Origin of the sequence: Achromobacter pulmonis, from assembly GCF_902859765.1 — a bacterium.
Taxonomy (GTDB): Bacteria; Pseudomonadota; Gammaproteobacteria; order Burkholderiales; family Burkholderiaceae_B; genus Achromobacter; species Achromobacter pulmonis.
Genome location: NZ_CADIJV010000030.1, coordinates 1 through 57,000 on the forward strand (window position 1 = coordinate 1; position 57,000 = coordinate 57,000).

Sequence of the window (57,000 nt, forward strand, 5' to 3'; positions counted from 1 at the left end):
GGTGCCGCGGGCGCCGCCGCCAAGAGCGGCGCGTCGCGCTGGCTCGGCCCCATCGCCGGCATTGCCGCCGGCCTGGGCATCGCCGCGCTGCTGTCGAGCATGGGCCTGTCGGGCGCCTTCGCCGAGTTCCTGGGGTCGGCCCTGCTGATCGCCGCGGTCGTGTTCGCCGTGATGTTCATCATCCGCCGCCTGCGCGGCGCGGCGCCGCGTCCGGCCACCCAGGGCGCCTTCGGCGGCGCCAACAATGCGCCCGGCCAGCCGCAGCAGCAGCCCATGTGGCGTGAGGCGCTGAAGCCGTCCGCTCCGGCCGCAGCGCCGGTTGCCGCCGCCGCCCCGGCCGCCGTGCTGCCCAAGGCGGGCGACGACAACAACTGGTTCGTGCCGGGCGACTTCGACACGCCCAACTTCCTGAAGCAGGCCAAGGACCAGTTCGTGCGCATCCAGGCCATCTGGGACAGCGGCAGCACCGACCGCCTGCGCGACTACCTGACCGACGACCTGATCACCGAGCTCAAGCCGCAGCTGGCCGAGCGCGGCGCCTCGCCCAACAAGACCGAGGTGGTGCTGCTGAACGCCGAGCTGCTGGGCATCGAAACCGTGTCCGACGGCCACCTGGCCAGCGTGCGCTTCTCGGGCATGCTGCGCGAGGCGCCGGGCGCCGAAGCCTTCCGCTTCGAGGAAGTCTGGAACCTGTTCAAGCCCGCCAACGGCGGCTGGCTGCTGGCCGGCATCCAGCAGATCCCGGTGGAATACGCCAGCTGATCTGGCTGGCGCCTGTCTCCCGATATCGCGGGGGCCGCGTGGCCGCCGCCCCAACCGGCCCATCAGGGCCGGTTTTTCCATGCGCGGGCGCAAACCCCGCCCAGACTGCCCGGAACATACCCTCATCCAACCCGGTACACTCCCGATTTACCCATCAACTTCGTCAGCCCCGTCGCCCGGGGCCGCGGACTGTCATGTTGCCCTTTTCGTTTCTGCCCACTCCCTCCCGGTTGGCCGTCGGCGCGCTCAACGCCCTGTTGCAGCGCGAGGACTGGGCGCGCGAACGCCTGGCGCGCCATGCTGGCAAGACCGTGCGTTTCGCGCTGGGCGGATTCACCCTGGGCCTGACTATCGACAGTGAGGGGCTGGCGGCCCAGGCCGACGCTGCGGTGGTGCCCGACGTGACCCTGACGGTGGCGCCCGAGAAGCTGCCGTTGCCGCGGCTGGGCGCGGGCGGCGAGGCGCCCGATTTCGCCGAGGCCACGCACATTTCCGGCGATGCCGCGCTGGCGCAGGTGGTGGCGGACCTGTCCAAGCAGCTGCGCTGGGACCCGGAAGACAGTCTGGCGCGGCTGGTGGGCGACATTCCCGCGTTGCGCATCGCCGGCGGGCTCCGCGCGGCGGCGGGCGGCGCGCGCCAGGCCGGCCAGCGCCTGGCCGAGAACGTGTCCGAATACCTGGCCGAGGAAAACGGCATGCTGTTGGGCCGTCCGGCGCTGGATCAATGGCGTCTGGACCTGGCCGAGCTGAATGCCCGCGCCGACGCGCTGGCGCGCTCGGCCGCCGCCTTGCAAACCCGGCTGGCCTCGGCTGCCGCCAAGCGAGGCGCCTGACCCATGTTCCCCTTGCTGCGCCTGTTCCGCATCATCCTGGTTTCGCTGCGCTATGGCCTGGACGAGCTGGTGCTCTCCAGCCTCAACCACCCGCTGGCGACCTGCCTGCTGCGCGTCATCCGCCTGGGCACCCGGCCGCGCCAGCCGCGCGGTCTGCGGTTGCGGCTGGCGCTGGAATCGCTGGGCCCCATCTTCGTCAAGTTCGGCCAGGTGCTGTCGACCCGCCGCGACCTGATCCCGGCCGACATCGCCAATGAACTGGCGCTGCTGCAGGATCGCGTGCCGCCGTTCCCATCGGCTCGCGCCGCCGCCTGCATCGAGGCCGCGCTGGGCGCGCCGCCGGAAAAGCTGTTCGCGCAGTTCGAGGTCGACCCGGTGGCGTCGGCATCCATCGCCCAGGTGCACTTCGCGGTGCTGCACGACGGCCGCGAGGTGGCGGTCAAGGTGCTGCGCCCGGGCATGCTCAGCATCATCGAGAAAGACCTGTCGCTGCTCAAGATCGTGGCGCGCATCATCGAGCGCCTGGGCGCCGATGGCCGCCGTCTCAAGCCACGCGAGGTGGTGGCCGAGTTCGACAAATACCTGCACGACGAACTCGACCTGGTGCGCGAGGCGTCCAATTGCAGCCAGCTGCGCCGCAACTTCGGTCCGGAATCGGGCCGCGGCGACATGCTGATGGTGCCCGAGGTGATCTGGGAATACACCACCTCCACCGTGTTCACCATGCAACGCATGTATGGCGTGCCGGTGGGCCAGGTCGAGCGCATGCGCGCGGCCGGCATCGACATCCCGACCCTGGCGCGCACCGGCGTCGAGATCTTCTTCACGCAGGTGTTCACCGACGGCTTTTTCCACGCCGACATGCACCCGGGCAATATCTACGTGTCCGACCGGCCCGAGACGCTGGGCAGCTACATCGCGCTGGACTTCGGCATCGTCGGTTCGCTGTCGGAATTCGACAAGAACTACCTGGCGCAGAACTTCCTGGCCTTCTTCCACCGCGACTACCGCCGCGTGGCGCAATTGCATATCGAGTCGGGCTGGGTGCCGCCCGACACGCGCGAGGAAGAGCTGGAGGGCGCGGTGCGCGCCGTCTGCGAACCCTATTTTGACCGGCCGTTGTCGGAGATTTCGCTGGGCCAGGTGCTGCTGCGCCTGTTCCAGACTTCGCGCCGGTTCAATGTGGAGATCCAGCCGCAGCTGGTGCTGCTGCAAAAGACGTTGCTGAACGTCGAAGGCCTGGGGCGGCAGCTCGACCCCAACCTGGATCTCTGGAAGACCGCCAAGCCCTACCTGGAACGCTGGATGCGCCAGCGTGTCGGGATCAAGGGCTTGCGGCAGAGCCTGGAAAAAGAAGCCGCGCAGTGGTCGCAGATGCTGCCGGCGCTTCCCAGGCTGGTCCATGACCACCTGAACCGCCCGAACCTGTCGCCGGCGCTGCTGGCCGAGATGGTGCAACTGCGGCGGGCCCAGGAGCAGGGCAACCGGCTCATCGCGGCGCTGGTTGGCGTGCTGGCCCTGGGCATCGGGGTGGCGCTGTGGGCCTTGACCCGATAGGCGGCGCGATGATGTAGGTGCGATCCCCTGTCATGTTTCATTCATGAAACGGTCATCATAGCTTCGCGGGAGACGGCGAAAAATAGCGCTGCGGAGGCTTGTGCAGCGTCACGCCGGCAAGCGCGTGCGCCATTCATCAATTTCCATAGCCCCACTAGCGGGACGAAAACAAGGGCAGAACATGCTTTATCCTGAACTCTTCAAGACCATGGAAGCGGTGCGCTGGAACATGGCGCACGATATTCCCTGGGGCGACTTCGATCGCAGCAAGCTCTCGGACGAGCAGGCGCAAACGATCAAGATGAACGCCATCACCGAATGGGCCGCGCTGCCGGCCACCGAGATGTTCCTGCGCGACAATCGCGGCGACAGCGATTTCTGCGCGTTCATGTCGGTGTGGTTCTTCGAGGAACAGAAGCATTCCCTGGTGCTGATCGAATACCTGCGCCGTTTCCGTCCCGACCTGGTGCCCACCGAAGAAGAGCTGCACAACGTGCGTTTCGAATTCGACGTCGCGCCCGAGCTGGAAACGCTGATGCTGCACTTCTGCGGCGAAGTGCGCCTGAACCATTGGTACCGCCGCGCCGCCGAATGGCATACCGAGCCGGTCATCAAGGCCATCTACAAGACCGTGGCGCAGGACGAGGCCCGCCACGCCGGCGCCTACCTGCAGTACATGCGCCGCGCGCTGCACAACCGCGGCGAGGACACCAGCGTCCAGGCGCGCCTGGCGTTCTCCAAGATCGGCGTGCTGATGGCCTCGGCCGGCCGCACCCAGCAGGCGCTGCACCCGACCAACCTGCACGTCAACAAGGACCTGTTCCCCAACGATACGGTGCAGTCGCGCCTGCCCGAGCCGGGCTGGCTGGAGCACTGGCTGGACAGCCAGATCCGCTTTGACGGCGTCTGGGAGCAGAAGGTCGCCACCCGCATCCTGCACATCCTGTCCAAGCTGATGGACCGCAGCTTCGAGACGGTCAAGGACCTGAACCGCTACCGCAAGGAAATGACGGCGCTGGTGTTGCCCCGGGAAAAGGACATCGTGCTGGCCGGCGCCTGAGCCGGCGCTGTCCCCCGGGGTTGGCCGCACAGGCCGGCCGGGGCGGCCGCCGTCGTACAATCGCGCCATGCCAGCCGCCCGTTTCGAATCCAAAGTCCTGTCCCGCGACGACTGCGTCGCGGCCGTCGCCGCTGGCCGCTATCCGCGGCCGCTGGTGTTCACCAATGGCGTCTTCGACATCCTGCATCGCGGGCACGCCACCTACCTGGACCAGGCCGCCCAGTTGGGCGCCACGCTGGTCGTGGCGGTCAACACCGATGAATCGGTGCGCCGGCTGGGCAAGGGCGAAGAGCGTCCCCTGAACCGCATGGAGGACCGCGCCGCGCTGCTGGCGGCGCTGGGCTTCGTCACCGTGGTCACGTCGTTCCACGAGGACACGCCCGAGGCCCTGATCGGCCAGCTCAAGCCTGACCTGATCGTCAAGGGCGGCGACTACGACATGGAGAAACTGCCCGAGACGGCCCTGGTCAAGTCCTGGGGCGGGCGCGCGGTGGCGATTCCGTTCGAGTTCGAGCGCTCCACCACGGCGCTGGTCAGGAAGATCCAGGGCGCCTGAGGCGGCCCTCCCGCGCTCAGCGCGGCTCGCGCAGCAGGCGGTTGATGGCGTCCAGGTCGGCTTCGCCGAGGATGCCACTGGTGGCCTTCAGGCGCAGCCCCGCCAATACCGTGCTGTAGCGCGCCAGCGCCAGGTCGCGCTGGGTGGCATAGAGCTGTTGCTGGGCGTTGAGCACGTCCAGGTTGATGCGCACGCCCACTTCATAACCCGTGCGGTTGGCCTCGACCGCGGCGCGGCTGGACTTCTCGCCAGCCTCGAGCGCCTGGATGCGCGCCAGGCCGCTGGTGACGCCGGTGTAGTACTGGCGCGCGGCCTGCACCGCCTGGCGCCGCGCGGCCTCGAAATCATGGCGCGCCTTTTGTTCCAACTGCACTTTTTCCGTCACCTGCGACGACACGCCGCCGCCCGAATACAGCGGAATCGACAGCACCACGCCGATGGTGCTGTCGATCGGCTTGCCCGGCGCGGCGTTGCGCATCACGGCGTCGCTGGCACTGCCGCTGGTGGCGCGCAGGTTCAGCGTGGGGTAGTGGCCGCTCTTGGCGATCTGGATCTCGCGGCCGGCGATGCGGGTCAGCAGTTGGGCCCGCAGCACCTCGAGGCTGGAGGATTCGGCCTGCGTGCTCCAGTCGGCCACCCGCGCCGGCTGCGGCGCCGGTAGTGGCACGCCGGGCGGCAGCTCGGCCAGCGCCCCGGGCGGGCTGCCGATGATCCGGGCCAGCTCGTCGCGGCGCACGTCCAGGTCATTCTGCAGCCGCAGCTCCTGCGCCACCACCAGGTCATAGCGCGCCTGCGCCTCGTAGGTGTCGGTGATGGTGGCGTTGCCGAGTTCGAAATTGCGCTTGGCCGACTCCAGCTGCCCGGCCACGGCGGCTTTTTCGGCCTCGGTCGCGGTCAGGGCATCCTGGGCGTACAGCACATTGAAATAGGCGTCGGCCACGCGCAGCAGCAGGTCCTGGTAGGCCTGCCGCAACTGCACTTCGACGTCGGCCACGATCAGCTTGGACTGCTCGTAGTTCTGTCAGCGGCCCCAGTCGAACAGCGGCTGGGTCAGCGCCAGGTCCCAGACGCCGCGGCCGCCGCTGTAGGCCATGCTCAGGCCGCGGGTGCTGCGGGTTTCCTGGTAAGCGCCACCGACGCCGGCCGAGACTTCGGGCAGCAGCAGGGCGCGCGCCTGCGGTTCCTTTTCCAGGCCGGCGCGGTAGTTGGCGCGCGCCGCGGCGTAGATCGGGTCATTGCCGAGGGCGGATTGCCACACCTGCAGCAGGTTCTGCGCGCACGCGAGGGACGGACCGACACTTGCGGCGGAGGTAAAAACCAGTAAAGCCGTAAGCAGTCGGACGCGCATGATGTGTCAGGAGGAGGGGTGCTGCTCCAGGGAATCCGGGGCGGGGAGCCCGTTGCCGGGCGGACCGGCGCGGCCGGACCGCGCGGTCCGGCCCAGGGGATTCAGAACTTGAACTGCGACACCGTGGCGCCGCGCAGGGGCTTGATGACCGTTTCGAACAGATTGACGGTTTCGAAGCTGGCGGCGGTGGTGCGGGTGATGCGACAGGCCGTCATGACGGGGGCCTGGCCGACGACGACGACCAGGCGGCCACCCACGCGCAACTGGTACTTGAGGGCATCCGGCACGACCGGCACGGAGCCCGTCACCAGGATCGCGTCGTATTCGGTGGAACCCCAGCCGTTGCGGCCGTCGCCGGTCTCGACCTTGACGTTGGTGACGTTGTTCATCTGCAGGTTCTGCTGCGCGAACGTGACCAGGCGGCTGTCGATCTCGACCGAGGTGACCTGCTGCGCCAGGTAGCCCAGCAAGGCGGCCTGGTAGCCCGAGCCGGTGCCGATTTCCAGCACGCAGTCGGATTTGCTCAGTTGCAGTTCCTGGGCCAGGCGGGCCTCGACCTTGGGCGCCAGCATGTTCTGGCGGGTGTTGACCGCGTTGATTTCCAGCGGCAGTTCCAGGTCGGAAAACGCCAGGGCGCGCAGGGCCGGCGGAACGAACTGTTCGCGGCGCACATCGAACAGCGCTTGCAGCACGTTGGCGTCCAGGACGTCCCACGGGCGGATCTGCTGTTCCACCATGTTGAAGCGGGCTTGTTCTACGTCGGGCAGGGTCGAAGCGTTCATGACGGTCTGAAAAAAAGCGGAGGAATCAGCCGACCATTGTACCGATTCGTAGCGTCCTGTGACGCCGCCGGGTGGGCCGGCGGGTTATCGCCTGGGCAAAGCGCCCGCCCGCCCGGCGCTTTCGGACGCGATGAGGGGGCATTGCGTGGCGCGCGAGGAGCCGGCAACCGGGGACGGTATGCCCCCGGCCGACCTTACCACCAGGCGTGGAAGTGATGCACCGGCCCGTGGCCGGAGCCGACCGACAGGCGTTCGGCGTGGCGGATGGCCTCGGTCAGGTAGGCCTTGGCGCGGCGGGCGGCCTCGGGCACATCCTCGACCTGCGGCAGCAGGGCGGCCAGGGCGGCCGACAGGGTGCAGCCGGTGCCGTGGGTATTGGCGGTCTCGATGCGGTGGCCGGGCAGCTCGATCATGCGGTCGCCGTCGTGCAGCAGGTCGATGGTGTCGTTGCCGGGCAGGTGGCCACCCTTGACCATGACCCAGCGCTGGCCCGCGTGCGCCAGCTTGTTGCGCAGGCGCTCGGCCACGCGCCGCATCTCCTTGACCGTTTCCACCGGCCGCTCTTCGAGCAGCACGCCGGCTTCAGGCAGGTTGGGGGTCAGCAGCGTGGCCTGCGGCAGCAGGGCTTCGCGCATGGCGCCGACGGCATCGCGCTCCAGCAGCAGGTCGCCGCTCTTGGCCACCATGACCGGGTCCAGCACCACGTGAGCCGGGGTCCACTTGGCCAGTTTTTCGGCCACCACCTGGATGACCGGCTGCTGGCCCAGCATGCCGATCTTGACGGCATCGATGCGCACATCGGCGAACAGGGTGTCGATCTGCTGGCCGACGAAGGCCGGCGGCACCGGCGAGATGCCGCTGACGCCCTGGGTATTCTGGGCGGTGAGCGCGGCGATCACGGCGCAGCCGTAGGCGCCCAGGGCGCTCATGGCCTTGACGTCGGCCAGGATGCCGGCGCCGCCGGACGGGTCGACGCCGGCAATGGTGAGCGCGTTGGGGATGGGACGGCCGCCGCCGGCCGCTTGGCGGCTGCTCATTTGGCGGCGCCGGGGGCGGCGGTGATCAGGCCCTCGGTGGGCGAGCTGGGCGCGCCGCTGTAGAGCTTCCTGGGCATGCGGCCGGCCAGGAAAGCCTCGCGGCCGGATTCCACGCCCTTCTTCATGGCGCTGGCCATCAGCACCGGGTCGCGCGCGGCGGCGATGGCGGTGTTCATCAGCACGGCATCGCAGCCCAGTTCCATGGCAATGGCGGCGTCCGAGGCGGTGCCCACGCCGGCGTCCACCACCACCGGCACGCGGGCCTGGTCGATGATCAGGCGCAGGTTCCAGGGGTTGAGGATGCCCATGCCGGAGCCGATCAGCGAGGCCAGCGGCATCACGGCCACGGCGCCCATGTCTTCGAGCATGCGGCACTGGATGGGATCGTCGGTGCAATAGACCATGACCTGGAAGCCCTCATCGACCAGCGTCTTGGTGGCCTTGAGGGTTTCGGGCATGTTGGGGAACAGCGTGTGCGGATCGCCCAGCACTTCCAGCTTGACCAGGGCGTGGCCGTCCAGCAGTTCGCGCGCCAGGCGCAGCGTGCGCACCGCGTCGTCGGCCGAGTAGCAGCCGGCGGTGTTGGGCAGCAGCGTGAACTTGGACATCGGCACGTAGTCGAGCAGGTTGGGCTCGCCCGGGTTCTGGCCGATGTTGGTGCGGCGGATGGCGACCGTGACGATCTCCGTGCCGCTGGCGTCCAGCGCGGCGCGGGTCTGTTCGAAATCCTTGTACTTGCCGGTGCCGACGAGCAGGCGCGACGAGTAGGCGCGGCCGGCGATGGTGAGAGTGTCTTGAGTGGTCATGGCGGTGTGTCAAAGGGCGGGCGCGCGCTGCGGGACCCGCGGGGCTGGCTGATCATCGGGCGGATCAACGGGTTGATCACGGTTAGGCGAATGATAAAGCACGGGGCGGCGCGCCCGCCCGCGCGGCGGGGCCGCGGCGTTCCAGAAATCGCGCTTGGCGCGCAGCCATGGGGCGCGCCAATGACCGGGTCGGCGGCAGGGGTATCCCTGGCGGCCGGCGTGGCGAGGCTGCGCGGGGCTGCGCGCGCTGGGCCGCCTAGGGTTGGCGCAACCGGTCCAGGTCCGCGCACAACTGCTCGGCCGCGTCGACCAGGCGCGGGCCAGGGCGATAGAGCGCGTCGGCATCGATGCCGTAGACGTGGCCGGCCTGCGCCGCCGGCAGGCCCATGGCGCGCCAGGCGGCCAGGTTGCGGGCGGTGTCGGCGGGCGTGGAGACCCCGGCCAGCACCGCGTCGGGCCGCGCCGCCAGCACGCTTTCCAGGCCGACCTGCGGCGCCACCACGGGCGCGTCGCCAAACACATTGACGCCGCCGCACAGGCGCAGCGCGTCGCTGACGATGCTGGTGTGGTTGAGGGTGTAGAGGGGGTCCAGGCCCGCCTGCACGAACACACGCACCGGCGCGCGGCCGGCGTAGCGCGCGGCCAGCGCGTCCAGGCGCGCGCGCAGGGCCCGGGCGGCGGGGGCGGCCCGCGCCTCGGTGCCGAACAGCACGCCCAGGCGCTCGACCGCGTCGGGAATGGCCGCCAGCGTCTGCGGATCGCTGTAGTAGAGGGCCACGCCCAGCTTGTCCATCACGCGCGCCAGCGGCGCGGCGGCGGACGGTTGCCAGGCGATGACCAGGTCGGGCCGGGTGGCGGCCACGCGTTCGGGATCGGGCTGGGTGCCGTCGCCGATGACGGGCAGGGCGCGGGCGGCGGGCGGATAGTCGCTGCCGCGGATGGTGGCGACCAGGTAGTCGCCGGCGCCGGCCGCGTAGACCAGCTCGGTGGCGTGTGGCGCCAGGGTGACCGCGCGCCGCGCTGGCGCGGCCAAGGTGACCTCGCGGCCGCGATCGTCGCGCGCGTGGATGGCCGCCGGGCTGCCTGCGGCGGTATCGGCCGCCGCCGCGCCCGGGGCGGACAGCAGCCCCAGGACGGCGAGCGAAAGGGCGCGGACGCAGGTCATGCGAGGGATCGATAGGTCGGCGTGGAACAACGCCGACTATATCGGATCGCCGCTCAGTAACGCACCGTGAGGGACGCGTAGAAGTTGCGGCCGGGCGCGGGGTACAGGTTGTAGTTGGCAACCGGGCCCAGCATCTGGAACGAGGCATCGCCGCCACGGATGCCGTAGGTGGCGTACTTGCGGTCCAGGATGTTGTTGATGCCGAACGCGCCTTCGATGTTGCTGGTGAACTTGTAGGCCACCTTGGTATTGAAGAGCACGTAGGCGTCCAGCTGGGTATCGAACTGGTTGGCCTGGTCGTTGTCCATGCGCGACTTGCCCACGTACTGCGCCGTCACGTTCCACAGGAAGGCGTCGGTGGGGCGCCAGGTCACGCCGGCGTTGGCCAGCCACTTGGGCGCCAGCGGCACGGTCTTGCCCGACAGGTCGACGCCGGCGTAGGTGCCCGAGCGGAATTGCGCTTCCATCCAGGTCAGGTTGGCGTCCAGCGTCAGGCTGCTGGTCAGCTTGTGGTGGCCTTCCAGCTCGATGCCCTGGCGGCGGGTCGGATCGAGGTTGGTGTTGGCGCCCGTGCCCGGGCCCCACATGCCGTCGGCCAGCGGGTTGTACTGGATCTCGTTGGTCAGGTCATAGCGGAACCACGACAGGCGCGCGCTGGTGGTGTCCGAGGCCCAGGTCACGCCCAGTTCCTTGTCGGTGGACGTCTGCGGCGCCAGCGGCGATTGCACCGACAGGGCTTCATCGGCGTTGGGCAGGCGGAAGCTGCGGCCGACCTTGCCGTACAGGCCGAAGCCGGCGGGCAGGTCCTGGCGCACGCCCAGTTGCCAGGCGGTCAGGTGGTGGCCCTTGTCCGATTCCTCGCCGGAGCCGGAAATCACGTCGAGCTTGTCGGAGGCGTACTGGCGGCGCGCGCCCAGGGTGACGTAGGTGCTGTCGGTGGCGCGGATCTGGCCTTCGGCGAACAGGCCGTACTGGCGCTGGCGCGACTGCCACTTGGACGGCGTGACGTCGTAGTAGGCGTTCTGGTCGGCGGAGGTCTTGGCTTCCTGCGCGTCGGCGCCGAACACCACGCTGTGGCCGCCGTTGATCGGCAGGCGGTAGCGCAGGCTGGCCAGGTTCTCTTCCAGCTTCTGCTGGCGCAGCGTGTCACCGAAACCGTCGTACGACAGGCCGTTGAGCTTCTTCTCGCGGGTCGAGGCGTCGGCGTACAGGGTGCCGGCGCCGATCTGCTGTTCGATCTGCAGGCCGAAGGTGGTGCTGGTGGTCTTGACGTAGTCGACCTTGTTCTTGGCGCCGCGCGGGTCGCTTTCGAACTGGTTTTCGCCGGTGGTCGGGTTGATCAGGCGCGGGCCGGGCAGGTCCAGTTTCTGCGTGGTGGTGTTGCCGAACAGGCGGATCGAGCCGCTGTCGTGGCGGAAAGTGATGCCGCCGCCGCCGCCCTCGCGGCTTTCGCCGCTGTGCTCGCGGTAGCCGTCGCTGTGCAGCGATTGCATGTAGGCATCCACGCCCACTTTCTGGTTGTTCAGGGCCACGGCGGCGTCGTACTGGCGCAGGCCGTAGCTGCCGAAGGTGGCGGTGGCGCGGGCCGTGACCGGTTCCTTGGCGAAATCCTTGCGGGTGATGATGTTGATCACGCCGCCGGTGGCGCCGCCGCCGTATTGCACCGAGCCGCTGCCGCGCACGATTTCGACGCGTTCGACCTGATCCAGCGGCACCACGCCCAGGCTCGGGGCCGACAGGTCGTTGGTGTTCTGCTTGACGCCGTCGATCATGATCAGCGTGTTGCTGGCGCCGGTGATGCCGAAGCCGCGCAGGTCGACGATGGCGTTGTCGCTGGCGCTGGTGGTGTTGATCAGGTGGATGCCGGCTTGCGTCGACAGCAGGTCCTGCATGGTGCGGGCGCTGCTGGCGGCGATGTCTTCGGCGGTGATGACCGAGATCGACACCGGCAGCGTGCGGCCATCGGTCGGCACGCGCTGGGCGGTGACGGTGATGGCGTCAAGTTCGGGGGTGGCGGCTTGCTGGGCGGCCGACAGGGCCGGGGCGGAGCAGAGCAGGGCGCCGGCGTAGCGCCGGATGGAGCGGGATTTCATCTACTGGACCTCGATGCGACCCGCGACCCCGCAGGTCAATCACGATGGGGAGGAAACCCGGGCCACGCCGCGTCCCGGGAGGGGGCGGGTGCCGGACGGGCGTCCTGGCGATCGAACAGGCCGGTATCGGGCTGCCATGGGCGCATCGCGCGCATGGGGACCGTTGCGGGGGCAGCACAGGCTGGATACCCGCCATGCCAGCCTGGTGGGCGGCGGGGCGGACGTCTTCCTGTTTCCCGTTTACCTTTCGCACGCGGACCGGCAAGTGTTGCGTTCTTGCCTGTCCTGTTGCGCCGAAAGCACCGGTTCGGGGCCGAAACTGTATCATCGCGGGCCGTAACAGGGTCCGTTTTGTTACGATCAGGGGTTGATTTTTCGGCGTTTATCGCATTTTCGCGACATTCGCGCCGTCGTCCCTGCTGTCCCAAACCTTCCTTCCGGACCCGAACGTGCCGTATCCCCGCCTGCCTTATCCGCCCGAGAGCTTTACCCGTGGCGGCGATTTCGCCCGATTGCTCGGCCAGCGCATCCTGATCCTGGATGGCGCCATGGGCACGATGATCCAGCGCTACAAGCTGGGCGAGGCCGATTTCCGTGGCGAGCGTTTCGCCGACCACGGCAAGGACCTGAAGGGCGACAACGAATTGCTGTCGCTGGTGCGGCCGGACGTGATCGCGGAGATCCACCGCCAGTACCTGGAGGCTGGCGCCGACGTCATCGAAACCAACACCTTCGGCGCCACCTCGATCGCGCAGGGCGACTACGACCTGCCGGAACTGGCCTACGAATTGAACCTGGTGTCGGCACAGCTGGCGCGCGCGGCCTGTGACCAGTACAGCACGCCGGACAAACCGCGCTTCGTGGCCGGCGCGCTCGGCCCCCAGCCCAAGACGGCGTCGATTTCGCCCGACGTGAACGATCCGGGCGCGCGCAACGTCACCTTCGACGAGCTGCGGGTGGCCTATATCGAGCAGCTCAATGGCCTGCTGGATGGCGGCATCGACATCGTGCTGATCGAAACCATCTTCGATACGCTCAACGCCAAGGCGGCGATCTTCGCCACCGAGGAAGTGTTCGAGCAGCGCGGCGTGCGCCTGCCGGTGATGATCTCGGGCACCGTCACCGACGCCTCCGGCCGCATCCTGTCGGGCCAGACGGTCGAGGCTTTCTGGAATTCGGTGCGCCACGCGCGTCCGGTCACCATCGGCCTGAACTGCGCACTGGGCGCGGCGCTGATGCGCCCGTACGTGGCCGAGCTGTCCAAGATCTGCGACACCTACGTCTGCGTCTATCCCAACGCCGGCCTGCCCAACCCGATGGCCGAAACCGGCTTCGACGAGACGCCGGCCGACACCTCGGCGCTGCTGGAGGAATTCGCCCGCGCCGGGCTGGTGAACATGTCGGGCGGCTGCTGCGGCACCACGCCCGACCACATCCGCGCCATCGCCGACAAGGTCACGGCGCTGACGCCGCGGGTGGTGCCGGAGATCCCGGTCAAAACCCGCCTGTCGGGCCTGGAGCCGCTGAACATCGACGAAGACACGCTGTTCGTGAACGTGGGCGAACGCACCAACGTCACCGGCAGCAAGATGTTCGCGCGCCTGATCCGCGAAGAGAAATACGACGAGGCGCTGGCCGTGGCCCGTCAGCAGGTCGAGAACGGCGCGCAGATCATCGACATCAACATGGACGAGGCGATGCTGGACTCGGTGGCGTGCATGCACCGCTTCCTGAACCTGATCGCCTCCGAGCCCGACATCGCGCGGGTGCCGGTGATGATCGACAGTTCCAAATGGGAAGTGATCGAAACCGGCCTGAAGTGCGTGCAGGGCAAGCCGGTGGTCAACTCGATCTCGATGAAGGAAGGCCTGGAGCCGTTCCGCCACCACGCCCGCCTGTGCCGCCGCTATGGCGCGGCGGTGGTGGTGATGGCGTTCGACGAGCTGGGCCAGGCCGACACGCTGGAGCGCCGCAAGGAAATCTGCGGCCGCGCCTACAAGATCCTGGTCGAGGAAGAAGGCTTCCCGCCGGAAGACATCATTTTCGATCCCAACGTGTTCGCGGTCGCCACCGGCATCGACGAGCACAACCATTACGCCGTCGATTTCATCGAGGGCACCCGCTGGATCCGCGACAACCTGCCCCATGCCCGTATTTCGGGCGGGGTGTCGAACGTGAGCTTCTCGTTCCGCGGCAACGAGCCGATGCGCGAAGCCATCCATACGGTGTTCCTGTACTACGCGGTCAAGGAAGGCATGACGATGGGCATCGTCAACGCCGGCCAGCTGGGCGTGTACGCCGACCTCGATCCCACGCTGCGCGACCTGGTCGAGGACGTGGTGCTGGACCGCGCCGAGCCGGTCGGCAAGACCGATCCGGCCGATGAGCGCACGCCGACCGAACGCCTGGTGCAGTTCGCCGACACGGTGAAGGGCTCGGGCGCCAAGAAGGAAGAAGATCTGGCCTGGCGCAACGCGGAGGTCGAGGCGCGCCTGTCGCATGCGCTGGTGCACGGCATCACCGCCTTCATCGTCGAGGACACCGAAGAGGTGCGGCAGAAGATCGCCGCGCGCGGCGGCCGCCCGATCGAGGTGATCGAAGGCCCGCTGATGGACGGCATGAACGTGGTCGGCGACCTGTTCGGCGCCGGCAAGATGTTCCTGCCGCAGGTGGTGAAGTCGGCGCGCGTGATGAAGCAGGCCGTGGCCCACCTGATTCCCTTCATCGAAGAGGAAAAGCGCCAGATCGCGGCGGCTGGCGGCGACGTGCGCGCCAAGGGCAAGATCGTCATCGCCACGGTCAAGGGCGACGTGCACGACATCGGCAAGAACATCGTGTCGGTGGTCCTGCAGTGCAACAACTTCGAAGTGGTGAACATGGGCGTGATGGTGCCCTGCGCCCAGATCCTGGAGAAGGCCAAGGAAGAGAATGCCGACATCGTCGGCCTGTCGGGCCTGATCACGCCGAGCCTGGAGGAAATGGCTTACGTCGCCTCGGAAATGCAGCGCGACGAGTATTTCCGCAGCCGCAAGGTGCCGCTGATGATCGGCGGCGCCACCACCAGCCGCGTGCATACCGCCGTGAAGATCGCGCCCAACTACGAAGGCCCGGTGATCTACGTGCCGGACGCCAGCCGCTCGGTGGGCGTGGCCACCAGCCTCATGTCCGACCAGGCGGACGCCTACCTGGCGGAATTGGCCAAGGAATACGAGGACGTGCGCCGCCGCCACGCCAACCGCAAGGCCACGCCGATCCTGCCGCTGGCCGAGGCGCGCGCCTCGCGCCCGCAGATCGACTGGGACCGCTATACGCCGCCGCGCCCCAAGTTCATCGGCCGCCGCACCTTCAAGAGCTACGACCTGGCCGAGATCGCCAAATACGTGGATTGGGGCCCATTCTTCCAGACCTGGAGCCTGTTCGGCCCGTTCCCGGCGATCCTGGACGACAAGGTGGTGGGCGAGCAGGCGCGCAAGGTCTATGCCGACGGCCTGGCCATGATGAAGCGCATCGTCGAGGGCCGCTGGCTGACTGCCAATGGCGTGGTCGGCTTCTATCCGGCCAACCGCGTCAACGACGAGGACATCGAGGTCTACAAGGACGAGAGCCGCAGCGAGGTGCTGTTCACCTACCGCAACCTGCGCCAGCAGGGCGCCAAGCGCGAGGGGGTCAGCAACAAGTCGCTGGCCGATTTCATCGCGCCCAAGTCCAGCGGCAAGCTGGACTACATCGGCATGTTCGCGGTGACCGCCGGTCTGGGCATCGAGAAGAAGGAAGCCGAATTCGAGAAGGCGCTGGACGACTACTCCGGCATCATGCTCAAGTCGCTGGCCGACCGCCTGGCCGAAGCTTTCGCCGAATGCCTGCACGCCCGCGTGCGCCAGGACCTGTGGGGCTACGCGCCCGACGAGGCGCTGTCCAACGACGACATGATCGCCGAGAAGTACGTCGGCATCCGCCCGGCGCCCGGCTATCCGGCCTGCCCGGAACACGTGGTCAAGACCGACATGTTCCGCGTGCTGGACGGCGCCGACATCGGCATGATGCTGACCGACAGCTATGCCATGTTCCCCGCTTCGAGCGTGTCGGGCTTCTACTTCAGCCACCCGCAGTCGCAGTACTTCAACGTCGGCATCATCGGCGAAGACCAGTTGCAGGACTACGCCGCGCGCAGCGGCCGCAGCATCGAGGATCTGAAGCGCACGCTGGCGCCGAACCTGGGCTGAAGGCCGGGCGGCGAGGGATTGGCCTTTACGGCCTTTCCCGGCCCGGGGCGCCTGGCATGCCCGCCAGGCACAGGAGCGCCCCAAGGGCCAGAGAGGCGACCGCCAACGCCATCGATGCGTACATGCCATGCATGAATGCCCGTGGCGCGGTGTCGCGCACCAGATACCCGAACACGGCAACGCCCAGCATGCCGCCAATCTGCCTGGCCGAGTTGAGTACGCCCGAGGCAATGCCGGCGCGCGACACATCCACCGACGAGAGCGTGGCATTGGTCATGGTGGGGATCGTCAGCGCGATGCCGCCGCCGGCCATCAGCATCGGCACGACAAGCAGTGCGTAGCGACCGTCGCGGCTGGCCAGCAGCATCAGCAGGTAGCCGGCGGTCGCGAGCCCCAACCCCAGCACCATCAGGCGGCGCGCGCCCAGGCGGGCAATAAGCCGGCCTGCCACGATATTCGCGCCGATCAGGACGACTGTCATGGGCAGGAATGCAAATCCCGCCTGTTGGGGCGACAGGTGCTGCTGGATCTGGAAGAACAGACTCAGCACGAACACCAGGCCGTAGTACGCGAAGTTCACCATCATGCCGGACACGGATGAAACCGTGAACATCGGCACGCGGAACAACGCCAGTGGCAGCATCGGCGTTGGCGCATGCGATTCGATCCAGAGAAAGGCGCCGAGTCCCAGCGCGAAGGCTGCGAGGCCGGCCAGGACCCACGCATCGCCCCAGCCCCGCGAACCTGCTTCGATCAGGCTGGCTGTGAGCGCCGCGAGCGCCACCGCGGCGGCCGCCTGGCCCGGCCAATCCAGATCCCGCCGCGCGCCTGCGGTATCGCGCGGTACGTGGCGCAGCGTCAGGACGAGGCCGATCATGCCGAGCGGCAGATTCAACAGGAAGATGGCGCGCCAGCCGAGATGCGTGACCAGTACGCCGCCCAGCACCGGCCCGGCCGCCAGCGCAAGCGCGCCGACCGCGCCCCACCAGCCGACCGCGCGATTGCGCGCAATCGCGGACTGAAACGCCCGTTGCAGCATCGATAGTGAATTGGGCACCAGCAGCGCGGCGCCGATGCCCTGCGCAAGGCGGGCCGCGATCAGCAACTCCAGGCTGTTCGCCAGGCCGCACAGCAGTGATGACAGCGTGAACAGTGTCAGGCCCCACAAGAACATGCGGCGCGCGCCGATGCGATCGCCCAGGGCGCCACTGGTCAGCAATAGCGCGGCGAATGCCAGGGTGTAGGCGTTGACCACCCACTGCAATCCGGTAATGCCTGTTGAAAACTCCTGGCGCAGGGCTTCCAGGGCGACATTGACGACACTGACATCGAGCAGCACGAGGGCGAAACCCGTGGCCGCGGCCAGCAGCGTGCCGCGCGGGGCGTGAGGACGAGAAGGCATGACGAGAATCCGGGGGACGTTGATCTGACGCCATGCTAGGCAGTATGAATATGTGCGTAAATTCCATAAAATTGCCAGTCAGACTGGAGAAAACGCACAGATGTTCGACTGGGAGAATCTGCGCTATTTCGTGGCGATCGCCCGTGCCGGGACACTCTCCGGCGCGGCGCGGGCATTGCGCGTTGATCACGCGACGGTCAGCCGCCGCCTGGGCGCGCTGGAAGCCGAACTGCAGATGCAACTGGTCGAGCGGCTGCCGCGCGCCTGCCGGCTGACGGCGCGCGGCGGGCAGATCCTGGAACTGGCGCAGCAGATGGAAACGGCGGCTTTTGGCATCGCGCGCCGCGCCCGTGCCCATCAAGCGCCGCTGGACGCGAAAGTCACCTTGAGCGCGCCTCCGGTCTTGGCGACGCATTTGTTGGCGCGCCATCTGGCGGCTCTGCGGCTGGCCCACCCCAGGCTCCAGCTCGCGGTGCTGGCGCAGGCGCAACAGGTATCGCTGAGCCGGCGCGAGGCGGACATCGCCTTGCGGCTGGTGCGGCCAAAGGAATCCAGCAACGTGATCCGGCGCATCGGGCGCATGCCGTTCGCGCTCTATGCGCAGCGCGACTACGCCGCCACGGTGGCGCCAGCGGATTGGGCGTTCATCGCCTACGATGAGTCCCTGGCCGACATGCCTCAGCAAAGCTGGTTGCTGGAATTCGCGGGCGGCAGGCCGGTGGTCTGCGAATTGAGCGATATCAGCGGCCATCTGGCCGCGGCCCGCGCGGGAGCGGGCGTGGCAGGACTGCCCTGCTTCATTGGCGACGCGCATGCCGACCTGACGCGGCTGGCGCATCCGGGTGACGCTTTCTCGCGGGACATCTGGCTGGTCGTGCATCGCGACCTTCGCCGCCTGAAGCCGGTGCGCGTCGTCATGGATTACCTTGTGGACATCGTCTCGCAAACGCCCATGCTGTCGCTTGACTAGCCTGCCGCCGTTGGCGGCCGGCTTTCCGGGCGTTCCGCCGTCAGTCCAGCGCCGACGCGCCAGCCCGCGCCGGCGGCGCCAAGCGTCCCAGGACGCTTTCGAGCGCCAGCCCGACCGCAAGAATCGTGCGGTCCGCGCCAGGCAAGCCATCCACCTCCAGCCCGACCGGCAGGCCCGCGTCCGACAATCCCGCCGGCAGGCTGAGCCCGGGCAGCCCCGCGTTGCTACCGGGGTCGACGTTGCGCGCCAGCCGCATGAACGATTCCAGGCTGCTGGCCTGCGGTCCGGCCAGGGGCGGCGTCACGGGAACCGTGGGGAACAGCAGTCCGTGCAGCGCATGCTGCTGGAAGGCATGGCGGTAGACGTCGATGAGCGCGTCGCGATGCACCGCGATGGCGCTGTCGTACAGGGGCTGCAATGGCAGCCGTTCGCCCGAGGGCGTGGGCAGCACGCCTGGCACGATCATGTCGTCGAAGATGGCCTTGACGTCCGGGCTGGAGATCTGCGCCACCAGTTCCTCGAAACTGACGCCGACGCCATGGCGTTGCAGGTAGGCGATGAGATCGGGCTTTTGTTCGTACAGGCACAGCGGCATGCCGGTGGCGGCGTTGCTGGCTTCCAGGCCGGGCATGTCCAGCGGGATGAGGGTGACGCCAGCGGCGCGCAGCCGCTCCAGGGCGGCCTGGGCCGTGGCCGCCACCTGCGGGTCCAGGTCCTGCCAGAAATAGCCGGGCAGGCCCAGGCGCAGCTCGGCCGCGGGCAGGGGGGGCAGAGGGGTGGCCTCGCCGGCCAGCACGGCATCCAGCAGCGCGATGTCGGCCATGCTGTTGGCGATGGGCCCGGGCGTATCGCGGGTATGCGAAATCGGCGTGATGCCCGAACCGTCATAGCGGCCCACCGACGGCCGGAAGCCGACGGCGCCATTGAGCGCGGCCGGCAGGCGCACCGAGGCGCCCGTGTCGGTGCCGAGCGCGGCTGGCACCAGGCGCGCGCCCACGGCGGCGCCGCTGCCCGAGGACGAGCCGCCGGCGATGCGTTCCGGGTCGTAGGCGTTGCGCGTGCCCGCGCCGCGCGGGCCGGGGTAAGCGGTGTTGTAGCCGGAGACGCCGAAGGCCAGTTCGTGCATGTGGGTCTTGCCGACGATGACGGCGCCGGCTTCGCGCAGGCGCCGCACGACCGGGGCATCCTCGGCGGGGACGAAGTCGCGCAAGGCCGGGGTGCCCGCGGTATTGGACAGTCCGGCGACGTGGATGTTGTCCTTGATGGCCAGGGGCACGCCCTCCAGGGGCCGCGCAGCGCGGCCGGCGGCGCGCGCCGCGTCGGCCGCCCGTGCCTGCGCCAACGCGCCGTCGGCGTCGACGGTGATGAAGGCGTTGAGGTCCTGGCGCGACGCGATGCGGTCCAGGCAGGCCTGCGTGAGGGCCGCGCTGGTGACGCGGCCGTCGCGCAGCAGTGCCGCGGCTTCGGTCACGGTCGGGCAGGTCAGGGGGGGCTCGGGGGTGGCCATGGCGGTGAATCCTTCTCGTCGGTTCGATGTTTGTCGATTGCGGCTTTTCGGGTCGATCCCTTCTATACAGGGTCGACCGTAGCATTGTCGAGCGCCGCGCGCCCGGTGGGCGGTCCGCCCCGTGGTCGCCAGCCGCGCGCCCGGGCGCCTCTGGCGCTAAGATAGGCGACCCTTATACACGTACAAGTCCCTTGCTTATCCTGGTATGAATGCCTCCCCCCCAGCCGGCGCCGCCGGCCACGAAGGCTCCCGCCTGCGCCGCCAGGCGCTGGGCGAATTCGTGCGCAGCGCCCGCTCGCGCATCACGCCGCAGATGGCCGGCCTGCCCGAAGGCATGCGCCGCCGCACGCCGGGACTGCGGCGCGAAGAGGTGGCGCAACTGTGCGGCATCAGCGTCACCTGGTACACCTGGATCGAGCAGGGCCGCGAGGTGTCGGTATCGCCGTCGGTGTGGTCGCGCATCGCGGGGGTGCTGCAATTGGCGCGGGCCGAGCGGGCCTATCTGTTCGACCTGGCCGACTGCGCCGATCCGCAGCATGCGCGCGATGACGCGCTGGGCGCGCCGGGTTCGTTGCGCGAATGCGTGGACGCCATTACCGCGCCGGCTTACGTGCTGGACCGTGCCTGGAACGTGCTGGCCTGCAATGAACCGCTGCGCGAACTGTTCGACGATTGGCCGGCGCGCGATCCCGAGCCGAACCTGCTGCGCTACATCTTTCTGGACCCGGCGGCGCGCGCGCTGGTGGTGGACTGGGAGCAGCGCGCGCGGCGCGTGGTGGCCGAGTTCCGGGCGGATGCCGGCGCGCATCTGGATGAGCCGGCGGTGCTGGCCCTGATCGATACGCTGAACCGGCAGAGCGCGGTGTTTGCCCATTGGTGGAACCGGCACGCGGTGGTCGAGCGCGAAGGGGGGCTGCGCGAGTTCGCGCACCCGCGGCGCGGCCGCGTGGCCTTTCAGCAGATCACCTTCCGCCTGGCGACGCACCTGGACCTGAAGCTGGTGATGCTGCTGGACGGGGCCGGGCCGGGCTGAGGCGGCGCGCCGGGACGCCGGGCGGCTCCGTAGTCCCGCCCGGCGCGGGACGATGCTCAGAACAGCGTGCCGTGCGCCGCGTTCGCCTGTGCCAGTCCCAACAGCAATTTCTTGACCGGCGCCGGCAGCGCCGTGGCCGCCAGGTCGTCGGGCGCCACCCAGCGGCTGGGCGGATGGCCGACGACCTGGCTGGCCGCGCGCACCTCGACCCACCAGGGCCGTACATGCAGCCGGTAGTGCGTGAAGGTGTGCGAGAACGCCGCCAGGGCGCTGTGCCGTTCCGGCTCCAGCCCCAGCGCCCGCGAGGCCGCGCCAGGGTCGCCGGCCACGTCGAATTCCGGCAGGCTCCACAGACCGCCCCAGATGCCGGGCTCGGGCCGTTGCTGCAGCAGATAGGCGCCGCGCCATTGCAGCACCAGCATGGCGGTCTCGCGTTCCGGAATCGCCTTGCGGGCCTTGGGCGTGGGCAGTTCGGCCTGGCGGCCTTCGCGCCGGGCGACGCAGGTATCGGCGACCGGGCAGCGGTCGCAGGCCGGCTTGCCGCGCGTACAGAGCGTAGCGCCCAGGTCCATCAGGCCCTGCGTGTAGGCGGCCATGTCCAGGCCGGGGGGCGGCCTCGACCTGGGCGTCGGCCAGGGCCCACAGGCGCTGTTCGATCTCGCGCTTGGAGGGATCGCCGGCGATGCCGAAGTGGCGGGTGAAGACGCGCTTGACGTTGCCGTCCAGGATCGGCGAGCGTTCGCCATAAGCGAAGGCAGCAATGGCGGCGGCGGTGGAGCGGCCGATGCCGGGCAGGGTGGCGATGGCTTCGGCGCTGGGCGGGAAGCGGCCGTTCCAGTCGCGCGCGATCTCCTGGGCGCAGCGGTGCAGGTTGCGGGCGCGGGCGTAGTAGCCCAGGCCGGCCCAGTAGGGCATCACGTCTTCCTGGGCGGCGGCGGCCAGCGCGGCGACGTCGGGGAAACGCTGCAGGAAACGTTCGTAGTAGGGGATCACCGTGGCCACCTGCGTCTGCTGCAGCATGATCTCGGAGAGCCAGATGCGGTAGGGGTCCCGGGTGTTCTGCCAGGGGAGATCGTGGCGGCCATGCTGGCGTTGCCAGGCGACGATGCGGGGGGCGAAGTCCATGCCCGCAATTATCGCATCGCCCTATTGCCGGGGGTGGGGGGAGCGGTTACAACCGTAGGACAGAGGCGCATCGAGCGCCCGGAATTCACCTCCCGCCGCTTGTCCGCATGCGCTTCAAGAGGGCGTGATGCGTTGGCTGCCGCGGGCGTTCCACGACCCTCGGAGTAGACATGAATGCCCCCCTCACGCCCGCGCTGCGCGCGGCGCTCGAAACCGTCCAGTTGGACGATAAGTACACCCTGGAAAGCGGCCGCGCCTGGATGAGCGGCATCCACGCCCTGGTGCGCCTGCCGATGATGCAGCGGCTGCGCGACCTGCGCGCGGGGCTGAACACGGCGGGCTTCGTGTCGGGCTACCGGGGCTCGCCATTGGGCGGGGTCGACCAGAACATGTGGAAGGCGGCCAAGTACCTGAAGGCGCACCACGTCGAGTTCCAGCCGGGCATCAACGAGGACCTGGCGGCCACGGCGGTGTGGGGCACGCAGCAGGTCAATCTGTTCCCCGGCGCCAAGTACGACGGCGTGTTCGGCATGTGGTACGGCAAGGGGCCGGGCGTGGACCGCTGCGGCGACGTGTTCAAGCACGCCAACGCGGCCGGCACCTCGCCGCACGGCGGCGTGCTGGTGGTGGCCGGCGATGATCACCCGGCCAAGTCGTCGACGCTGCCGCACCAGAGCGACCACATCCTCAAGGCCTGCATGATCCCGGCGTTGTTTCCGTCGAGCGTGCAGGAGGTGCTGGACTACGGCCTGCATGGCTGGGCCATGAGCCGCTATGCCGGCGTCTGGGTCGGGATGAAGTGCATCACCGACATCGTCGAGGTGTCGGCCTCGGTGGACGTGGACCCGTACCGCGTGCAGATCGTGCTGCCCGAGGATTTCCTGCTGCCGCCGGACGGCCTGAACATCCGCATCCCCGACACGCCGCTGCAGCAGGAGGCGCGGCTGCTGGACTACAAGCTGTACGCGGCGCTGGCCTACGCCCGGGCCAACAACCTGAACCGCGAGCTGTGGCAGGTGCCGGCGCGCGATGCGCGCTTCGGCATCATGACCTCGGGCAAGGCCTACCTGGACACGCGCCAGGCGCTGTCCGACCTGGGGCTCAGCGATGCCGTGTGCCAGCGCATCGGCCTGAGGCTGTTCAAGGTCGGCATGGTATGGCCGCTGGAGTCCACCGGTATGGCGCGCTTTGCCGACGGCCTGGACGAGATCCTGGTGGTCGAGGAAAAGCGCCAGGTGCTGGAATACCAGCTCAAGGAAGAACTGTTCAGCTGGATCGGCAGCGGCAAGAAGATTCCGCGCGTGGTCGGCAAGTTCGACGACAAGGACGGTGGCGAATGGGCGGTGCCGCAGGGCAACTGGCTGCTGCCGGCGCATTACGAGTTTTCGCCGGCGATGGTGGCCAAGGCCATCGCCGCGCGCCTGCTGCGCTTCGAGTTGCCGGCCGACGTGCGCGCCGGCATCGAGGCGCGGCTGGCTTTCATCGCTGATCGCGAACAGGCACTGGCGCGTCCGCGCGTGGTGGAGGACCGCAAGCCGTGGTTCTGTTCGGGCTGTCCGCACAATACGTCCACGCGGGTGCCGGAAGGCTCGCGCGGCATGGCCGGCATCGGCTGCCACTACATGGTGACCTGGATGGGCCGCAATACCCAGGTCTACACCCAGATGGGCGGCGAGGGCGTGCCGTGGCTGGGGCAGGCGCCGTTCACCGAAGAAAAGCACGTGTTCGCCAACCTCGGCGACGGCACCTACTTTCATTCGGGCCTGCTGGCGATCCGCGCGGCGGTGGCGGCCAAGGCGCCGATCACCTACAAGATCCTGTTCAACGACGCGGTGGCCATGACCGGCGGGCAGCCGGTGGACGGCCCCATCAGCGTGCCGATGATCAGCCGCCAGGTGGCGGCCGAGGGCATCGACAAGATCGTAGTGGTCACCGACGAGCCGGAGAAATACCAGGGCCTGGCCGGCATGGCGCCGGGCGTGCCGGTCAAGCACCGCGACGAGCTGGACGCGGTGATGCGCGAACTGCGCGAACACCCCGGCGTGTCGGTGCTGATCTACGACCAGACCTGCGCCACCGAGAAGCGCCGCCGCCGCAAGCGCGGCGCCTATCCCGATCCGGCGCGGCGCGTAGTCATCAACGAACGCGTGTGCGAAGGCTGCGGCGACTGTTCGCAGAAATCGCATTGCCTGTCGGTGGAACCGCTGGAGACCGAGTTCGGCCGCAAGCGCGCCATCAACCAGTCCAGCTGCAACAAGGACTTCTCCTGTCTGAAGGGCTTCTGCCCCAGCTTCGTCACGGTGGAAGGCGGCAAGCTGCGCAAGCCGCGCGCGCTGGCGCCGGAGGGCGCGGTCGATGACGACGTGCCGCAGCCGGCGTTGCCGGCGCTGGCGCAGGCCTATGGCGTGTTCATCGCCGGCGTGGGCGGCACCGGCGTGGTCACCATCGGCCAGTTGCTGGGCATGGCGGCGCACCTGGAGGGCAAGGGCTGTTCGGTGCTGGACATGGCCGGCCTGGCGCAGAAGGGCGGTGCGGTGTATTCGCACGTGGTGCTGGCGCAGACGCCGGAACACCTGATGAACACGCGCGTGGCCATGGGCGAGGCCGACCTGATGCTGGCCGGCGACCTGGTGGTGGCGACCAGCGCCGACGCCATGGCGCGGCTGCGTCCCGGCCGCTCGCGCGCGCTGCTCAACAGCGACACCGCGCCCACCGCCGCGTTCGTCACCAATCCAGACTGGACGCTGCCGGGCGGCAACCTGACGGCGGACCTGCAGGCCGCCTGCGGCAAGGACAACCTGCACACGGTGGATGCCTCGGCGCTGGCCGTGGGCCTGCTGGGTGACGCCATCTATTCCAACCCGTTGATGATGGGCTATGCCTACCAGAAGGGCTGGCTGCCGCTGTCACGCGAGGCCTTGCTGCGCGCCATCGAGCTCAATGGCCAGCAGGTGCCCAATAACCTGGCCGCTTTCGCCTGGGGCCGGCGCGCGGCCCATGACCTGGCCGGCGTCACGCGCCTGCTGGCCAATGGCGGCGCGCCGGCGCATCCGGAAGGCATCATCGAGATCCGCCGCCCGCGCGCGCCCAGCCCGGTGGTGGAACTGAAGAAGCCGGCCGGCGAACTGGAACGCCTGGTCGAGGCGCGCCGCGCGTTCCTGACGCAGTATCAGGACGCCGCCTACGCCAAGCAGTACACCGACCTGGTGGCCAAGGTGGCGCATGCCGAGCATGAGGCCACCGGCACCCAGCGCCTGGCGCTGGCAGTGGCGCGCTACTACTTCAAGCTGCTGGCCTACAAGGATGAGTACGAGGTGGCGCGGCTGTATACGGACGGCGAATTCCTAAAGCGCGTCGGCGAGCAGTTCGAGGGCGACTGGAAGCTGCGCTTTCACCTGGCGCCGCCGCTGTTCGCGCGCCGCGGCCCGGACGGACATCTGGTCAAGAAGGCCTACGGTCCCGGCATGTTGCGGGTGTTCCGTCTGTTGGCGCGCATGAAGCGCCTGCGCGGCACGCGCCTGGATCCTTTCGGCTACACCCGCGAGCGCCGCGCCGAGCGCGAGCTGGCGCGCGAGTACCACGAGACGCTGACCGCGATCCTGTGCAAGCTCAATCGCGGCAACCTGGAGCGCGCGGTGGCGCTGGCCAGCGTGCCCGAAGAGATCCGTGGCTACGGCCACGTGAAAGAGGCGGCGATGGAGAAGGCCGCCGCGCGGCGCGAGGCCCTGCTCAAGGACTTCAGCGCCAGCGTGGTGTCGATCGGCGGCGTGCGTGCGGCGTAGCGGGGGGCGGCCGTCGGGCCGCTGGATAGTGCCGGCCGCCCTGCGCGCCGGCGCCCCGTGCGGCTTTCACGCCGGATAGTGCGCGTCGTCCAGCAGCATGTCCTCGAAGAACGCGCCGTAGCGACCCTGCGGATCGCGCAGGTGGATCTCCAGGATCCAGCGCATCTCCGACGGTCGGATCGCCAGGTCGGCGAGCGAGCCGGTGTGGATCGCCGCGTGCGGGAAGTCGGACACGCGGTGGCCGGGCAGGTCGAAATTCAGTTCCCAGCCCATGGCGCGCGCCTGGCGGTCGGCGTAGGCGTACAGCGCCTGGCCGCTCAGCCGCTCGCGCAGCCAGACGCCGCGCACATCGTGGAACAGCGCCTCGGCGTCGCGCACGCAGCGCGCCTGCCCGGGGTCATCGCCCACCACGTAGCTCTTGCCGCCGTCGCCTTCCCAGGCGTCCAGGCGCGGCGCGATGTCGAGAAAGAAGATGTCGTGTTCGCCCAGCGCCACACCGGGCGCGGACGCCTGGCGCATGGCCTTCATGGTGTTGGCGCCGAAGCGCACGCGGGTGGGATGCCAACTGAGCGCCAGGCCGGCGTCAATCAGGGTCTGCTTGGCCATGGCGACGGCGTCTTCCTCGATCATGCCGGGGCGGATGCGCGTGGCGATATCCTCGATGGCCTGGCGTGTCTTGTTGCGAGCCAGTAGCATGCCGTCGACGGAAAAGGCGGGACCGACGCGTTCGCTGGGGTCGGAGGAGGGCGTTTGCATGCTGCATTTCCTTGCGTGGCGAGCCCGGAGGGCGATGCAAGACAGTCTGCGCGGACGTCCGGCCACGGGCCAGCGTCGGGCGGGACGGATTCCGGCCAGCATGGCGCAGCTGGCGGCCAAGGCCCCGGAAGGCGGCGGATTGCGGCCGCCGTGGCACGGTTTGCGGCCACGCCTGACGCGGGGGATCGGCATGCTGGAAGGCTTGGGCTAAGGTAGCGTTTAGCGGCGGCAGCGCTCAGTCGCGCCGCGCCCACCCTCTCGCCCTCGACCCCATGAAATCCGTTGCCATCCTCGTGTTTCCCGGCGTGCAGTCGCTGGACGTCTGCGGACCGCTGGATGTGTTCGCCGAGGCCAACCGTTTCCTGTTGCCCGCGCGCCAGTACCGGATGGAACTGATCGGCCTGACGCGCGGCGTGGTGCCCTGTTCCAACGGCATGCTGCTGACGCCGCAGCGCCACTACGCCGAGGTCGCGGACGTGCCCGATCTGCTGCTGGCGGCCGGCGGCCCGGGCCTGCCGGCGGCGCGGGAATCGGATGACGCGCTGGCCTGGCTGCGCGCGGCCTGCGCGCGGGCCGAGCGCTACGGCTCGATCTGCAATGGCGTTTTCCTGCTGGCGCGTGCCGGCCTGCCCGCGGGCGCCACGGTCACCACCCACTGGAACGACGCGCCGGCGTTGGCGGCGCGCTTTCCGGACCTGCGGGTCGAGACCGACCGCCTGTACGCGCAGGACGGCCGGCTGCACACGTCGGCGGGGGTGACCGCCGGCATAGACCTGGCGCTGTATCTGGTGGCACAGGACCACGGGCCGGAGGTGGCGCTGAACGTGGCCAAGCGGCTGGTGGTGTTCATGCAGCGCGCTGGCGGGCAATCGCAGTTCAGCCCGTTTCTGACGCCCTTCGTCGAGGAGACCTCGGCGGTGGCGCAGGTGCAGCAGTACGTGCTGGGGCATCTGGCCGACGATCTCGGCGTGGACGCGCTGGCGGCGGTGGCCAACATGAGCCGCCGCAACTTCTCTCGGGTGTTCCTGCGGGATGCGGGCGTCACGCCGGCGGATTTCGTCGAAAGCGTCCGGGTGGATGCGGCCCGCGCGCGGCTGGAGCGCGCGTCGGCGCCGCTCAAGACCGTGGCGTTTGATTGCGGCTTCCGTGATGCGCGGCACCTGCGCGAGGTGTTCCAGCGGCGGCTGGGCGTGTCGCCCAGCCAGTACCGCGCCAGCTTCGGCTGCTGACGCGGCGGCGGGTTCAGCCGCCCGCGGTTTCCGGCTTGCGGCGGCGGGTGACGCCGGTATCGAAGCGCTCCACGCCGGGACGCGTGGCGGGACGATCGAAGCGCTCGACCCCCGGACGGTCGAATCGTTCGACGCCGGGGCGATCGCCGCCCGCACGGGCGGCGGGCCGGTCGAAACGTTCCACGCCGGGCCGCGCAAAGCGCTCGACCCGCGGCGGGCTTTGGGTCTTGGCCTGCACGCTTTCGGCGGCAGCCTGTTCGCGCTTGGCGATGATTTCTTCGGCGCGCTGGTGGTGCGGCGCCATCTTGCGCACCATCACGCGGCCGTTGCGCGGGAAATAGTTGATGCGGCGCGCATGCACGTCGCCCAGGTCCTGGGCCTTGACCGGGATGCCTTCGGTGCGCAGGTAGTTCAGCACGAACTGGCCGTTGCGCTCGCCGATGTTCATCTGCTGCATCGCCGACAGCACCGCGCCGCCGCCGAATACCTTGGCTTCGAGGCGGTCGCGCACCGCGCCGGCCTTGAGCAGTTCGTTGATCAGCACTTCCATGGCGAAGGCGCCATAGCGCATGGTGGCCGAGGCGGGCGACTGCATGTCGCCCTCGGGCAGCATGAAGTGGTTCATGCCGCCGACTCCGTTGACCGGGTCGTGAATGCAGGCAGCCACGCACGAGCCGAGCACGGTCGAGATCATGATGTCTTCGTCGGTGACGTAGTACTCGTTGGGAAGTACCTTCACCGCCTGGGATTGGAACGCGCTATCGAAGTAATGGCGCGTCGCGCGGGCGTCAAGACGGGCGACCATGGGGCGGAAACAGGGGCAAGGACAACGGTTGGATCACGAAAGGCGGCGCTCGTAGGACAGAAAAACGTTTCAAAATATGTAGAAAAATGTCGCTTTATTCTTGCACATTTGGCCGGAAATAGGGGGAAAAGCTATGTAACCGCAACGTTGCGATGGCCCCCGGAAATATGACCGTTTGTCCATCGGTTGCATCCTAACCACGGCTGGGCGCGGCCGTTCCCCGGATCACGGGGGCGAACGGGGGCTATACGTGGCTTTAGGGGAATGTGCCCGGAGACGGCCGGGCGGGAAGAGGCCCGCGCCGGCCGCCCGATCCCGGGTCAGAAGCGCGTGCTGCGGGTCACGGACCAGCGCGCCGACAACGCGCCGAGGGCGGCCGAGGCGATGATGGCGGCCAGCAATGCCGGGGCGCCGGGCAAATGCAAGGCGAATTCCGCCCCATAGCTGCGGGCCAGGCCGAGCAGGGCGTTGTTCAGCGGCGACAGCGCCACGGCCGCCACGCCGATGGCCAGCAGCGAAGCCAGGGCGCCGGACAGGGCGCCCAGGTACAGGAAGGGGCGCCGCACGAACGATTCGGTGGCGCCCACCAGCCGCGCCACCGCGATCTCCTCGCGTTGCGACAGGGCCTGCATGCGCACGGTGTTGAACACCGTGGCCAGCACCACCACCGCCACGCAGGCAGCCAGGAAGCCCAGTCCGATACGGGCGAAACGCAGGATCGCCTCCAGGCGCTGGACCCAGGCGCTGTCCAGCTGCACCAGATCCACCTGATCCCATTGCTTCCAGGCGCGCGCCAGTTTGTCGGCGCGGCCGGCCAGGTCTTCGCCGTCGGCCAGGGTCACCACCACCGCGTCAGGCAGGGGATTGCCCGGCAGCACGGCCAGCGCCTGTTGCCAGGCCGGGTTGGCGCGCAGGGCGGCGAGGGCGTCGTCGCGGCCGACCACGCGCACCGCGCGCACGTCGCCGGCGTACTCGCCCTGGATGCGCCTGGCCACGTCGGCGGCGGCGCCGGCGGGCGCGTCGACCCGCATGAAGACGGTGACTTCAGGGGTGACGGACATCTGCCGCGCCACCGGCTGCACCGATACCAGGATGGCGCTGCCCAGCAGCGGCAGGGCCAGGGCCAGGGCCATCACCAGCAGGTTGGCGAGCGACGAGAAGGGTTGTTTCACCAGCCGGCGCAAGGTGACCATGAGGGCATAGCGATGCTGCCGCAGCCAGGCGTTCATGCCGGTTCTCCCGCGATGCCTTGGCCAGCGTTGGCCGCGGGCGTGGGGGCGCCGTGCGAGTCGGAGAACTTGCCGGGGTCGATGCGCAGGGTGCGGGTGGCGTAGCGCGCCATGAGTTCCTGGTCGTGCGAGGCGATCAGCGTGGTGACGCCGACGCGGTTGAAGTCGCGGAACACGTTCATGATGCGCTGCGCGTTGTCGTGGTCGAGGTTGGCGGTGGGCTCGTCGGCGATCAGGATGGCGGGCCGGTTGACGATGGCGCGGGCGATCGCCAGGCGCTGCTGTTCGCCGCCGGACAGTTCGATGGGGTTGAGGTCTTCCTTGCCCGACAGCCCGACCTTGTCGAGCGCGGCGCGCGCGCGGGCGGCGGCCGAGTCCCAGGGGTGGCCGGTGACCGCCAGCGGCAGCATCACGTTTTCAAAGGCGCTGCGATCGAACAGCAGGTGGGTGTCCTGCAGGATCACGCCGACGGCGCGGCGCAGGTAGGGCCGGGCGCGCGCCGGCAGCTTGTCGAGCCGCTGGCCGTTGACCTGGATCGCGCCGCGGCTGGCGGGCTCGAGCCCGCCGATCAGCTTGAGCAGGGTGGACTTGCCCGCGCCGGAGGGACCCGACACGAAAACGAACTCGCCCGCGCTTACGCGGAAGTTGATGTCGGCCAGGATATTGCGGCCGCGGCCATACGATTTGAAGACGTGCTGGAATTCGATCATGGCGGCTGTCGGATGAAGCCGCAATAGTAACTCGGGGACAGTGAGCTGGCCTAAAACGGCGCAGCGGGCACGGCCGGAAAAAGTGTCCCGATGTGACCACTCATGGGTCGGACCAAGTGACCACCTGGACACTCTTTTCGGACGCAAAGAAGTGTCCCCGTTTTTGTCGTCAAACCCTGTTTGATTTCATCCAGTGTCCCTATATTTCAAGGGAATTCCCGGATGCGGAGGCTGCTGTGCGGACGCTACCATCCGCCCCATGCGTAAAGCCCAACCCGGCCTTGCGTTCGGCTTCGCAACACCCCTACGGAGATCACGATGAAAGTACTGAAACTCGCTGCCATTGGCGCTGCCCTGTTCGCGGTATCCGCGGCCGCTAACGCAGGTGCGACCTTCGATAACGTCAAGAAAAAAGGGTTTGTCCAATGCGGTGTTTCGACCGGCATTCCGGGCTTCTCGATCGCGGACAGCAAGGGTGAATACAAGGGCCTGGACGTGGACATGTGCCGCGCCATCGCCGCCACCATGTTCGGCGATGCCAGCAAGTTCAAGGTCACGCCGCTGAACACGCAGCAGCGCTTCACCGCCCTGCAGTCCGGCGAAGTGGACGTGCTGACCCGCAACACCACCGTCACGCTGACGCGCGACACCACGCTGGGCCTGATCGGCGTGGGCGTGAACTACTACGACAGCCAGGGCGTCATGGTCTCGAAAGACCTGAACGTCAAGAGCGCGAAAGAACTGAACGGCGCCACCATCTGCGTGCAGCCGGGCACCACCACCGAACTGAACCTGGCCGACTGGTTCCGCAGCCAGAAGATCGAATTCAAGCCGGTCGTGATCGACAAGTACGACGAAATCATCCGCGCCTTCGCGGCTGGCCGTTGCGATGCCTTCACGACCGACAAGTCGCAGCTGGCCTCGACCCGCACCACGCTGGAGAATCCCGACAAGTACGTGATCCTGCCGGAAGACTTCTCCAAGGAGCCGCTGGGCCCCATGGTGCGCCAGGGCGACGAGCAATGGTTCAACGTGGTGCGCTGGTCGCTGAACGCGATGCTGGAAGCCGAGGAATACGGCATCACGTCCAAGAACGTGGATGCGATGCTCAAGAGCACCAATCCCAACATCCAACGCATCCTGGGCGTGACGCCTGGCATGGGCAAGAACCTGGGCGTGGATGACAAGTGGGCCTATAACATCATCAAGCAGGTCGGCAACTACGGCGAAAGCTTCGAGGCCACGCTGGGCAAGAGCAGCGCGATGAAGCTGGAGCGCGGCCTGAATGCCAGCTACAAGCAAGGTGGCTTGATGTACGGCTGGCCGGTGCGCTAACACACGGCTGCCGGCATGGCGCCCTGGGCGCCATGCCTGGCCCGCCTTCGAGCGGGCGGCAGGAGTGGACGGCGCGGGCCGCAAGGCCCCGGCCGCCCGGTGTCCGACTTCTGTAGATTCATCCAATGACAACGCCAAATAAAAACGCCCCGATTTCGGCACCTCCCCGGCGTCTGAACTGGAACGATCCCGGCGTGCGCGCCGTGGTCTACCAAGTGATCGCACTGGCCGCCGTCGCGGCCGCGGTATGGTTCCTGGTTTCAAACACGCTGCACAACCTGTCCGTGCGCAATATCGCCACGGGCTTTGATTTTCTTGACCGCGAGGCCGGTTTCGCCATTGGCGAGACGCCCATCGCCTACTCTCCCGCCGACACCTACGGGCGCGCCATTCTGGTGGGGCTGCTCAATACCCTGCGCGTTGCCGTGCTCGGTATCGTGCTGGCGACGATCTTCGGCACCCTGATCGGCGTTGGCCGCCTGTCCAAGAACTGGCTCGTGGCCAAGATCTGTTCGGTCTATGTCGAAGTGATGCGCAACGTGCCGCTGCTGCTGCAGCTGTTCTTCTGGTACGCGCTGATCACCGAGAACATGCCGGGCCCGCGCCAGGCGCAAAACCCGCTGCCGGGCGTGTTCATTTCCAACCGGGGCCTGAAAGTGCCGGGCCTGGAAGGCTATTCGCTGGACTGGATACTGGGCGGCCTGGGCCTGGCGATCGTCGCCATCCTGTTCCTGGGACACTGGGGCAAAAAGCGCCAGGAAGCCACCGGCCAGGTGTTTCCGCTGGGGCGCGTTGCGCTTGGCCTGATCATCGGCCTGCCGGTGCTGGGGTGGCTGGTCAGCGGCGCGTCGCTGACCCTGGATATGCCGGTGCTCAAGGGCTTCAACTTCGCCGGCGGCCTGACCCTCTCGCCGGAGTTCGCCGCGCTGCTGGCGGGCCTGGTGATCTACACCTCGGCGTTCATTGCCGAAGTGGTGCGCTCGGGCATCCAGGCGGTCAATACCGGCCAATGGGAAGCCGCTGGCGCGCTGGGCCTGCGCCGCAAGCAGGTGCTGCGCCTGGTGGTGCTGCCGCAGGCGCTGCGCGTGATCATCCCGCCGATGACCAGCCAGTTCCTCAACCTCACCAAGAACAGCTCGCTGGCCGTGGCCATTGGCTATCCGGACATCGTGTCGGTGGTCAACACCACGCTGAACCAGACCGGGCAGGCCATCGAGGGCATTCTCATCATCATGGGCGCGTATCTCACGGTCAGCCTGTCGATCTCGATCTTCATGAACTGGTACAACAAGCGCATCGCGCTGGTGGAGCGTTGATATGAGCAGCACTACGCATACCCCCAGCGAAGGGCTGCCGCCGCCCAAGACCCACGTAGGCGCCTGGGCGTGGCTGCGCTCGCGCCTGTTCTCCTCGCCGCTCAACATCCTGATCACGGTGCTGTTGGCGTGGTTCCTGCTGATGGCGCTGCCGGCGCTGTTCGAATGGGCCTTCATCAAGGCCAATTACACCGCCACCAATGCGCAGGAATGCCGCGCCTCGGTGGGGGGCGCCTGCTGGGCCTTCATCATCGAGAAGCACCGGCTGATCCTGTTCGGCACCTATCCCTACGACGAGCAATGGCGGCCGCTGATCGCGACCATCATCCTGGTCGCGGTGATCGTGTGCAGCGGCATCCGCCGCTTCTGGAATTGGAAGCTCGCCATCATCTGGACCTTCGGCCTGGTCGCCGTGGCGATTCTGATGTGGGGCGGCGTGCTGGGCCTGACCTACGTGGAGAACGCGCGCTGGGGCGGCCTGCCGCTGACGCTGATCCTGTCGACGTTCGGCATCGCCTTCGCTTTCCCGATCGGCGTGCTGCTGGCGCTGGGCCGGCGCTCGAAGATGCCGGCCATCAAGGCGCTGTGCGTCGTGTACATCGAGCTGATCCGCGGCGTGCCGCTGATCAGCCTGCTGTTCATGTCGTCGGTGATGCTGCCGCTGTTCCTGCCCGAGGGCTTCTCGATCGACAAGCTGCTGCGCGCGCAGATCGCGATCATCATGTTCGCGGCCGCGTACATCGCCGAAACGGTGCGCGGCGGCCTGCAGGCGATCCCGAAGGGCCAGTACGAAGGCGCCGATTCGCTCGGCCTGAACTACTGGCAGCAGATGCGCAAGATCATCCTGCCGCAGGCGCTCAAGATCGTGATCCCGCCGCTGGTGAGCATCTTCATCGCGCTGTTCAAAGACACCTCGCTGGTGGTGATCATCGGCATCTTCGACCTGACGCTGGCGGCCAAGGCGGCCCTGTCCGACGCGGCATGGCGCGGATTCGGGGTGGAGGCGTATCTGTTCATCTCGCTGATCTACTTCGTCTTCTGCTTCTCCATGTCCAAATACAGTCAGGCGCTGGAAAAACGCCTGGCCACGGGCCACGCACGCTAGAACCTTGCCGCGGGTCCGCCCCGGGCGGACCCGCAACGCGATATTTACGGGAGTACAGGCATGTCTGATGCCATCATTCGACTGCAGGACGTGAACAAGTGGTACGGCCAGTTCCACGTGCTGCGCAACATCAACCTGGACGTGGCGCCGGGTGAGCGCATCGTGGTGTGCGGGCCGTCCGGCTCGGGCAAGTCCACCATGATCCGCTGCATCAACCGGCTCGAAGAGCACCAGCAAGGCCACATCATCGTGGACGGCACGGAGCTCACCAACGACCTCAAGCACATCGAGACCATCCGCAAGGACGTCGGCATGGTGTTCCAGCACTTCAACCTGTTCCCGCACCTGACGGTGCTGGAGAACCTGACGCTGGGCCCGATGTGGGTGCTGAAAAAGCCGCGCGCTGAGGCCGAGGCCACGGCCATGGAGTACCTGGAGCGCGTGCGCATTCCGGATCAGGCCAAGAAATTCCCCGGCCAACTGTCGGGCGGCCAGCAGCAGCGCGTGGCGATCGCCCGTTCGCTGTGCATGAGCCCCAAGATCATGCTGTTCGATGAGCCGACCTCGGCGCTCGACCCGGAAATGGTCAAGGAAGTGCTGGACGTGATGGTCAACCTGGCCCAGGAAAGCGGCATGACGATGCTGTGCGTGACCCACGAAATGGGTTTCGCGCGCAAGGTCGCCAACCGCGTCATCTTCATGGACCGCGGCGAGATCATCGAGCAGAACAGCCCGGACGAGTTCTTCGACAATCCGCAGAACGAGCGCACCAAGCTGTTCCTGAGCCAGATCCTGCATTGAGCGGGCGGCGGCGCCGGCCTGCGCCTGGCCACGGTCGACGCCTTGCCTGAACCGACCCCCGGAAGTTGGACGAAGATCCAACCTCCGGGGGTTTTTACTGATACGCCTGGATTTGTCGCGGGCACCCCGCCGGGGGGCCGCGCCGGTATGCCGGTCAGCCGAACAACGGCCGCTTTCCGTGGTATCCCTTTGTTACGCCGTTTACCCCGCTGCGGTATGCTACCCACCGCCATCGATGCACAGAGAGGAGCAAACGAAATGAAACCGACCCCCCGCAGCGCCGTGCGCCGCATCTTGCTGGGCGGCGCCGCGGCCCTGGCCGCCACGCTGACCCTGGGCGCGCCCGCGCTGGCCCAGAACACCGACTTCCCCACCAAGCCGTTGCGCTTCGTGGTGCCATACCCGCCCGGCGGCCCGCTCGACACCATGGCCCGCATGCTGGCCGAGAAGGTGCGCGGCTCGCTCGGCCAACCAGTGGTGGTGGAAAACCGCTCCGGCGCCGGCGGCAACATCGGCGCCGACCTGGTGGCCAAGGCCCCGGCCGATGGTTACACGCTGGTGATGGGCGCCGTGGCGACCCATGCCATCAACCCCTGGCTGTTCGCCAATCTGCCGTATGACCCGATCAAGGACTTCGCGCCGGTCACCATCGTGGCCGCGGTGCCGAACGTGCTGGTCATGAACCTCGATTTCGCCAAGAAAAACAAGATCGAGACGCTGGCCGACCTGATCGACTACGCCAAGAAGAATCCGGGCAAGCTGAACTACGGTTCGGGCGGCAACGGCAGCGCCGGCCACCTGTCCGGCGAACTGCTCAAGGCGCGCGCCGGCATCAACGTCGAGCACATCCCCTACCAGGGCGCGGCGCCGGCGCAGCTGGCGCTGCTGTCGGGCCAGTCGGACTTCATGTTCGACAACCTGGCGGCCGCGGCGCCGCTGATCAAGGACGGCAAGGTCAAGGCGCTGGCCGTGACCACCGCCAAGCGCTCGTCGCTGCTGGCCGACGTGCCCACGGTGGAAGAGTCGGGCATCAAGGGCTTCGACCTGGGCACCTGGTTCGGCGTGTTCACGACCGGCGGCACGCCGGCGCCGGTGGTGGCCAAGCTGAACAAGGCCTATGCTCAGGCCATGCAGCAGCCCGACGTCAAGCAGCGCCTGCTGCTGATGGGTTCGGAAGCGGCGCCGATGACGCCCGAAGCCTTCGCCGAATTCGTCAAGAACGAAAAGGCCAAGTACCAGGAGATCGTCAAGATCTCCGGCGCCAGCCTGAACTGACGGCGGACGCCTGGCGCGTTCCCGCGGGAACGCGCCAGCGCCGCTACATCTTGCAGTCGGCCGCGTGCACGTCGGTGTGATCGCGGGCGATGACCTTCAGGTTCCTGTAGACCAGCTTGCCGTCGGGGCCGGCCTCGATATGCAACAGGTACCAGTCCTGCACCGGATGCTGATTGGGACCGAACCGGAACTTGCCGCGCACGCTGGGGAAATCGGCGCGCCGCAGCGCCTCGCGGAACGCATCGGCCTTGCCGGTAACGTCGCCGTCCACGGCCTTGAGGGCCGAGCCGATCAGGTTGGCGGTGTCGTAGGCCTGCGCCGCGTAGGCGGTCGGCGCGCGGTTGTAGGCCTTGGTGAAGGCCTCGACGAAATGCTTGTTCTGCGCGTTGTCCAGGTCCGCGCTCCACAGCGAACTCAGATAGAAGCCCTTGCCGGCGCTGCCGGTGGCGGCCAGCATGCGTTCGTCCATCGAGTAGATCGGCGTGATCATCCTGATCTTGTCGGCCAGGCCGGAGTTGGCGTACTGCTTGGTCAGGTTGATACCGGCGCCGCCCGGGTGGAACTGGAAGATGGCGTCGGGGGCGAGCGAGCGGATGCGCGCCAGTTCTACCGAGAAATCGGCCTGATCGAGTTTGGTGTAGATCTCTTCGGCGATCTCGCCCTTGTAGGTGCGCTTGAAACCGGCGACCGCATCGCGTCCGGCCTGGTAGTTGGGCGCCATGACCACGACGCGCTTGGCGCCCAGTTCATTGGCGGCCATGCCGGCGGTGTCGGCGTATGAGTCGTTCTGGAACGCCACCGCGAAGTAGTTCGGGTTGCAGGCCTTGCCGGCATAGTTCGAGGGGCCGGCGTTCAGGCTGACATAGAAGCCGCCGGCATTGAGCACCGTCGGCCCGACGGCCGCCATGACGTTGGAGAAATTGACGCCCGTGAACAGGCGTACGCCGCCCTGCACCATCTTGTCGGCGATCTGCTTGGCGTTGGCCGGCTTGAGCGCGTCGTCTTCCACCCGCACGTTGACCGGCACGCCGCCGAGCTTGCCGCCGCCTTCCTTGACCGCCAGCATGAAGGCATCGCGCTCGTCCTCGCCGATGTAGCCGGCGGGCGTGGACAGCGTGCCGATGAAACCGATGTCCACGGGTTTCTGCTGCGCCTGGACGCCGCCGGCGGCCAATGCCAGCAGCAGCGCGGCGCCGCCGCGGGTGATGCGTGTCGTCATGGTTGTCTCCTCCTGTGCCTGTTTTTTCTATGGCTGGATGGGGCCCGCGAGACAGTTCTCCACCTTCCAGCCGTAGAGCCACTGCAACGCGTCGTAGAACTGGGACTGGCCGCGGCCGGTCCACAGCGTGTTGCGCACGGTGCGTTCGACGCCCCGCGCGTGATAGAGGCGGCCCATCTCGCGCGTCGACCAGACCACGCGCGCGCTGCGCGGGATGCGCACCGATTCGTACAGGCGGAAGGCGGCCTGCAGGTCGTGATCGCAGCGCTGAACGGCCTCGCCCAGCGTCACCGCGTCTTCCAGCGCCATGCAGGCGCCCTGGGCCATGTATTGGGTCATGGGGTGGGCGGCATCGCCCAGGATCGTGACGCGGCCCTGGCCCCATTGCTCGACCGGCTCGCGGTCGGCGGTGGCCCAGCGCTTCCAGGACGTGGGGCGGTCCAGCATCTGGTGCGGGCGCGGGTGGATGCCCTGGAAGTACGACAGCACTTCCTCCTTGCTGCCTTCGCGCACGCCCCACTGTTCCTGTTCGCGGCTGTGGAAGGTCACCACCAGGTTGTATTGCTGGCCGCCGCGCAACGGGTAATGCACCAGGTGGCAGTGCGGGCCGGCCCACAGCACCGGCGCGTTGATGCGCAGTTCCTCGGGCATGTTGTCGCGCTCGACCACGGCGCGGTAGACCACGTGACCGGTCACGCGCGGCGGGTCGCCGATCAGGTGCTCGCGGATCACCGACTTGACGCCGTCGGCGCCGACCACGGCGTCGGCCTGGTAGCGGTTGCCGTCGGTGTCGGTGACCTCGACGCGCCTGCCGTCCTGTGAGACCGCGGCGATCTGGGTCGAGGTGCGAAAGCGGATCAGCGGGTTCTGCTGCACGGCTTCCAGAATCGACAGGTGGATGTCGGCGCGGTGGATCACGGCATAGGGGCCGCCGAAGCGCTCGCGGAAGGCGGCGCCGGTGTCGATGCGCACCACTTCGCGCGCGTCGACCGCGTCCATCATGATGATGTGGTCGGTGAACACCGCGCGCTGGCGCGCCGTGGCGCCCACGCCCAGTGCGTCGAGCGCGGCGAAGGCATTGGGGCCGAGCTGGATGCCGGCGCCGATTTCGCCGATGTGCGCGGCCTGTTCCAGCAGTTGCACCGCGATGCCCTGGCGCGTCAGCGCCAGCGCCGCGGCCAGGCCGCCGATGCCGCCGCCCACGACGATGACGGATTGGGGCGGGTTCTTTGCGGGGGTTGCGTTCATTACCGGGTTCCTTGCGGGTTCATTCCTGGTGGCCGAGGAAGGCGCCTTGCCGTTGCAACTGCGCCTGCAGCGCCGCCATCGGCACGTCGGCGGGGGCGTGGCCGTCGCGCAGCGCCATGGCGGCCGCGGTGCCGGCGGCCTCGCCCATGACGAAGCAGCTGCCGCTGACGCGCGCGGCCGACTGGCCCTCGTGGGTCATCGAGGCGCAGCGCCCGGCCACCAGCACGTTGGTGGCGATGCCCGGGCCGCGGCGCGGCACCATCATGCGGAACGGCAACTGGTTGTAGCCGCGCGATTCGGGAATCGGCGGCCACAGCCATTGCACATCGCCGGCGGTGTGCATTTCCAGCGGCCAGCCATTGACGCCGATGCTGTCTTCGAAATCGGCGCAGCCCAGCACGTCTTCCTTGGTGAGCATGGCCTCGCCGACGATGCGGCGGGTTTCGCGGATGCCCAGCTGCGGCGCGATGTCCAGCACATAGGCGTTTTCGAAGCCCGGCACCTTGGCGCGCAGGAACTTCAGGTATTCCGTGATCTGGCGGCGGCCTTCCAGCTCGCCGGCCGAGAGCGAGGCGGCGTCGGTGCCGTCGGCCGCGCTGCCATCGGTGTTGGCCAGTTGCGTCACGTTGACGCGCCATTCGTAGTCATGCTTTTGCGGCCGCACGATGGCGCCGCGCCGCGGAAAGGTGAATTCGCCGCTGGCGGCGGCCTGGTCCATCAGTTGCGGGATGGTCTTCCAGGCTTCCTGGGCGCGGGCGCCGTCGACGTTGCCGACCTTGAACATCAGCGTGGGGTAGAGCATGTGGCCGTGGGCATCGCCTTTCTCGAACGGCAGGCCGCCCCATTGCGCGATGTCGGCATCGCCCGAGCAGTCGATGAAGACCTTGCCGCGCACGGCGCGGCGGCCCGACTTGGTTTCCAGGAACAGCGCATCGACATTGCCGGCGGCATCGCGCGCCACCCCCGTGGCCAGCGCGTGGAACAGGATGTGCGCGCCGCTGTCCTGCACCATACCGTCGGCCGCGCACTTGAAGGCCGAGATGTCATAGGCCTGGGCGTGGATCTTGCCCAGGATCAGGTGCGGGTCGTTCAGCCCGTCCAGCGCGCGCATGCGGTCGAGCAGTTCATCGGTCATGCCGTGCACGACCTGGCGGATGGCGCCGCGCACGTTCGCGTGCAGCCCGCAGAAGTTGGAGACGCCTGCCGCCGTGCCCATGCCGCCGAGAAAGCCATAGCGTTCCACCAGCAGCACGCTGGCGCCGTTGCGGGCAGCGCTGGCGGCGGCCAGGATGCCGGCGGGGCCGCCGCCCAGCACGACGACGTCGTAGTCGCCGTAAAGCGGTACCTGGCGGGCGGCTTCGGTGAGGGTCATGCCTGTCTCCTTGCTTGTCCTGCTTGACTGCGTCATGTGTTGCGAATTGCCGGGCCGGCGGCGGCGCCTTTGCGGAAGCCCCTATCGCCAGCCCCTATTACCGGTCCCATGTACCGGCGGGTCACTGCCCCTTGATGCCGAGCTTGGTGATGAGCGGCTTCCAGCGCTTGAGCTCATCGTCCATGTAGGCGCGGAACTCCGCCGGCGTGCTGCCCACCGGGTCCATGAACTGCGCCTGCAGGCGCTTGGTCACCTCGGGGTCGCGGATCGCCTGGATCAGCGCGTCCGACAGCTTCTTCTGGATGTCGGCGGGCACCTTGGACGAGATCACGAACCCGATCCAGGCCGAGCCCTCGATGCCGGGCACGCCCACTTCAGCCAGCGTGGGAATCTCGGGCAGCAGCGCGGAGCGCTTGGACGAGGTCACGGCCAGCGCCTTCAGGCGGCCGTCCTTGACCATGCTCATGACCGCGATCGGCGGCAGCGCGGCGAACTGCGTGTCGCCCGACAGCAGCGATGTCAGCGCGGCCGGCGACGAGGGATAGGGCACATGCGTGGCGCGCGCGCCGATCTGCTGCAGCATCAGCTCCACCGCCAGGTGCGAGACGGTGCCAGCCCCGGGGGAAGGGAAGTTGTACTTGTCGGGGTTCTTCTTGAGCGCATCGAGCAACTGGCCGATAGTGCTGATGCCGGCGCTGGCCGGTACCACCAGCACGTTGGGCTGGTGCACCGCCAGCGTCAGCGGCGACAGGTCGGTGGCGGGGGCATACGGCAGCTTGTCGAACAGCAGCGTGTTGTTCACCAGCGGACCGGTGATCGATACGCCGAAGGTGTAGCCGTCGGGCTTGGCGTTGGCGATGGCGAAGGTGCCGATGTTGCCGCTGGCGCCCGGCTTGTTTTCCACCACGACGGTCTGGCCGAGAATGGCGCCGGCCTTCTCGCCGACGATGCGCGCGACCTGGTCGGGGCTGGAACCAGGCCCGAACGGCACCAGCGCCTTGAGCGGCTGCGACGGCCAGGCGTCGGCGGCCTGCGCCGCGCCCAATGGCGCCAGCGTGATCAGTCCCAGCGCCAGCGCGCGCGCTGCGACAGCGCGCGTCCGCGCCAGGGTTGAGGATTTATGCATGTTTGTCTCCCGCGATTTTCATATTGTTGAAGTAGGTCTGTTCGTTGGCGATGAAGGCCGCCACCATGGCGCGGTAGGCCGCGTCCACCACCTGGTCCAGGTTCTCGAAGCCCGGGTTGTGACGCTCGGCCAGGCGCCGCACTTTCTCGAAGACCTCGGCCTGGCGCGCCGGCGCGCTGACCTGGAAGGCGTCGCGCTTGAAGCGCGCGGCGTCCTTGACGTACATGGCGCGCTCGGCCATCAGGCGCACGATCTCATCGTCCAGGCGGTCGATGTTGGCGCGCACCTCGGCCAGGTTGGCGCACAGCGGACGGTAGGCCGGATCGGTGTACTCGCGCAGCGGCGCACCCTGGGTGTCGGGCTCCTGGCCCGGAGAAGCTTGCGAAGTCACTTGATGTAGTCCGGTTGGTTGGCGGGCGCGGCCTGCTGGAAGGCGGGCTGCGCGAGGCAGTGTTCATAGACGCCGACCAGGCGCGGGTAGCCGGACAGGTCGCAGCCCATGCGCTGAGCGTTGGCCACCTGCGGCACCAGGCAGCAGTCGGCCAGCGTCGGCGCGTCGCCGCAGCAATAGGGGCCTTGGCCGTGGCGCGCCAGCAGGGCCTCGACCGCGGTCAGGCCCTCGCGGATCCAATGGTGGTACCAGGCGTTCTTCTGCGCATCGGTGGCGCCCAGTGCTTCCTGCAGGTAGCGCAGGATGCGCATGTTGTTGACCGGGTGGATGTCGCAGGCAATGGCATTGGCCAATTCCAGCACCCGGGCGCGTGGGCGCGGCGCGGCCGGAATCAGGCGCGGCTCGGGATGCGTGGCGTCCAGGTAGTCGATGATGGCGAGCGATTGCGTCAGCTGGAAATCGCCGTCCGTCAGCAGCGGCACGCCGGCCGACGGGTTCTGCGCCACGTAGCCGGCGGCGCGCTGCTCCTGCTTGCGCAGGTTGACCGGCACGATGTCGAAGGGCAGGCCCTTGAGCGCCAGCGCGATGCGCACGCGGTACGAGGTGGAGCTGTTGAAGAAGCTGTGCAGTTGCATAGGTTGTTGCGGTTGGGGTCGGTTGCGGTGGGCGAAGTTGGCGGCCGCGTCATTCGGCCGTGATGCCGGTGCGCGTGACGATGTCGTTCCAGCGCTTGGCATCCTTGGCGATCAGCGCGCCGAATTCCGCGGGGGTGGAGGTTGCGGGCACCATGCCTTGCGCGTCGAACGCGGCAGCGGTGGCCGGCGTTTTGAGGATGGCGTTGATCTGCTGGTTCATGCGGTCGACGATAGCGGCGGGCGTACCCTTGGGCGCCAGCACGCCGTACCACATGTCCACGTCCGCGCCTTGCAGGCCGGCCTCGGTCAGCGTGGGCGTGTCGGGCAGCTGCGGCAGGCGCTTGGGGCTGCCGGTGGCGATTACCTTCAGCTTGCCGGCCTTGACCTGCGGCAGCGCCACGTGCACCGGCAGGAACATGTAGTCCAGGCGTCCGCCCAGCATGTCGGTGACGGCGCCGGCGGTGCCCTTGTAGGGCACATGCAGCATGGAGGTGCCGGTACGGTCCAGGAACAGGGCCATGGACAGATGGTGCGGCGTGCCCACGCCCGGCGTGCCGTAGCTGAGCTTTCCCGGCGCGGCGGCGGCCGCGCGGACCACGTCCTGCACGGTACGGGCGGGATTGGACGGGTGCGTGATCAGCAGCAGCGAGCCCCAGGACGTCAGGCCGACCGGGACGAAATCCTGCTGCGGATCGAAGCGCAGCTTGCCTTTGTACAGGCTGCTATTCATGACGAAGGTGTTTACCGTCACCAGGAAGGTATAGCCGTCGGGCGCGGCGCGCGCGACTTTTTCGCTGCCGATGTTGCCGCTGGCCCCCGCCAGGTTCTCCACAACCACGGGTTGGCCCAGCGTGCGCGGCAGCGAGGCCGCCAATTGCCGCGCGATCAGGTCGATGCCGGTGCCCGGCGTGAACGGCACCACCAGCGTGACGGGGCGCTCAGGCCAGGCCGCGTGGCTGGCGGCGGCCGTGAAGGCCAGGGCCGCCGCCATCAGGCCGCGTGCGAACTTGAACATGGTTTGTCTCCTGTCGGGTCGCCGGTCATGCGCCGGCTTGGTGGATATGGCGGCGCGGCCTTTGGGGGCCGCGTCCGCGTGCTGCTCCTGGGCTACACGAAGGACGCGCGCCGCTTCAAGGCGGCCGGGTCGAAACCCGCCACCTGCTTGTAGCGCCGCGAGATTTCTTCCAGTTCCTCGCGCCTGATCACGTCGTCGATCCGCGCATACGGCTTGTCGCCCGAGCGTTCATGTACCTCACGCAGGATGGCATCGGGCGGATTGCTGCGGTTGGTCAACACCACGCGCGTCGTGGCCTCGACCCGAACCCGGTCGTATTGCTGCAACGCCTCGGGCGTGAGGCCCAGGCGCTTGAGCTGGCCGGTCAGGTAACGGGCGTCGATCACGGCCTGTCCCGCACCATTGGAACCGCGCGGCACCATGGGATGGGCGGCGTCGCCCAGCAGGGTCATGCGTCCTTGGGTCCAGGTGGGCAACGGGTCCTGGTCCACCATCGGATACTCCAGGATCGAATCCGCGTCCGCGATCAGGCGCGCGACGTCCAGCCAATCGAAATGCCAGTCGGCGAAGGCGGGGAAGAAGTCCTCCAGCCGGCCGCCTCGGTTCCAGTCGCGCACCGCGGGTTCGGCGGCTTCGATCTCGGCCACCCAGTTCACCAACTGGTTGCCGTCGGCGTCGATGTTGTCGCGGATGGGGTAGATGACCATCTTGCCGGTCGACAGCCAGCCGGCCCGCACCATACTGGCGCCGGACAGGAACGGCTTGCAGCGGGTGGTGCCGCGCCACATGTTCACGCCCGAATAGCGCGGCGCGCCTTCCTGCGGATAGAGCTGCTTGCGCAGCACGGAATGGATGCCATCGCAGCCCACCGCGATGCGGCCGCGTACCGCCGGCAGCGCATTGCCGTCGTTGTCCTGGAAGCGGGCGGTGACACTGTCGGCATCCTGCGTCACGCCGCAGCAGCGGGCGTTGACCACCACGCTGTCATCGCCCAGGCGTTGCCGCACGGCGGCCAGCAGCGTCATCTGCAGGTCGCCCCGGTGGATGGAATATTGCGGCCAGTCGTAGCCGGCATCGATGCCGGCCGGCTCGCTGTAGATGAACTGGCCGTGGCGCGTATAGAACACCGACTCGCGGGTGCGCACGGCGATGGCGTCCAGCGCGGGCAGCAACCCCAGCTCGTCCAGTTCGCGGGTGGCGTGGGGCAGCAGGTTGATGCCCACGCCAAGCGGCCGGATTTCGCGCACGGCTTCGTACACGCGGCAGGCGATGCCCGCCTGGTGCAGGCTCAGGGCCAGCACCAGGCCGCCGACGCCCGCGCCGACGATGATCACATCGGGGTTGTGCGCCATGGTCACTCCATTTTCACGCTGAGCGTGCCAAGGCCGTCCACCCCGCCCAGCATCGTGTCGCCGCGTACCACCGGGCCCACGCCGTCGGGCGTGCCGGTATAGATCAGGTCGCCGGCTTCCAGGCGGAAGTACTTGGACAGGTAGGCGATGGTCTCGGCGACGGACCAGATCAGCTTGCCGATGTCGCTTCGTTGCTTGTCGGCGCCGTTGACCTGCAGCCAGATGCCGGCATGATGGATATCGCCCGCCTGCGCCGCGGGCAACAGCGGGCCGATCGGCGCGCTCTGGTCGAAGGCCTTGCCCAGCTCCCAGGGACGGCCGGCCTCGCGCATCTTCATCTGCAGGTCGCGGCGCGTCATGTCCAGGCCGACGGCATAGCCCCACACGTGTTCCAGCGCGGACTCGACCGCGATATTGGCGCCGCCTTTGCCGATGGCCGCGACCAGCTCGATCTCATAGTGCAGGTTGGCGGTTTCGGGCGGGTAGGGCAGCGAAAGCGTGCTGCCCTCGGCCACCGGCACCACGGCGTCGGCCGGCTTGCAGAAGAAGAACGGCGGCTCGCGGTCGGGATCGAAGCCCATTTCGCGGGCGTGGGCGGCGTAGTTGCGGCCGACGCAATAGACGCGGCGCACGGGAAAGCGGTCCTGGCTGCCGGCGACGGGCACGGCGACAGGGTCGGCGGGAGCAAACACGTAAGACATGAATCAACCTTTGAAGGCGGAACGAAAAGGGGAAGGCAGGCGCGGCGGCCCGCCGGCGTCAGGCGATGCGTTCTTCGCGCCACAGGCCCAGTGCGTCCTGCACCGGGCGGTCGGAATAGCTGAACAGCGTGGCGTCTTCCAGCGCCGCCAGCTGCACCGGCTGCCACGACGGCGCGACGAACACGTCGCGCGGGCCGAAATGGAATTCGGCGTCACCGATGCGGGCGATGCCGCGGCCTTCCACCACGCTGTAGACGGTGGAGTCGGTGCTGCGATAGGCCTTGCCCTGGAAGCCGGCCGGCAGCAACTGCATGAAGGTGGCCATGGTGGGCATGGGGTAGCCGCCCGTGGCCGGGTTCAGGTAGCGCAGCTTGACGCCGTCCCAGGGGTCCAGTTCGCCGTGGCGGTAGAGCGCGTCCAGCGCCTCGCGGCTGCGCTCGTAGGGGTAGTTGAAGATCGGCGAGGTGCCGCTGGCGGCGCGGTGGCGCACTGGCGCCATGTTGTGGCCGTAGCGCGCCATGCTGTCGCCTTCCGGGCGCGTGACCGGCTGGGTGGCGGACGGATAGTTCTCGGCGAAGCCGGCGTCCAGGAAACGCAGCAGGGGAATGTCCAGGCCGTCGAGCCAGACCACCGGTTCGCCGCCTTCGACGGTCTCGGCGTTGCCGTGGTCGTGCCAGGTCCAGGACGGCGTGATGATGAAGTCGCCCGGATGCATGGTGGTGCGCTCGCCGTTGACGGCGGTATAGGCGCCGCTGCCCTCGACGATGAAGCGTAGCGCCGATTGGGTGTGGCGGTGGCTGGGCGCGATCTCGCCGGGCAGGATCAACTGCAGGCCGGCATACAGGCTCTGCGTGATGCTGGCCTGGCCGGGCAGGCCGGGGTTCTCCAGGATCAGCACGCGCCGCACGGCTTCCTCGGCGCTGATGAGCGAGCCGGAGGCCAGCACGTCATCGCGCACCTCATCGTATTTCCAGATGGCCGGCACGCAGCGCGGCGCGGGCTGGCGCGGCACCAGGTTGTGCAGCGATTCCCACAAGGGGGCCATGTGCTTCTGGGCGATGCGCGCGTAATAGGCGGCGCGATCCGCGCCGAGGGGGTGGCCGTCGGGCATGGTTGTCTCCTGGGGCCGGCGTCGGCGCCGGCTTCTGTCGCCCCGTCGCGGCGGGCGCGGCGGGACCTGATATGGAGGCGATTATGCGGAACGAGCTATGTGTTTTGAAATGAAATTATCTTATTATCCATACCAATAACAATATGGATAAGAGACAAGGGGGGCTCCATGGACTGGACTCACCGGTTGCGGCTGCGCAACCTGAAAATGCTGCTCAGCCTGGCCCAGACCCGCAACATCAGCCATTCGGCCGCCATGCTCAACACGACCCAGCCGGGGCTGTCGAAATGGCTGAAGGATCTGGAAGACGACATTGGCCTGCCGCTGTTCGAGCGCCATGCGCGCGGCCTGCGGCCGACGCCGCATGGCGACGTGCTGATCGCGCACGCGCAGCGGGTCGAGGCGCAGCTGGACCGCGCCAGCGCCGACATGGCCGCCTTGCGCGAGGGCGGCGGCGGCCGGGTGGTGATCGGCGCCTCGGGCGCGTCGGCGTCGGACACCGTGCCGCTGGCGGTGATGAAGCTGCTCGAACGCATGCCGCAGGCGCGTGTGAAACTGGTGGAGGGCACCACCGACCGCCTGCTGGCGCAACTGGCGCAGGGCGACCTGGACATCGTGGTGGGCCGCTCGGCGCCCGAGTACCATGATCCGGCCATCCGCTTCGAAGCGCTGTACCTGGAGCCGATCCACCTGGTGGCGCGGCCGCGCCATCCGCTGTTCGCGCTGGAGCAGCCGGGCTGGCCGGATCTGCTGTCGTACCGCTGGATCCTGTGGCCCAAGGGCACGCCGATCCGCAACGCGGTCGACGCCGCGCTGGCCTCGGCCGGGCAGGCGCCGCCGGCCGACCACGTCGAGTCCAATTCGGTCACCATCAACCTCACCTTGATCAACAACAGCGACATGATCGGGGTGGCCTCGCACCGCGCCGCGCTGCGCTTCGCGCAGATGAAGGCGATGCGCATCATCCCGGTGCGGTTGTCGGGCTTCGGCTCGGTGGCCATGTACTGGCGCGAGGACGCGTTCCGGCCGACCGCCGTGCAGGAGGCCATGGCCGCTCTGCGCAAGACGGTGGCCGAACACGCCCCGGGCGTGACGAGGCTGTGATGGCGCCGTCCGGCCCCGGGCTGAATGCGCTGATCGCGCAATGCCGGCGGCTGGAGGCGGCGCTGCGCCAGGATGGCGGCCAGGCGAGCGCGCCGGAAGCGTCCGCGGCCATGCACCGCTTCGTCGCCGCGATGGATGCGCGCGCCGCGCCGCCGGGCCTGTGGTCGCCGCTGGCGCTGGCGGTACTGACGATGGTGGGCGGCATCGGCGTGGGCATCGGCCTGTTGAGCCTGTTGCTGCGCCCGGCGGGGCCGGCGCTGGCCGCCTTCGCGCTGGTGTTGGCCTGCGCCGTGACGGCATTGGTGCTGGCGATCGGCGTGGTGGCCTTCATGAGCGGCCACAGCCTGGGCCTGGTGCTGCTCAAGCGCACGGCGCTGGTGCTGGCGGCGGCGGGCGTGCTGGGCCTGGTCGCCTGGTCGCAGGGCGATATGCGGGCGGTCGGGCCGGTGGTGGCGCTGTTGGGCGGCGCGGGTGCCTGGCTGCTGATGAACAGCAATGCGTTCTATGTGTTCGCCGGTTACCGCATGGCGTTGCGGGCGATGCAGGCGCGGGCGCGGCGGCCCTGAGTGGCCGGCCGGCGCGCCTCGGTGGCGCGCCGGATGGCGGCCATTTACCTGGCGGAGTTGGCCCAGCCCTTGGACAATTCCACCGCCTGGCGCCAGCGCTGCATGCGGGCCTGGCGCACCGATTCCGGCCAGGCCGGCTCGAAGGTGCGCTCGGCCTGCCACTTGGAGGCGAATTCGTCCTGGCTGGACCAGAAGCCGACCGCCAGGCCCGCCAGTCCGGCCGCGCCCAGCGCGGTCGATTCGGCCACCCGCGGCCGCACCACCGGCACGCCCAGCAGGTCGGCCTGCATCTGCATCAGCAGATCGTTGCGGGCCGCGCCGCCGTCCACCCGCAGCTCGGTCAGGGCGATGCCGCTGTCGCCATTCATGCAGCTCAGCAGTTCGGCGCTTTGCAGCGCAATCGATTCGAGCGTGGCGCGGGCGATGTGGGCGCGGGTGGTGCCGCGCGTCAGGCCCACCAGCGTGCCGCGGGCGTAGGGATCCCAGTGCGGCGCGCCCAGGCCGGCGAAGGCCGGCACCATGAACACGTCGTCGGTGTCGGCCACGCTGGCGGCCAGCGATTCGATTTCCTCGGAGCGCTGGATGATGCCCAGGCCATCGCGCAGCCATTGCACCGCGGCGCCGGCCACGAACACGCCGCCTTCCAGCATGTAGGCCGGGCGCCAGCCGTCCTGGCCCGCCACCGGCAGGCCCCAGCCGACGGTCGACAGCAGGTGGTTGCGCGACTGCACCGGCTTGTCGCCCACGTTCATCAGCATGAAGCAGCCGGTGCCATAGGTGTTCTTGGCCATGCCGGGTTTGAAGCAGGCCTGGCCGAAGGTGGCGGCCTGCTGGTCGCCGGCCACGCCGGCGATGGGGATCGAGCCGCCCAGCCATTCGGGCAGGGCTTCGCCCACCACCGCGCTGCTGGCGGCGATCGACGGCAGCACGCTGCGCGGAATCTTCAGCAGCGCCAGGATCTCGTCGTTCCAGTCCTGCGTGTGCAGGTCGAACAGCATGGTGCGCGAGGCGTTGCTGGGGTCGGTGCTGTGCACCGCGCCGCCGGTCAGTTGCCAGATCAGCCAGGTGTCGACGGTGCCGAAGGCCAGTTCGCCGCGCTCGGCCTTCTGGCGCGCGCCCGGCACATGATCCAGCAGCCAGGCCAGCTTGGTGCCGGAGAAGTAGGCGTCCAGTACCAGCCCGGTGCGCGATTGCAGGAAATCGGCGTGGCCGTCCTGGCGCAACTGGTCGCACATGGGGGCGGTGCGGCGGTCCTGCCAGACGATGGCGCGGGCCAGCGGGCGGCCGCTGGCGCGGTCCCAGATCAGAGTGGTTTCGCGCTGGTTGGTGATACCGATGGCGGCCACGTCGGCGGCGCTGGCGGCGGCATTGCGCAAGGCCTCGCGCGCCACGTCGAGCTGGCTGTGCCAGATCTCGCCGGGGTCGTGTTCGACCCAGCCCGGCCGCGGGTAGTGCTGGCGGAATTCACGTTGGCCGATGCCGCGCACCACGCCGTCGCGGTCGAACACGATGGCGCGGGAGCTGGTCGTGCCCTGGTCCAGGGCCAGGATAAATTCATTCGTCGTCACTGTTTTTGGCGCCGTTCAGGTGTGCCCCGGCCAGCGGGTCGAGGCGTCTAAAGGAAAAGACCGAGGCCGCGCACAGCAGGCCGATGACGATGAAGCCGGCGATCACGTCGCCCACCGCCAGCGTGTCGGCCCCGCGCAGGGTCATGCTGATGTTCAGCGTCACCGCCGCCACGCCCACGCCCAGGCTGATGCCCAGTTGCTGCGCCATGGCGGCGAAGCTGCTGGCGCGGCTCATTCTGGCCGAGGGGATGTCGGCATAGGTTAGCGTATTTACGCCGGTGAACTGCAGCGAGCGAAAGAAACCGCCCACCAGCAGGATGGCGATCATCAGCCAGACCGGGGTGGTGGGCGTGAAGGTGGCGCAGATCACGATGAAGGCGCCGGTCAGCACCGCGTTCACGGTCAGCACGCGGCGAAAGCCGAAGTGCCTGACGATGGGCGTGGCGACGAATTTCATCAGCAGCGCGCCGGCGGCGCTGGCGAAGGTGATCAGGCCGGCCGAGAACGGCGACAGGCCGAAGCCCACTTGCAGCAGCATGGCCAGCAGGAAGGGCGTGGCGCCCACGGCGAAGCGGCACAGGTTGCCGCCGAGCGTCGAGATGGCGAAGGTCGGAATGCGCATCAGCGCCAGGTCGATGATGGGATGCTCGGTGCGGCGCGCATGCCGGCCATAGAGCAGGCCACAGGCGATGCCCACGGCGATCAGGCCCAGCAGCAGCGGCAGCGGCATGACGTCGCGGCCGATGGCCTCGAAGCCGCTGACCAGGGTCGCCAGGCACACCGCGCTGAGCAGGAAACCGATCCAGTCCAGGCGCGGCGCGGCGGCTTCCTTGATTTCCGCCACGTAGCGCAGCACCAGCACGATGCCGAGCACGCCGATGGGGATGTTGATCAGGAAGATCCAGTGCCACGACATGTACGTGACCATGAAGCCGCCCAGCGGCGGCCCGATCACCGGCCCCAGCAGCGCCGGGATCGACAGGAACGACATGGCCTTGAGCAGGTCCTGCTTGGGCACGGTGCGCAGCAGGATGATGCGGCCGACCGGCACCATCATGGCGCCGGCCATGCCCTGCACCACCCGGGCGATGACCAGCTGTGGCAGGTCCTGCGACAGGGCGCAGGCCACGGAACTCAGGGTGAACAGGCCGATGGCGGCGATGAAGACGCGGCGCGCGCCGTAGCGGTCGGCGGCCCAGCCGCTGACCGGCACGAACACGGCCACCGACAGCAGGTAGGCGGTGATGGCGACGTTCAGCCGCACCGGGGTCGATCCCAGGGCCCGCGCCATGGCCGGCAGGGCGGTGGCGACCACGGTGGCGTCCAGCATCTGCATGAATAGCGCGCAGCCGACGATGAAGGGAATCATGCGCGCCGCGCGTACCGCGTCCGGGGTTGAAGGAGGAGCGGGATTGGCTGCGGCTGCGGATTCGGCGGACATGGCGGAGGCGGGCGGTGGGACCCGGAAGATTGTAACGCCGGGCCCCGGGCCGGCGTGCAGTAAACTCCGGGTATCCGAAACCCACTGAAATTGGTGCCATGGCAACCAACTACGAATCCGAGATCACCCAGTTCCTGAAAGACTACAAGCAGTCGCATCCTGGCACCGAAGAGCGCCAGCGCGAAGGCCGCGCCCGTCTCTGGGACAAGCCGCAGGACCCGGAACTGCTGGAAGGCTTCCGCGCGGCCCGCGTGCCGCAAAGGCCGTACGTGTATCAGGCCGACTGATACCGTTGCGGCAGCCATGGCCCACAACCCCTCCGTCCCGGGCGATGCCCTGGCCGCGCTAGTGGAACCCTCCGTCGACAGCACGCCGGATACCGTCGACAGCGTCGCCTTCGCGCGCCTGTACGGCGAGCCGCTGTTCCAGATGCCGACGGACCTGTACATTCCGCCGGACGCGCTGGAGGTGTTCCTGGAGGCCTTCGAGGGGCCGCTGGACCTGCTGCTCTACCTGATCCGCAAGCAGAACTTCAATGTGCTGGACATCCCGATGGCGGATGTCACGCGCCAGTACCTGTCGTATGTGGAACAGATCCGCATCCACAACCTGGAACTGGCCGCCGAGTACCTGCTGATGGCGGCCATGCTGATCGAGATCAAGTCGCGCATGCTGCTGCCGGTCAAGAAGACCGACACCGGCGAAGAGCCCGAGGACCCGCGCGCCGAACTGGTGCGCCGCCTGCTCGAATACGAACAGATGAAGCTGGCCGCGCAGAAGCTCGACGCCTTGCCGCAGCTGGGCCGCGACTTCGTCACCAGCCATGCGGTCGCCGACCTGAGCGTCGAGCGCATGCTGCCCGAGGTCAGCGTCGACGACCTGCGCGCCGCGTGGGCCGACATCATGAAGCGGGCCAAGCTCAACCAGCACCATCACATCACGCGCGAACAGCTGTCGGTGCGCGACCACATGACGCACATCCTGCGGCGCCTGAACGACGTGCGCTTCATGGAGTTCGGCGACCTGTTCATGGAACGGGTGCGCGAAGGCGCGCCGGCCGCGGTGGTGGTGGTGCATTTCATCGCCATGCTGGAACTGGCGCGCGAGTCGCTGCTGGAAATCACCCAGGCCGAGCCGTACGCGCCCATCTACGTGCGCCTGGCCTATACCAGCGTCGCGGCGGTCGCCGCCTGATCCGATTCCCCCCGGGCTGTGCGCCCAATCCCGGAGATTTCCCTTGAAAGTCGTCCACACCATCCAGGAATTGCGCGACCACCTGCGCGGCCAGAACCGCGTCTCGTTCGTGCCCACCATGGGCAACCTGCACGAAGGCCACCTGGCGCTGATGAAGCTGGCGCGCCAGCACGGCGATCCGGTGGTCGCCAGCATCTTCGTGAACCGCCTGCAATTCGGGCCGAACGAGGATTTCGACCAATACCCGCGCACCCTGGCCGCCGACATCGAGAAACTCGAGCGTGCGCGCGACGTCTATGTGCTGTTCGCGCCCAATGAGCGCGAGATGTACCCGGAACCGCAGAACTTTCGCGTGCAGCCGCCGGACGACCTGGGCGACATTCTCGAAGGCGAGTTCCGTCCGGGCTTCTTCGCCGGCGTCAGCACCGTGGTGCTCAAGCTGTTTTCCTGTGTCCAGCCGCGGGTGGCGGTGTTTGGCAAGAAGGATTACCAGCAGCTGATGGTGGTGCGCAACATGTGCCGCCAGTTCCAGCTGCCGGTGGAGGTGCTGGCGCACGAGACCGTGCGTGCCGACGACGGCCTGGCGCTGTCTTCGCGCAACCGCTACCTGAGCGATGCCGAGCGCGCCGAGGCGCCTGCCCTGTACGCCGCGCTGCGGCAGCTGGGTCAGCGCCTGGCGGCGGGCGAACGCGATGCCGCCGCGCTCGAAGCCGATGCCACCCGGCACCTGGCCGATCGCGGTTGGCAGGTCGATTACATCGCCCTGCGCCGCCAGCGCGACCTCAAGCGTCCGGAAGCCGCCGACCTGCTGGCCGGCGAACCCGTGGTGGTGCTGGCCGCCGCCAAGCTGGGCGCGACGCGTCTGATCGACAATCTGGAACTGTCCTACACGGCCTGATCCGGTCCGAGATTCATCCAGACCGGGGGCGCCCGCTCGCGTCGCCGGCCCGTGCGCGGCAGGAGCCGCGTTCACCGGCGCGCGGCTCCCCCTGACAAAATTGCCAGCTTACGCGGCCAGCCGCGGCGGGGCAGACTCTCTGCAACCTTTCATTGCAGAGTTGTTCCATGTACGTTCCCCATCCCGATCTGCCCGCCATCCTCTCCGTGTTGACGCCGCGCGAGCGCGAGATCGTCGATTACATCGTGGCAGGGCGTCCCAACAAGGTCATCGCCATCGACCTGGAGATCTCGCTGCGCACCGTCGAAGCCCATCGCGCCCGGATCTTCGCCAAGCTCGACGTGCGCAACGCCATGGCGCTGGCATGCCGGCTGTGCGGGCGCGGCCACTCCGGCGTGGCGCCAGCGGCGCCGACGATGTCCGGCTGCGCGCGGGCCGGGTCCGCGCCGGCCCGCTATGCGACCTCCCCTGACACGGTCGCCGTGGTGATCGCGGATCGCGCCACGGAGCTTGTAAAAAAAGGATTCTGGAGCAAGTAGGCGCTCACATCGGGCAGCGCTGGAGGCGCGCCGCGAAAGACACAGGGCCTGCCGACGCGTTGTCAGGCAGGCCCTGCGGTGGGTGCTGGCGGCTGGCGGATCGATCAGCGGCCGGCCAGGCTCAGGGGCACTGGGGCGCCTGGGCCTTGGCCAGTTCGTCGATCGGATCGAGATCCGGCTGGCGCGTCAGGTTGTAGTTCAGGTTGGGCGTCTTGCCACCGATGGAACGCACGCGCAGCACGTTGTTGGCGGCCACGACGAATTCGACCCGCACGTTGCCCCGGGCATCGAGCAGGATGACGCGCGGCGGATGTTCGTCGGTGGCATCCCAGCAGCCTTGTTCGACCACCGGCGCCGCCTTTTTCGGATCGTCTTCCAGGTAGGCGGTGCGGCCGCGCCAGCGGCCGTTGGGCGCCAGCGTCAGGGTCACGCGCTGCGCCGTGCATTGCATGGCGGGCGAGAAACACGGCAGAGTGCCCATGTAGGTCTGCGGCTGCGGCACCAGGCTGTTGGCGGCGGTGCTTTGCGAGGCGACCGGCGCTGGCGCGGGGGCGGCGGCATCGGCGCTGGCCCCTTCGGGCACGGCCTGGCCGTCCTCGGTGGTGGCGCCCTGGCTGGCGGCAGCCTGCGACGGGGTCTTCTTCTGGTCGGGCTTGAGCGCGATCTGCACCTGCGACGGCGCCCGCAGCACGGTGCGATAACCCGCGCCGGAACCCTGGTACTGGGCGTCGGTCACGGTGCTTTCGGCGGGGGGATCGTAATAGCCTTCGGTGCGTTGCTGGGCACAGCCCGCGGCACCCAGCGCCGTGCCCGCTAGCAGCAGCCCCAGGATGCCGAGTTTACGGGGGCGGGTAAGGAGGTGGACGCGCGCGGTCATGGCAACTGATCCGTAAATTGAGTCTGTCTCCGATTTTACGCACTTATGCGAAGATTCGATACGTTCACCCCAACCGTGAAAGGCGCCGGCGGCACTTTATGCACAAATTACGACACGGCTCCGGGCGGCCCGCCCGCGGGCGCGCCGTTCCCGCCGGATGGCGGACCCGCCGCGCCGCTTGGCCGGAGCGGCCATGACAACGCTCTGGCATGTCTTTCCCATACCCCTGGCGTGGTTCGTGGCGTTGGCCGCGCTGGCCGGCCTGGCGGTCGGCAGCTGGCTGACCCAGGTGACCCATCGCCTGCCGCGTCTCATGGAGCGCGAATGGCAGGCGCATTGCCAGGAGACGGCGGGCCCGGCGCGGCCGCCCGCCGATCCTGGCCTGTGGGCGCTGGCGGCGCATTGTCCGCATTGCGCCGCGCCCGTGACCGGGTGGCGCCGCTTGCCGTTGGCGGGGTGGCTGGCGCTGCGCGGCCGTTGCGCCGCCTGCCAGGCGCCGATCGGCTGGCGCTATCCCGCCATCGAAGGGTTCACCGCCGTGCTGTTCGCCGTCTGCGCCTGGCGCTTCGGCGCCACCCCCATCGCGCTGTGCGCCATGGGGCTGTCGGCGGCGCTGGTGGCGTTGGCCTGGATCGACTTGGAATCGACGCTGCTGCCCGATGCCATTACGTTGCCGCTGGCCTGGGCCGGCCTGCTGGTGAACCTGTTCGATGCCTTCACTCCCTTGCCGATGGCGGTGGTGGGCGCGGTCGCCGGCTATCTGTTCCTGTGGGTTATCTTTCATGCATTCCGCCTGCTGACCGGGCGTGAAGGCATGGGCTTTGGCGACTTCAAGCTGCTGGCGGCGCTGGGGGCCTGGTTCGGCGTCGGCGCGCTGCCCATGCTGCTGCTGGCCGCGTCGGTGGCGGGCGTGCTGGTGGGAGGCGCCCTGACGCTCAGCGGCCGGGTCCGCCGGGGCCAGGCGCTGCCATTCGGTCCGTACCTGGCGCTGGCCGGCCTGGCCGTGCTGCTGCTGGGGGGCGAGCAGGGCCTGGGGTGGTTGTTGTGAACGCGCGCATGGCCCGCGGCGGCACGCGCCGGATGGCGTAGCCGGGCGGGGCCGGGCCGCGAGCGAAGGACGAACATGTTCAAGATTGGTTTGACAGGCGGCATCGGCTCGGGCAAGTCGCGCGTGGCCGACATGCTGGGCGAATGGGGCGCGTCGGTGATCGACACCGATGAGATCGCGCGTGCGCTGACGGCGGCGGGCGGTGGCGCCATGGACGCCATCGAGCGCGAGTTCGGCCCGGACGCATTGACGCCGGCCGGCGCGCTCGATCGCGACTGGATGCGCGAGCGCGCCTTTGCCGACGCCCAGGTCCGCCTGCGCCTGGAGGCCATCCTGCATCCGGCCATCGGCCTGGAGACCGAGCGCCAGGCCGAGGCCGCGCGCGGCGCCTACCTGGTATTCGTGGTGCCGCTGCTGGTGGAGTCGATCGCGCGCTGGCGCGATCGTGTCGATCGCATCTGTGTGGTGGACTGCGATCCGGACACGCAGGTGGCGCGCGTGCGGGCGCGCAGCGGGCTGACGGACTCAGCCATCCGGCGTATCATGGCGGCACAGGCTGCGCGGGCCAGCCGGCTCGAAGTCGCGGACGACGTCATCGACAATGGCGGCGCGACCTCGCCGGCGCATTTGCGCGCGCAGGCAAAGATCCTGCACGACCGCTGGCTTGCACTGGCGGCCTCGACGGGCCGGCAAGCCCCGGGCTTGGCCGGCACTCCCGAATAATCCCGGCCCGCGGGCCGGCTTCCGATGGGCCTGATTACAAGCGTGATTGTTTTCGAATATCCCTTCAATGAGCGCATTCGCGCTTACCTGCGGCTCGAATACCTGTTCGACAGGCTGTTCTTCTTTGCCCGCGAGGGGGATTCACGCCTGCACCAGGTCGCCGTCACCTCGTTGTTCGACCTGCTCGACGTGTGCGAGCGCACCGACGTCAAGGGCGCGGTGCTGCAGGACCTCGAACGCCAGCGCGTGGCGCTGGTGGGCCTGCGCGAT

The 57,000-nt window shown here is 68.4% G+C and carries 48 protein-coding genes and 2 pseudogenes (1 of these 50 only partly in view); 24 read left to right on the forward strand and 26 right to left on the reverse strand.

Annotated elements, in window-relative coordinates; translation table 11 throughout:
* From HV701_RS26865 to rfaE2, 5 genes are all read left to right on the forward strand, one after another.
* A partial coding sequence (locus HV701_RS26865; protein WP_254595223.1) for a Tim44 domain-containing protein occupies positions 1–762 on the forward strand: 762 nt, incomplete at its 5' end.
* A gap of 194 nt (positions 763–956) precedes the next feature.
* The gene (locus HV701_RS21055; protein WP_175134954.1) at positions 957–1,595 is read left to right on the forward strand and encodes a ubiquinone biosynthesis accessory factor UbiJ; all 639 of its coding nucleotides are present in this window, start codon (positions 957–959) and stop codon (positions 1,593–1,595) included.
* A gap of 3 nt (positions 1,596–1,598) precedes the next feature.
* A complete protein-coding gene (gene ubiB, locus HV701_RS21060; protein ID WP_175134955.1) occupies positions 1,599–3,152 on the forward strand; it encodes a ubiquinone biosynthesis regulatory protein kinase UbiB in 1,554 nt (517 codons plus the stop codon).
* Between the two features lie 181 nt (positions 3,153–3,333).
* Positions 3,334–4,212, forward strand: coding sequence for a ferritin family protein (locus HV701_RS21065; protein ID WP_175134956.1), 879 nt, complete (start codon positions 3,334–3,336; stop codon positions 4,210–4,212).
* A gap of 67 nt (positions 4,213–4,279) precedes the next feature.
* A complete protein-coding gene (gene rfaE2 / locus HV701_RS21070) occupies positions 4,280–4,768 on the forward strand; it encodes a D-glycero-beta-D-manno-heptose 1-phosphate adenylyltransferase (RefSeq protein WP_175134957.1) in 489 nt (162 codons plus the stop codon).
* A 16-nt stretch (positions 4,769–4,784) separates the two neighbouring features.
* Here rfaE2 and HV701_RS21075 read toward each other — a convergent pair.
* The 6 genes and pseudogenes from HV701_RS21075 to HV701_RS21100 form a co-directional block, all read right to left on the reverse strand.
* A pseudogene (locus tag HV701_RS21075) lies at positions 4,785–6,116 on the reverse strand (TolC family outer membrane protein).
* 101 nt (positions 6,117–6,217) lie between these two features.
* Positions 6,218–6,898 carry a protein-L-isoaspartate O-methyltransferase family protein gene (locus HV701_RS21080; RefSeq protein WP_175134958.1) on the reverse strand — a complete coding sequence of 227 codons (681 nt, stop codon included), beginning with the start codon at positions 6,896–6,898 and terminating at the stop codon, positions 6,218–6,220.
* A 194-nt stretch (positions 6,899–7,092) separates the two neighbouring features.
* A complete protein-coding gene (gene thiD / locus HV701_RS21085) occupies positions 7,093–7,935 on the reverse strand; it encodes a bifunctional hydroxymethylpyrimidine kinase/phosphomethylpyrimidine kinase (RefSeq protein WP_175134959.1) in 843 nt (280 codons plus the stop codon).
* On the reverse strand, positions 7,932–8,741 hold the full coding sequence (locus HV701_RS21090; protein WP_175134960.1) for a thiazole synthase: 810 nt from the start codon (positions 8,739–8,741) through the stop codon (positions 7,932–7,934). The genes thiD and HV701_RS21090 overlap by 4 nt, the downstream gene beginning before the upstream one ends.
* A gap of 256 nt (positions 8,742–8,997) precedes the next feature.
* Positions 8,998–9,906, reverse strand: coding sequence for a cobalamin-binding protein (locus HV701_RS21095; protein ID WP_175134961.1), 909 nt, complete (start codon positions 9,904–9,906; stop codon positions 8,998–9,000).
* 53 nt (positions 9,907–9,959) lie between these two features.
* Entirely contained in the window at positions 9,960–11,999 is a 2,040-nt protein-coding gene (locus HV701_RS21100) for a TonB-dependent receptor (protein ID WP_175134962.1), read from the reverse strand.
* Between the two features lie 449 nt (positions 12,000–12,448).
* Here HV701_RS21100 and metH point away from each other — a divergent pair, with 449 nt between their 5' ends.
* The gene (gene metH, locus HV701_RS21105; RefSeq protein WP_175134963.1) at positions 12,449–16,222 is read left to right on the forward strand and encodes a methionine synthase; all 3,774 of its coding nucleotides are present in this window, start codon (positions 12,449–12,451) and stop codon (positions 16,220–16,222) included.
* 25 nt (positions 16,223–16,247) lie between these two features.
* Here the strand turns inward: metH and HV701_RS21110 are convergent, their stop codons facing one another.
* Positions 16,248–17,624, reverse strand: a complete 1,377-nt coding sequence (locus HV701_RS21110) for an MFS transporter (protein ID WP_175134964.1) — start codon at positions 17,622–17,624, stop codon at positions 16,248–16,250.
* A gap of 100 nt (positions 17,625–17,724) precedes the next feature.
* Between HV701_RS21110 and HV701_RS21115 the strand changes: the two genes are divergently transcribed.
* Positions 17,725–18,594, forward strand: a complete 870-nt coding sequence (locus HV701_RS21115) for a LysR family transcriptional regulator (protein ID WP_175134965.1) — start codon at positions 17,725–17,727, stop codon at positions 18,592–18,594.
* Positions 18,595–18,634: 40 nt separating this feature from the next.
* Here the strand turns inward: HV701_RS21115 and iaaH are convergent, their stop codons facing one another.
* Positions 18,635–20,101 (reverse strand): indoleacetamide hydrolase, encoded by a 1,467-nt coding sequence (iaaH, locus tag HV701_RS21120; RefSeq protein ID WP_175134966.1) that lies wholly within the window; start codon positions 20,099–20,101, stop codon positions 18,635–18,637.
* Positions 20,102–20,306: 205 nt separating this feature from the next.
* Here iaaH and HV701_RS21125 point away from each other — a divergent pair, with 205 nt between their 5' ends.
* A complete protein-coding gene (locus tag HV701_RS21125; protein ID WP_175134967.1) occupies positions 20,307–21,134 on the forward strand; it encodes a helix-turn-helix transcriptional regulator in 828 nt (275 codons plus the stop codon).
* Positions 21,135–21,190: 56 nt separating this feature from the next.
* Here HV701_RS21125 and mutY read toward each other — a convergent pair.
* A pseudogene (gene mutY, locus HV701_RS21130) lies at positions 21,191–22,259 on the reverse strand (A/G-specific adenine glycosylase).
* 170 nt (positions 22,260–22,429) lie between these two features.
* Between mutY and HV701_RS21135 the strand changes: the two are divergent.
* A complete protein-coding gene (locus HV701_RS21135) occupies positions 22,430–26,041 on the forward strand; it encodes an indolepyruvate ferredoxin oxidoreductase family protein (protein ID WP_175134968.1) in 3,612 nt (1,203 codons plus the stop codon).
* A gap of 66 nt (positions 26,042–26,107) precedes the next feature.
* Here the strand turns inward: HV701_RS21135 and HV701_RS21140 are convergent, their stop codons facing one another.
* Positions 26,108–26,797, reverse strand: coding sequence for a M24 family metallopeptidase (locus HV701_RS21140; protein WP_175134969.1), 690 nt, complete (start codon positions 26,795–26,797; stop codon positions 26,108–26,110).
* Positions 26,798–27,069: 272 nt separating this feature from the next.
* Here HV701_RS21140 and HV701_RS21145 point away from each other — a divergent pair, with 272 nt between their 5' ends.
* Positions 27,070–28,026, forward strand: coding sequence for a GlxA family transcriptional regulator (locus tag HV701_RS21145; RefSeq protein WP_175134970.1), 957 nt, complete (start codon positions 27,070–27,072; stop codon positions 28,024–28,026).
* A 13-nt stretch (positions 28,027–28,039) separates the two neighbouring features.
* Here the strand turns inward: HV701_RS21145 and cheD are convergent, their stop codons facing one another.
* The 3 genes from cheD to HV701_RS21160 all read right to left on the reverse strand — a co-directional run bounded on the left by cheD (position 28,040) and on the right by HV701_RS21160 (position 30,770).
* The gene (gene cheD, locus HV701_RS21150) at positions 28,040–28,831 is read right to left on the reverse strand and encodes a chemoreceptor glutamine deamidase CheD (protein ID WP_175134971.1); all 792 of its coding nucleotides are present in this window, start codon (positions 28,829–28,831) and stop codon (positions 28,040–28,042) included.
* 320 nt (positions 28,832–29,151) lie between these two features.
* Complete coding sequence (locus tag HV701_RS21155) at positions 29,152–30,060, reverse strand: cell division protein FtsX (RefSeq protein WP_175134972.1); 909 nt, start codon at positions 30,058–30,060, stop codon at positions 29,152–29,154.
* On the reverse strand, positions 30,057–30,770 hold the full coding sequence (locus HV701_RS21160) for a cell division ATP-binding protein FtsE (RefSeq protein WP_175134973.1): 714 nt from the start codon (positions 30,768–30,770) through the stop codon (positions 30,057–30,059). The genes HV701_RS21155 and HV701_RS21160 overlap by 4 nt, the downstream gene beginning before the upstream one ends.
* 318 nt (positions 30,771–31,088) lie before the next feature.
* Between HV701_RS21160 and HV701_RS21165 the strand changes: the two genes are divergently transcribed.
* From HV701_RS21165 to HV701_RS21185, 5 genes are all read left to right on the forward strand, one after another.
* A complete protein-coding gene (locus tag HV701_RS21165) occupies positions 31,089–32,105 on the forward strand; it encodes an amino acid ABC transporter substrate-binding protein (RefSeq protein WP_175134974.1) in 1,017 nt (338 codons plus the stop codon).
* Between the two features lie 125 nt (positions 32,106–32,230).
* Entirely contained in the window at positions 32,231–33,421 is a 1,191-nt protein-coding gene (locus tag HV701_RS21170; RefSeq protein WP_175134975.1) for an amino acid ABC transporter permease, read from the forward strand.
* Position 33,422: 1 nt separating this feature from the next.
* Positions 33,423–34,526, forward strand: coding sequence for an amino acid ABC transporter permease (locus HV701_RS21175; RefSeq protein WP_175134976.1), 1,104 nt, complete (start codon positions 33,423–33,425; stop codon positions 34,524–34,526).
* Positions 34,527–34,586: 60 nt separating this feature from the next.
* Positions 34,587–35,327 carry an amino acid ABC transporter ATP-binding protein gene (locus HV701_RS21180; protein ID WP_175134977.1) on the forward strand — a complete coding sequence of 247 codons (741 nt, stop codon included), beginning with the start codon at positions 34,587–34,589 and terminating at the stop codon, positions 35,325–35,327.
* Positions 35,328–35,585: 258 nt separating this feature from the next.
* Positions 35,586–36,602 (forward strand): Bug family tripartite tricarboxylate transporter substrate binding protein, encoded by a 1,017-nt coding sequence (locus HV701_RS21185; protein ID WP_175134978.1) that lies wholly within the window; start codon positions 35,586–35,588, stop codon positions 36,600–36,602.
* Between the two features lie 43 nt (positions 36,603–36,645).
* Here HV701_RS21185 and HV701_RS21190 read toward each other — a convergent pair whose 3' ends face one another.
* The 10 genes from HV701_RS21190 to gtdA all read right to left on the reverse strand — a co-directional run bounded on the left by HV701_RS21190 (position 36,646) and on the right by gtdA (position 46,772).
* Positions 36,646–37,821 (reverse strand): ABC transporter substrate-binding protein, encoded by a 1,176-nt coding sequence (locus HV701_RS21190; protein WP_175134979.1) that lies wholly within the window; start codon positions 37,819–37,821, stop codon positions 36,646–36,648.
* Between the two features lie 27 nt (positions 37,822–37,848).
* Complete coding sequence (locus tag HV701_RS21195) at positions 37,849–39,069, reverse strand: 3-hydroxybenzoate 6-monooxygenase (protein ID WP_175134980.1); 1,221 nt, start codon at positions 39,067–39,069, stop codon at positions 37,849–37,851.
* A 19-nt stretch (positions 39,070–39,088) separates the two neighbouring features.
* Complete coding sequence (locus HV701_RS21200; RefSeq protein WP_175134981.1) at positions 39,089–40,441, reverse strand: FAD-dependent oxidoreductase; 1,353 nt, start codon at positions 40,439–40,441, stop codon at positions 39,089–39,091.
* A gap of 121 nt (positions 40,442–40,562) precedes the next feature.
* Positions 40,563–41,567: a Bug family tripartite tricarboxylate transporter substrate binding protein gene (locus HV701_RS21205; RefSeq protein WP_175134982.1), complete on the reverse strand. Its 1,005-nt coding sequence runs from the start codon at positions 41,565–41,567 to the stop codon at positions 40,563–40,565.
* Positions 41,560–41,958 carry a chorismate mutase gene (locus HV701_RS21210; protein WP_076408546.1) on the reverse strand — a complete coding sequence of 133 codons (399 nt, stop codon included), beginning with the start codon at positions 41,956–41,958 and terminating at the stop codon, positions 41,560–41,562. Before HV701_RS21210 ends, HV701_RS21205 begins: the two co-directional genes overlap by 8 nt.
* Positions 41,955–42,593: a maleylacetoacetate isomerase gene (gene maiA, locus HV701_RS21215; RefSeq protein WP_175134983.1), complete on the reverse strand. Its 639-nt coding sequence runs from the start codon at positions 42,591–42,593 to the stop codon at positions 41,955–41,957. Before maiA ends, HV701_RS21210 begins: the two co-directional genes overlap by 4 nt.
* A gap of 49 nt (positions 42,594–42,642) precedes the next feature.
* On the reverse strand, positions 42,643–43,608 hold the full coding sequence (locus HV701_RS21220) for a tripartite tricarboxylate transporter substrate binding protein (protein ID WP_175134984.1): 966 nt from the start codon (positions 43,606–43,608) through the stop codon (positions 42,643–42,645).
* 92 nt (positions 43,609–43,700) lie between these two features.
* Complete coding sequence (locus HV701_RS21225; protein WP_175134985.1) at positions 43,701–44,960, reverse strand: flavin-dependent oxidoreductase; 1,260 nt, start codon at positions 44,958–44,960, stop codon at positions 43,701–43,703.
* A gap of 2 nt (positions 44,961–44,962) precedes the next feature.
* Positions 44,963–45,661, reverse strand: coding sequence for a fumarylacetoacetate hydrolase family protein (locus tag HV701_RS21230; RefSeq protein WP_175134986.1), 699 nt, complete (start codon positions 45,659–45,661; stop codon positions 44,963–44,965).
* Between the two features lie 58 nt (positions 45,662–45,719).
* Positions 45,720–46,772: a gentisate 1,2-dioxygenase gene (gene gtdA / locus HV701_RS21235; protein ID WP_175134987.1), complete on the reverse strand. Its 1,053-nt coding sequence runs from the start codon at positions 46,770–46,772 to the stop codon at positions 45,720–45,722.
* A gap of 168 nt (positions 46,773–46,940) precedes the next feature.
* Between gtdA and HV701_RS21240 the strand changes: the two genes are divergently transcribed.
* Together HV701_RS21240 and HV701_RS21245 are read left to right on the forward strand one after the other, a co-directional pair.
* Positions 46,941–47,876: a LysR substrate-binding domain-containing protein gene (locus HV701_RS21240; RefSeq protein WP_175134988.1), complete on the forward strand. Its 936-nt coding sequence runs from the start codon at positions 46,941–46,943 to the stop codon at positions 47,874–47,876.
* Positions 47,876–48,442: a hypothetical protein gene (locus HV701_RS21245; protein ID WP_175134989.1), complete on the forward strand. Its 567-nt coding sequence runs from the start codon at positions 47,876–47,878 to the stop codon at positions 48,440–48,442. The genes HV701_RS21240 and HV701_RS21245 overlap by 1 nt, the downstream gene beginning before the upstream one ends.
* 44 nt (positions 48,443–48,486) lie before the next feature.
* Here the strand turns inward: HV701_RS21245 and glpK are convergent, their stop codons facing one another.
* Entirely contained in the window at positions 48,487–50,010 is a 1,524-nt protein-coding gene (gene glpK / locus HV701_RS21250; protein WP_175134990.1) for a glycerol kinase GlpK, read from the reverse strand.
* A complete protein-coding gene (locus HV701_RS21255) occupies positions 49,997–51,451 on the reverse strand; it encodes a DHA2 family efflux MFS transporter permease subunit (protein WP_175134991.1) in 1,455 nt (484 codons plus the stop codon). Before HV701_RS21255 ends, glpK begins: the two co-directional genes overlap by 14 nt.
* Positions 51,452–51,549: 98 nt before the next feature.
* Between HV701_RS21255 and HV701_RS21260 the strand changes: the two genes are divergently transcribed.
* The 4 genes from HV701_RS21260 (at position 51,550) to HV701_RS26970 (ending at position 54,082) form a co-directional block, all read left to right on the forward strand.
* On the forward strand, positions 51,550–51,738 hold the full coding sequence (locus HV701_RS21260) for a DUF3460 family protein (protein ID WP_175134992.1): 189 nt from the start codon (positions 51,550–51,552) through the stop codon (positions 51,736–51,738).
* Positions 51,739–51,754: 16 nt separating this feature from the next.
* Positions 51,755–52,645 (forward strand): segregation and condensation protein A, encoded by an 891-nt coding sequence (locus tag HV701_RS21265; protein ID WP_175134993.1) that lies wholly within the window; start codon positions 51,755–51,757, stop codon positions 52,643–52,645.
* 43 nt (positions 52,646–52,688) lie between these two features.
* Positions 52,689–53,543: a pantoate--beta-alanine ligase gene (gene panC / locus HV701_RS21270; protein WP_175134994.1), complete on the forward strand. Its 855-nt coding sequence runs from the start codon at positions 52,689–52,691 to the stop codon at positions 53,541–53,543.
* A gap of 167 nt (positions 53,544–53,710) precedes the next feature.
* Positions 53,711–54,082: a response regulator transcription factor gene (locus HV701_RS26970; RefSeq protein WP_175134995.1), complete on the forward strand. Its 372-nt coding sequence runs from the start codon at positions 53,711–53,713 to the stop codon at positions 54,080–54,082.
* A gap of 121 nt (positions 54,083–54,203) precedes the next feature.
* Here HV701_RS26970 and HV701_RS21280 read toward each other — a convergent pair whose 3' ends face one another.
* Positions 54,204–54,959: a copper resistance protein NlpE N-terminal domain-containing protein gene (locus HV701_RS21280; RefSeq protein ID WP_175134996.1), complete on the reverse strand. Its 756-nt coding sequence runs from the start codon at positions 54,957–54,959 to the stop codon at positions 54,204–54,206.
* 193 nt (positions 54,960–55,152) lie between these two features.
* Between HV701_RS21280 and HV701_RS21285 the strand changes: the two genes are divergently transcribed.
* From HV701_RS21285 to zapD, 3 genes are all read left to right on the forward strand, one after another.
* Positions 55,153–56,007: a prepilin peptidase gene (locus HV701_RS21285; RefSeq protein ID WP_175134997.1), complete on the forward strand. Its 855-nt coding sequence runs from the start codon at positions 55,153–55,155 to the stop codon at positions 56,005–56,007.
* A 75-nt stretch (positions 56,008–56,082) separates the two neighbouring features.
* Positions 56,083–56,730 (forward strand): dephospho-CoA kinase, encoded by a 648-nt coding sequence (gene coaE / locus HV701_RS21290; RefSeq protein WP_175134998.1) that lies wholly within the window; start codon positions 56,083–56,085, stop codon positions 56,728–56,730.
* A gap of 42 nt (positions 56,731–56,772) precedes the next feature.
* Positions 56,773–57,000, forward strand: partial view of a cell division protein ZapD gene (gene zapD / locus HV701_RS21295; RefSeq protein WP_244957784.1) — the start only. The gene runs 525 nt beyond the window's last position; the window shows 228 of its 753 coding nt (coding positions 1–228); it begins with the start codon at positions 56,773–56,775; its stop codon lies beyond the right edge, outside the window.

Bases quoted from the DNA above. Each gene is read 5' to 3' on its own strand.
- HV701_RS21055 (WP_175134954.1), top strand. From the start codon at position 957: ATGTTGCCCTTTTCGTTTCTGCCCACTCCCTCCCGGTTGGCCGTCGGC.
- ubiB (WP_175134955.1), top strand. From the start codon at position 1,599: ATGTTCCCCTTGCTGCGCCTGTTCCGCATCATCCTGGTTTCGCTGCGC.
- HV701_RS21065 (WP_175134956.1), top strand. From the start codon at position 3,334: ATGCTTTATCCTGAACTCTTCAAGACCATGGAAGCGGTGCGCTGGAAC.
- rfaE2 (WP_175134957.1), top strand. From the start codon at position 4,280: ATGCCAGCCGCCCGTTTCGAATCCAAAGTCCTGTCCCGCGACGACTGC.
- HV701_RS21080 (WP_175134958.1), bottom strand. From the start codon at position 6,898: ATGAACGCTTCGACCCTGCCCGACGTAGAACAAGCCCGCTTCAACATG.
- thiD (WP_175134959.1), bottom strand. From the start codon at position 7,935: ATGAGCAGCCGCCAAGCGGCCGGCGGCGGCCGTCCCATCCCCAACGCG.
- HV701_RS21090 (WP_175134960.1), bottom strand. From the start codon at position 8,741: ATGACCACTCAAGACACTCTCACCATCGCCGGCCGCGCCTACTCGTCG.
- HV701_RS21095 (WP_175134961.1), bottom strand. From the start codon at position 9,906: ATGACCTGCGTCCGCGCCCTTTCGCTCGCCGTCCTGGGGCTGCTGTCC.
- HV701_RS21100 (WP_175134962.1), bottom strand. From the start codon at position 11,999: ATGAAATCCCGCTCCATCCGGCGCTACGCCGGCGCCCTGCTCTGCTCC.
- HV701_RS21110 (WP_175134964.1), bottom strand. From the start codon at position 17,624: ATGCCTTCTCGTCCTCACGCCCCGCGCGGCACGCTGCTGGCCGCGGCC.
- HV701_RS21115 (WP_175134965.1), top strand. From the start codon at position 17,725: ATGTTCGACTGGGAGAATCTGCGCTATTTCGTGGCGATCGCCCGTGCC.
- iaaH (WP_175134966.1), bottom strand. From the start codon at position 20,101: ATGGCCACCCCCGAGCCCCCCCTGACCTGCCCGACCGTGACCGAAGCC.
- HV701_RS21125 (WP_175134967.1), top strand. From the start codon at position 20,307: ATGAATGCCTCCCCCCCAGCCGGCGCCGCCGGCCACGAAGGCTCCCGC.
- HV701_RS21135 (WP_175134968.1), top strand. From the start codon at position 22,430: ATGAATGCCCCCCTCACGCCCGCGCTGCGCGCGGCGCTCGAAACCGTC.
- HV701_RS21140 (WP_175134969.1), bottom strand. From the start codon at position 26,797: ATGCAAACGCCCTCCTCCGACCCCAGCGAACGCGTCGGTCCCGCCTTT.
- HV701_RS21145 (WP_175134970.1), top strand. From the start codon at position 27,070: ATGAAATCCGTTGCCATCCTCGTGTTTCCCGGCGTGCAGTCGCTGGAC.
- cheD (WP_175134971.1), bottom strand. From the start codon at position 28,831: ATGGTCGCCCGTCTTGACGCCCGCGCGACGCGCCATTACTTCGATAGC.
- HV701_RS21155 (WP_175134972.1), bottom strand. From the start codon at position 30,060: ATGAACGCCTGGCTGCGGCAGCATCGCTATGCCCTCATGGTCACCTTG.
- HV701_RS21160 (WP_175134973.1), bottom strand. From the start codon at position 30,770: ATGATCGAATTCCAGCACGTCTTCAAATCGTATGGCCGCGGCCGCAAT.
- HV701_RS21165 (WP_175134974.1), top strand. From the start codon at position 31,089: ATGAAAGTACTGAAACTCGCTGCCATTGGCGCTGCCCTGTTCGCGGTA.
- HV701_RS21170 (WP_175134975.1), top strand. From the start codon at position 32,231: ATGACAACGCCAAATAAAAACGCCCCGATTTCGGCACCTCCCCGGCGT.
- HV701_RS21175 (WP_175134976.1), top strand. From the start codon at position 33,423: ATGAGCAGCACTACGCATACCCCCAGCGAAGGGCTGCCGCCGCCCAAG.
- HV701_RS21180 (WP_175134977.1), top strand. From the start codon at position 34,587: ATGTCTGATGCCATCATTCGACTGCAGGACGTGAACAAGTGGTACGGC.
- HV701_RS21185 (WP_175134978.1), top strand. From the start codon at position 35,586: ATGAAACCGACCCCCCGCAGCGCCGTGCGCCGCATCTTGCTGGGCGGC.
- HV701_RS21190 (WP_175134979.1), bottom strand. From the start codon at position 37,821: ATGACGACACGCATCACCCGCGGCGGCGCCGCGCTGCTGCTGGCATTG.
- HV701_RS21195 (WP_175134980.1), bottom strand. From the start codon at position 39,069: ATGAACGCAACCCCCGCAAAGAACCCGCCCCAATCCGTCATCGTCGTG.
- HV701_RS21200 (WP_175134981.1), bottom strand. From the start codon at position 40,441: ATGACCCTCACCGAAGCCGCCCGCCAGGTACCGCTTTACGGCGACTAC.
- HV701_RS21205 (WP_175134982.1), bottom strand. From the start codon at position 41,567: ATGCATAAATCCTCAACCCTGGCGCGGACGCGCGCTGTCGCAGCGCGC.
- maiA (WP_175134983.1), bottom strand. From the start codon at position 42,593: ATGCAACTGCACAGCTTCTTCAACAGCTCCACCTCGTACCGCGTGCGC.
- HV701_RS21220 (WP_175134984.1), bottom strand. From the start codon at position 43,608: ATGTTCAAGTTCGCACGCGGCCTGATGGCGGCGGCCCTGGCCTTCACG.
- HV701_RS21225 (WP_175134985.1), bottom strand. From the start codon at position 44,960: ATGGCGCACAACCCCGATGTGATCATCGTCGGCGCGGGCGTCGGCGGC.
- HV701_RS21230 (WP_175134986.1), bottom strand. From the start codon at position 45,661: ATGTCTTACGTGTTTGCTCCCGCCGACCCTGTCGCCGTGCCCGTCGCC.
- gtdA (WP_175134987.1), bottom strand. From the start codon at position 46,772: ATGCCCGACGGCCACCCCCTCGGCGCGGATCGCGCCGCCTATTACGCG.
- HV701_RS21240 (WP_175134988.1), top strand. From the start codon at position 46,941: ATGGACTGGACTCACCGGTTGCGGCTGCGCAACCTGAAAATGCTGCTC.
- HV701_RS21245 (WP_175134989.1), top strand. From the start codon at position 47,876: ATGGCGCCGTCCGGCCCCGGGCTGAATGCGCTGATCGCGCAATGCCGG.
- HV701_RS21255 (WP_175134991.1), bottom strand. From the start codon at position 51,451: ATGTCCGCCGAATCCGCAGCCGCAGCCAATCCCGCTCCTCCTTCAACC.
- HV701_RS21260 (WP_175134992.1), top strand. From the start codon at position 51,550: ATGGCAACCAACTACGAATCCGAGATCACCCAGTTCCTGAAAGACTAC.
- HV701_RS21265 (WP_175134993.1), top strand. From the start codon at position 51,755: ATGGCCCACAACCCCTCCGTCCCGGGCGATGCCCTGGCCGCGCTAGTG.
- HV701_RS26970 (WP_175134995.1), top strand. From the start codon at position 53,711: ATGTACGTTCCCCATCCCGATCTGCCCGCCATCCTCTCCGTGTTGACG.
- HV701_RS21280 (WP_175134996.1), bottom strand. From the start codon at position 54,959: ATGACCGCGCGCGTCCACCTCCTTACCCGCCCCCGTAAACTCGGCATC.
- HV701_RS21285 (WP_175134997.1), top strand. From the start codon at position 55,153: ATGACAACGCTCTGGCATGTCTTTCCCATACCCCTGGCGTGGTTCGTG.
- coaE (WP_175134998.1), top strand. From the start codon at position 56,083: ATGTTCAAGATTGGTTTGACAGGCGGCATCGGCTCGGGCAAGTCGCGC.